The organism is Pantoea dispersa, assembly GCF_014155765.1.
In the GTDB taxonomy this organism is placed as follows: Bacteria; Pseudomonadota; Gammaproteobacteria; order Enterobacterales; family Enterobacteriaceae; genus Pantoea; species Pantoea dispersa.
Map to the genome: position 1 here is coordinate 56,908 of NZ_SCKT01000007.1, position 50,454 is coordinate 107,361.

The following is a 50,454-nucleotide window of genomic DNA, read 5'->3' on the forward strand; positions in this document are numbered from 1 at the left end:
GCCGGTATCGACGTGATTACCACCGTCAACGTGCAGCATCTGGAGAGCCTGAATGACGTGGTGGGCGGCGTCACCGGCATTCAGGTGCGCGAAACCGTACCCGATCCCTTTTTCGACAGCGCCGATGAAGTGGTGCTGGTGGATCTGCCGCCGGACGATCTGCGTCAGCGGCTGAAAGAGGGCAAAGTGTACGTCGGCGACCGCGCCGAGCGCGCCATCGAAAATTTCTTCCGCAAAGGCAACCTGTTCGCGCTGCGTGAACTGGCGCTGCGCCGCACGGCCGACCGGGTAGACGATCAGATGCGCGCCTGGCGCGATCAGCAGGGGCGCGACAAAGTGTGGCACACGCGCGACGCGATTCTGCTGTGCATCGGTGACGACACCGGCAGTGAAAAGCTGGTACGCACCGCCGCCCGTCTTGCTGCCCGTCTCGGCAGCGAGTGGCATGCGGTGTATGTGGAAACGCCGCGCCTCAACCGACTGCCGGAAGCGCAGAGGCGCGCCATTCTGCGCACGCTGCAGCTGGCGCAGGAGCTGGGCGCGGAAACCGCCACGCTGTCCGACCCGGACGAGGCGCGCGCGGTGCTGCGCTATGCGCGCGAGCACAATCTCGGCAAAATCGTCACCGGCCGGCAGCCGCAGCGGCGCTGGCGACGCGACAGCTTTGCCCAGCGTCTCGGCGAGCTGGGGCCGGAGCTCGACCTGCTGGTGGTGGCGCTGGATGAGCCGGTGCGCGATGTGCCAGCGGCCCTGAGCGGCCAGCGTGCCAGCGGCGAGAAATGGCGGCTGCACCTGCGCGGGTGTCTGATGGCGATCGCGCTGTGCGTACTGGTGACGCTGATTGGTCGCTGGTGGCTGGTGGAGTTTGATACCGCCAACGCGGTAATGATCTATCTGCTGGCGGTGGTGCTGGTGGCGCTGCGCTTTGGCCGCTGGCCGTCGGTATTCGCCACGGTAATCAATATTCTGGCCTTCGACCTGGTGTTTGTGGCCCCCACCGGCACGGTGGCGGTATCGGATCTGCAATACCTGGTGACCTTTGCGGTGATGCTGGCGGTCGGGGTGATTGTCGGCAATCTCACCGCCGGCGTGCGCTATCAGGCGCGGGTGGCGCGCTACCGTGAACAGCGCGCGCGCCATCTGTATGAGATGGCGAAATCGCTTGGCAGCGCGCTGACGCCGCAGGATATCGCTGCTACCAGCCAGCGCGTCATTGAGGTGACGCTGCAGGCGCGCAGCCAGCTGCTGCTGCCCGACGAACAGGGTGAGCTGCAGTCGGCGGGTGAAAGCACCATCGGGACGCCGCCCGACCTCGGCATCGCCAAATGGAGCTACAGCAAAGGGCAACCGGCCGGTGCCGGCACTGATACGTTACCGGCGGTGCCGTACCAGATTCTGCCGCTGAAAAGCGGGGCACACTGCCGCGGCCTGCTGGTGGTTGAGCCGGACAACCTGCGCCAGCTGATGATTCCCGAACAGCAGCGGCTGGTGGAGACCTTTACGGTGCTGATTGCCAACGCGCTGGAACGCATGGCGCTGTCGCACAGCGAAGCCGCGTCACGGCTGGCCGCCGAGCGCGAGCAGCTGCGTAATGCGCTGCTGTCGGCGCTGTCCCACGATCTGCGCACGCCGCTGACGGTGCTGTTTGGCCAGGCTGAGATGCTGATGCTGGACCTCGCCAGCGAACAGTCAAAATACGTTGGCCAGGCCAATCAGATTCGCGAACAGACGCTGAGCACCATCCGGCTGGTGAGCAACATGCTGGACATGGCGCGCATTCAGTCCGGCGGGCTGAACCTGCGCGAAGAGTGGGTGGCACTGGATGAGGTGATTGGCGGCGCGCTAAGCAGCATGGGACCGTCGCTGAAAGGGCACGACTTCACGCTGGATTTACCGCCGGAGCTGGTGCTGATCAAAGGCGACAGCGCGATGCTGGAGCGGGTGTTTACTAACCTGATCGAAAACAGCCTGAAGTATGCCGGCAATGCCGCGCAGCACGGCATTCGTGCCTGGCGCGATAAAACCCGGCTGGAGATCGCCGTATGGGATAACGGACCGGGCATTGCGCCGGAGAATCTGACGCGCATTTTTGACAAGTTTGCCCGCGGCGACAAGGAGTCGGCCGTGCCGGGCGTCGGGCTGGGGCTGGCCATCAGCAAAACCATTATTGAGTCGCATCGCGGACGCATCTGGGCGGAAAACCGGCCGCAGGGCGGGGCGGTGTTTCGCCTGTCGCTGCCGCTGCCGGCCGCGCCTGAAATTTCTGAAGAAGCACTGAAATAACTTCACATAAGTTCGGTTATACTCGATGGCTTGTCTGTTGATAAATGGGAACTTATGGAACGTTTTACCGAAAACCTGATGTATGCATCGCGCTGGCTGCTGGCACCGGTTTACATTGGACTTTCGCTGGGGCTGCTGGCGCTGACGGTTAAATTTTTTCAGGAAATTTTTCACCTGCTGCCCAACATTCTCAGCATCGCGGAAAACGATCTGATTCTGCTGCTGCTGTCGCTGGTGGACATGACGCTGGTTGGTGGCCTGCTGGTCATGGTGATGCTGTCCGGCTATGAGAACTTTGTCTCCAAGCTGGATATCGATGAAAGCAAAGAGAAGCTGAGCTGGCTCGGCAAGATGGATTCCGGCTCGCTGAAAAACAAAGTGGCAGCTTCGATTGTGGCGATCTCATCGATTCACCTGCTGCGTATTTTTATGGACGCGCGTAACGTCGCCAACGAAAAGTTGATGTGGTACGTAATCATCCACCTGACCTTCGTGCTGTCGGCCTTTGTGATGGGCTGGCTGGATAATATGTCGAAGGTTGAAAAGAAATCGTGACCTTCACGCATGAGCTGACCCATTGCACCAGGTGCGCATTAATGCGCACCCTGTAAAAAACCGCAGTGCCCCGTAGGGTCGCCATTCATGGCGACCTGGCCCCTTACCGCACCGGCTGCGTGCCGGTCAGCTGCGGCATCACGTCCCTGATCATCGCGAAAAAATGCTGCAGGCGGGCCGGATAATAACTGGCCCACGGGTAGGTCAGCCACACCGGCAGCGGCGGCGCCTGCCAGTCGGGCACCAGCTGCACCAGCGCGCCGCTGGCTAAATCCTCCTGCACCACCCATGACGACACAATCGCGGCGCCCATGCCCGCCAGCGCGGCTTTGCGCACCGCGTACAGGCTATCGCTGGCGAGGCGCGGGGCAATCGCCAGGTTGATCGGCTGGCCGTCGCTGAGACGCTGTAGCGCAATTTCGTTACGATAAAAACTGGTCAGCGCCAGCCACGGCAGCTGTGTCAGCTGGGTAACCTCTTTCACCGGCGCATGAGCCGCCAGCAGCGCCGGTGCCGCAACGACAAAGCGCGGCACTTCCGCCAGCAGCACCGCCACCACCGACGGATCGGTGGGCGCGCCGACCTGAATGGCGCAGTCAACGTTTTCACTGACAAAGTCCGGCGTGCGGTCGTTGAGCATCCACTCCACAGCCAGGCGCGGATAGCGCTGCAGATAATCCATCAGCGGTGCAATCAACTGATCCTGACCAAACGCATGCGGCGCACGCACGCGCAGCGTGCCGATCGGGTCGTCATTCGCGCCAGTTAACTCATCTTCCAGCGCGTGCCAGGTCGCCACCAGCTGCCGTGCCTGGGCATAGCAGCGCTCTCCGTCGTCGGTGAGTTTCAGCGCATGGGTGGTACGTAAAATCAGTTTCAGGCCGAGCCGCTGTTCCAGCGCCTGCAGACGGCGACTCACGGTGGGCTGGGTGGTGCCGAGCTGCGCCGCGGCCGCCGACAGCGAGCCGCTTTCAACAATGCGGATAAACGTCTGCATCAGTTCGATGCGGTCAACGCTGGTGAGTGTGCTCATACGTAGCCTGCATAACAGTTCTGTGTCATAGCAGTCTACCGCGTATGGCCGCAACGCGCTTTAATAAGCGCATCATCACAGGGGAAAACCACTATGTCTGCCATGTCTCAATCTTCTGCCATGCCTGCTGAAAAGCTGCCGGCGCCGCTGGTGTTTACGCTGGCGGCCGGTGCCGGTCTCAGCGTGGCATCGATTTACTACAGCCAGCCGATGCTGGATATCATCAGTAAACAGTTCAATGTGGGCATTGGCAGCGTTGGTATGGTACCAATGCTGACCCAGGCCGGTTACGCGCTGGGGATTCTGCTGCTGGCCCCGCTCGGTGACCGCCACGATCGCCGCACCATCATTCTGGTTAAAGGCTTGCTGCTGGTCGCCGCGCTGCTGCTGTGTGGCTTTTCCGGCGGCATCAATGCGTTGCTGATCGCCAGCTTTGTTACCGGATTAACCGCTACCGTGGCGCAGGACATAGTGCCGGCGTCGGCGGCGCTGGCACCGGAGCGCAGCCGTGGCAAAACCGTCGGCACAGTGATGACCGGGCTGCTGGTCGGCATTCTGCTGTCGCGCGTGGTGAGCGGCGTGGTGGCGGAGTATCTGGGCTGGCGCACCATGTACATGATGGCGGCGGCGGCGGTGCTGCTGAGCAGTCTGGCGCTGTGGCGCGCGCTGCCGCGCTTTACGCCGGGCACCACGGTGAGCTATCCGCGTCTGCTGCTGTCGCTGGCGCATCTGTGGCAGCATCACCAGACGCTGCGCCGCGCGGCGCTGGCGCAGGGCCTGCTGTCGGTAAGTTTTAGCGCCTTCTGGTCTACCCTGGCGCTGATGCTGAGCGATCGCTTCCATCTCGACAGCGCCGTGGCAGGGGCCTTCGGTCTGGCCGGTGCCGCCGGGGCGCTGGCCGCGCCGCTGGCGGGCAGTTTTGCCGACCGCATCGGCCCGGCGCGTGTCACCCAGTATGGCGCCACGCTGGTGATGGTGTCGTTTGCCCTGATGTTCCTGCTGCCGGTGCTGCCGGTGCCGGCGCAGCTTGGCCTGATTATCCTCAGCACCATCGGCTTTGACCTTGGCGTGCAGGCCACGCTGGTGGCGCATCAGACGCTGGTCTACAGCCTGGCGCCGGAAGCGCGCAGCCGCCTCAATGCGCTGATGTTCACCGTGGTGTTTATCGGTATGGCGACCGGCGCGGCGCTCGGTAGCCTGGCGCTGGCCCATTTCGGCTGGAATGGCGTGGTCAGCCTTGCGACGGCTGCCGCTGTGCTTGCGCTGCTGATTCGCCTCGCCAGTCGCCATCTGCAAAACTAATTCACGATCCTGTGCCAGGCTTAAAGGAGAATGTTATTTAAAAACGGAGCGTTATGAACTTCCTGGCCTGGACCGCCCTCACTGGCGGTCTGCTACTTTTGATGTCACTGGCTTCCGGCTGGATTCACCGGGGGCCGGTGACGTCGTTTGGTCTCTACCTGTTCGCGGGCATTCTGTGCGGCCCGTGGATGCTTAATCTGCTGCAAATCGACATTATCGGCCACGCCGAGCTCGCCGCCCATATCACCGAAATCACCATGGCCGCCTCGCTGTTTATCACCGGGCTCAAGCTGCGTCTGCCGATGAGTGCGCACGCGTGGCGCGTCGGGCTGCGGCTGGCATTCCCGGCGATGCTGCTGACCGTCGGCGGCATGGCCTGCCTGATTCACTGGATTACCGGCTTTGGCTGGCCGCTGTCGCTGGCGTTTGGTGCCATTGTTGCCCCGACCGACCCGGTGCTTGCCAGCCTGATCTCCGTTAACGATGCGCGCGATGACGATGCGCTGCGCGTGGCGCTCTCCAGCGAGGCCGGCATGAACGATGGTTCAGCGCTGCCGCTGCTGATGCTGGCGCTGCTGATGATGCATCCGGGCGCCTTCAGTCTCGAGCTGCTGGGCGGCTGGGCAGCGCGCGATGTGCTGTGGGCGATTGGCGGCGGGCTGGCGATTGGTTACCTGCTCGGCCGGCTGATCGGCCAGCTGGCGACCCATCTGCGCAGCGCGCATCACGACGTGGCCCCAAATGATTTCCTCGCGCTGGCGCTGATCGCCCTGAGCTACGCGGCGGCGCAGTCGGTGGATGCGTCTGGCTTTCTTGCCACCTTTGCAGCAGGCGTCGGCTTGCGCCGCGCCGAGCTGCGCGTGACCAAACGCTTTCCGCTGGAAGATCTGCCGGAAGAGAAGCGCTACCTGCCGGCAGAAGTGCTGGTCAATCCTAACCAGCGTCTGAAGCAGCAGGGCGGCAGCCCGGTAAAATCGGTCGGCCTGGTGGTCGGCGATGCGCTGTCGTTTGGTGATACTATCGAACGCCTGCTGGCGGCAGCGATGATGGTGGTGCTGGGCATCACGCTGGCGCATCACTGGAATCTCACCGGCATCGGCCTGGCGTTGCTGCTGTTTGTGGTGGTGCGGCCGCTGGCGGTATGGCTGACCACCTGGCGCTGCGAAATGCCGTTTATGCGGCGGATGCTGATTGGCTGGCTGGGGATTCGCGGCATCGGCAGTATCAATTATATTGCTTATGCCTGGGTGCATGGCCTGCAGGGCCCGCAGGCGGAACAGATGATGGACATGGCGCTGACGCTGGTGGTGTGCAGCATTGTGCTGCACGGCATCACGGTGACGCCGCTACTGAACTGGCGTGCTGCCCGGCAGGCGGCACGCACGCAGCAAGACGAAACGTGATTTTCTGGAAATAACGGGAGCTTATTATGAAAGCATTGCTTATCGCCCTGGTAGGGCTGTCGCTGTCCGCCAGCGCGCTGGCGGATGATACGGATGCCGACGCGCAGGAGAATATCTACGCCAGCCAGCTGTGCCACATTGTTAGCGGGGAGCAGAAAACCGGTGACATGCAGAGCTACACTGAGAAAATGAAGTCACAGCTGGCGGCCAGCCAGTCACCGTCGGCCATGAACAAGCCCTCCTTCAACGAGGAAACCGCGCAGGAAGTGGTCAACGGCTGGCTGGAGCTGGGCGAAGAAGAGCGGGCGAAGCTGCGTCACGATCAGCAGCAGTGCGAGCAGACGGTGATGACTCAATTCCAGCAGCAGGATTAATTTTCCCTTCTCTTCGTGAATACGCGCCTTTTCTGGCGCGTTTTTTTATGGCTTTTTTGTACGAAATGCGTACATTATCGCCAGATTGAAACAGGACCTGCATCACATAATGAGACGCCGCCTCCGGGCTGGCGCATTTTCCATACCGGCTACTGGGCAAGATGATTACACGGCGTCGTTTTCTGTTGGCTAGCGGAGCAACCGTACTCTCCATGACGGCGGGCAAACTGTTTGCCCGGGATGACATTATTCCGCTCTGGCCGGACGACCCACCGGGCGGCGGCGGTCCGTCTGGCCTGCTGAAAGTCAGCGCTAACGGTTCGTGGACCAATATTGTTTCTCCCGCCATTCAGCGCTTTCGTCCGGAGAATCCCAACGGCGAAGCGGTGATCGTTGCGGCTGGTGGCGGCTACCGTTTTATCGGCATGGGGCGCGAAGCCTGGCCGGTCGCGCGCTGGCTTAATGCCAACGGGTATACTGCCTACGTGCTGAGCTACCGACTGCCGGGTGAAAAGTGGCAGGCCGGCAGAATGGCGCCGCTGCAGGATGCGCAGCGCGCGATTCGCATGGTGCGCGCGATGGAAAACAAGGTGCACCTGCTGGGCTTTTCGGCCGGCGGCCATCTGCTCGGCATGGCGGCAGCGCGGCCTGACTTCGTCACCTATTCACCGCAGGATTCGCTGGATGACATCCGGCCAACCGCAGACAGCGTCGGGCTGATTTACCCGGTTATCACCCTTGAAGCGCCATATCAGCACACCCGTACTCATCAGATGATCGTGGGCAATGACGCCACGCCGACCCAGGAAGCCAACTGGTCAGTGCAAAATTACGTTACCCGTGCCTATCCGCCAACCTTTCTGGCGCAGGCGGAGGACGATCATACCTCCAACCCTCATAACACCGAGCTGATGCGCGACGCCTGCCGCCGTATGCGCGTGCCGGTTGAGCTGATCGAACTGAGCAGCGGTGGCCATGGCTTTGGCCTCGGTAAAGCCGGCACCCCCGCCGCGCTGTGGGACCAGGCGTATGTCCGCTGGCTGGATAAGCTGGGTTAAGGTGTGATGGGCTGCGGTCGCCATGAATGGCGACCCTACAGCAGCGTGACGCGCTGTTTTGTAGGGTGCGCATTCATGCGCACCTGGATGCTCGCATGGTCACCGTTTTTTGGTCGCCATGAATGGCGCCCCTGCAGCAGCGTGACGCGCTGTTTTGTAGGGTGCGCATTCATGCGCACCTGGATGCTCGCCTGGTCACCGTTTTTTGGTCGCCATGAATGGCGCCCCTGCAGCAGCGTGACGCGCTGTTTTGTAGGGTGCGCATTCATGCGCACCTGGATGCTCGCCTGGTCACCGTTTTTTGGTCGCCATGAATGGCGCCCCTGCAGCAGTATGATGCGCTATTTTGTAGGGTGCGCATTCATGCGCACCTGGTTCACGTCAGATTAAAATACCGGTCCGGCTGGCTCGCTGCCGGCAGCGGGAAATCGTTGTTCATCGCTTTCAGATTGCGTTCGATATTCACGCACAGCGCGTCCAGCGGCAGATGATTGGGCGCGGTGCCGAACGGATCTTCCAGCTCCTCCGCCAGCGACTCCAGCGACAAAAAGGTGTACGAAATAAACACCGATACCAGCGGCGTCATCAGGTGCAAATCCGCCACCAGCGCAAACGGCAGCAGGGTGCAGAACAGATACACCGTGCGGTGCAGAATCAGGCTGTAGGCGAAGGGAATCGGTGTGCTGGCCAGCCGGTCGCAGCCACCCAGATACGCCGACAGATGATTGAGGTTGTCATCAATACTCTGCCAGACGATATCCGTCACTAATCCCTCATCACGCCGCTGCGCCAGCCATTCGCCCATGCATAACATGATTTGCGAGGTCGGCATCGGATGGCCGAGCACCGCGGCGTGCCACGCGGGCGGCAGCAGCCGCTGCAGATCGGGCTGGGCATCGGTTTTACGCAGCCGGTGTTTCAGGCTCCAGCTAAATGCCAGCTGCAGCCCGATAAACTCCTGCACCTGTTCCGCACGCAGTCCGCGCAGCGTTTTCACCTGGCGCAGCAGCGAGCGCTGAGTAATGTGCATATTGCCCCACAGCGTGCGCGCCTCGATAAAGCGCGCGTAGCTGGCGTTATTGCGAAAGCCAAGAAAGATAGCTATCGACACGCCAATCAGGCTGAACGGCGCGGTGGTCAGGTGAATGCCGAGCGTGGAATACCAGGGATAACCCAGAATGGCGATCACTGACATCAGCAGGTTAAGCGACAGGCGGAACGCAATGCGAGACAGCACTGAGCCATGCCAGTCAAACAACCGGAGAAACCAGTGTTGATGAGGACGTACGATCATTTTGCGATGGTGTTTTTTATGATTTTGTCGCCACAGATTACGCCCGTCGCAGGCGCAGAATCAACGCCGGTGAGCCGCTGTTTTACCAGCAAAAACGCTGCGCTTTGGCTAATTAATCTATTTAAATCAAGCTTCTAAAAACGCTTTGAACAAGTTGTAAAATTCTTTGCGTTATCTCTTTGTCCGCGCTTTCTCTAAAGTTTATTCCAGCAGCACAACACACAAATTTAAAACCACTTTAGAGGAAAGTATCATGTCTAAACTCGACCTGCTTGACCCACAGAACTCAACCCTGATCTTCATCGACCATCAGCCACAGATGGCGTTTGGTGTCGCCAATATTGACCGCCAGCAGCTCAAAAATAACACCGTCGCCCTGGCGAAAGCGGGGAAAATTTTCGACGTGCCGGTGATTTATACCTCGGTAGAAACGGAAAGCTTCAGCGGCTACATCTGGCCAGAACTGCTGGCGGTGCACCCGGAATCGAAGCCGATTGAGCGTACCTCCATGAACTCCTGGGAAGACGCGAAATTTGTCGAGGCGGTAGAGAAAACCGGCCGCAAAAAACTGATCATCTCGGCGCTGTGGACCGAAGTGTGCCTGACTTTCCCGGCCCTGATGGCGCTGAAAGCCGGTTACGAAGTGTATGTGGTGACCGATACCTCCGGCGGCACCAGTGTTGATGCGCACGAACGTTCCGTGCAGCGCATGGTGCAGGCGGGTGCGGTGCCGGTGACCTGGCAGCAGGTGCTGCTGGAGTACCAGCGCGACTGGTCACGCAAAGAGACCTACGATGCAGTGATGGATCTGGTGCGTGAGCACAGCGGTGCCTACGGCATGGGCGTCGACTACGCCTACACCATGGTGCACAAAGCGCCGCAGCGTCAGGGCTGATTCAGCGGTAGTGCGGCAGGCGGGTTTTCAATGCGTCGATAAACAGCCGCAGCGCCATCGACTGATGCCGGTTCGGCGGGAACCACAGCGCGATTCCCGCCGACTGAATGCGCCAGTCGGCCAGCAGCTCCACTAATTTCCCCTGCTGCAGTGCCTCGCTAACGTACAGCGAAGGCACGAACGCAATCCCTGAACCGTTGATGGCCGCGCGTGCCATCAGCGCGTTATTGTCTAACGTCAGCGTACCCGGCACGTCAATCTCCAGACTTTCCTCCGCACTCTGATACTCCCAGCGATAGCGTTTGCCCCCGGGCAGGCGATGACGAATACACTGCTGCTGCAGTAAATCCTGCGGCTGACGCACCGGCGCGTGCACCGCCAGATAGTCGGGCGAGGCTACGGTAACGAAGGTCAGCGGGCCGCCAAGCGCAATAGCCACCATATCCTGCGGCACATCTTCAATCAGCCGGATGCCGGCATCAAACCCGGCGGCGGTGATATCTACCAGCGCGCCCTGGGCGGCGAAATCAAGCTGAATACCGGGATAGCGCGCGCTGAACTCGGGCACCACCTGATCCAGCAGCAGGCCAATCACCACATCGCTGGCGCTGATGCGCAGCGTACCGTACTGCTGCTGGCGGCTCAGGCTGACGTCGTGCAGCACCTCATCCATCTGATTGAGCAGCGGCCCGAGACGCTGTAATAGCTGCTCACCGGCGTCGGTCAGCGACACGCTGCGTGTGGTGCGCTGAAACAGCTGCACGCCGAGGTTGTGCTCCAGCGTTTTCACCAGGTGGCTGAGCGAAGAGCGCTTCAGGCCAAGCAGCTCGGCGGCGCGCCGAAAGCTGCGCTGCTCGCCCAGCGTTTTGATCGCCTGCAGTTCGTGCCAGGAAGGGCGTTTCATTGGTGGTATTTCCTCACCAGGTCATGTGCAATTGGGGAGATTATGACCACCAGTAAAGCGATCTATCATCAGGTTTTCAACATGAGGAGCGCAAAATGAAAACCTGGTTAATTACCGGTGCCAGCAGCGGACTGGGCCGACTGATGAGTGAACGTTTACTTGAGCGCGGCGATCGCGTGGTGGCAACGGTGCGCCGCGAGCAGGCGCTGGCCGATTTGCAGCAGCAATATGGCGATCGGCTGCTGGTGATGCGGCTGGATCTGGCCGAAACGGCCAGTATCGCACCGGCCATCGCCAGCGCCTTTGCCCGCGTCGGGCGTATTGATGTGGTGGTAAGCAACGCCGCTTACGGTCTGTTTGGCGCGGCGGAAGAGCTCAGCGACGCGCAGATTGCACGCCAGATCGCCACCAATCTCACCGGCTCGATCCAGCTGATTCGCGCCGTCATCCCGCATTTGCGCCAGCAGGGCGGGGGCCGCATTGCGCAGATCTCGTCCGAGGGCGGCCAGGTGGCGTATCCCAATTTCAGCCTGTATCACGCCAGCAAATGGGGCATTGAAGGTTTTGTCGAAGCGGTGCGCCAGGAAGTCGCCAGCTTTGGCATCGAACTGCTGCTGGTAGAGCCGGGCCCGACCGTCACCAACTTCGCCAGCGGGCTGGATATCGCCGCGCCGCTCGACGCCTATCGTGATAACGCATCCGGTCAGTTCCGTCGGGCGATTGAAGCGGGTGACTTTGCTATATTGGGTGATGCTGGAAAATGCGTGACGGCCACGCTGGCGACGCTGGATCAGGAAACGATGCCGCTGCGGCTGGCGCTGGGCAGCACGGCCTATCAGCACATCGAAGCCGCGCTGGAAGCCCGGCTGGCAGAACTGCGAACGCAGAAAGCGCTGGCGTTTGGCGCGGATGCGTAAGTCCGTTGCTGCGGCAAAATCCTGACCGGGAAACCGGCATCAGAACAGCAGGCTGTGCGCCGTGGCGCGCAGCGCAATGCCGAGCAAAATGCCGGGCACGGCGAAGCGGAACAGGCGCGGAAAACGGCTGGAGAGCCCGAGGAAAATGCCGATGCCGGGCAGGTCGAAGGTCTGAATCAGCAGGCCTGCCGAGACGTTGATGTTGTGCGCACTGTACTGCCCCTGTTCGACCAGACCGGCAACCACGCCGTAATAGGCGGTGCCGCCGGCCAGGCATTTGGTCAGCGCGGGCAGCACATACACCTCGGCGATATGCTGTTTGTGTAACAGCGGTGCCAGCAGCTGCGTCAGCAGCTCAATGGCGCCGGCACTCTTCAGGATGCCCACCACCGACAAGGAAAGGATCAGCATCGGCAGCGAACCGAGCGCAAGGCGAATGGCGTCGGCACCCGAGGTGTTGATGATGGCGATCAGCCCCGGCTTCGCGTCGCTGTTCTCCACGCCCTGGTCTTCATCGCGCAGCGCGACGTCGGAAAGTTTACGGGCAAAAAAGTGATAGGTTGAGGCGGCCGCCAGCACGCCGCCGCTGATGGAGAACAGCAGCGCGGCGCTCCAGTTGAGCCCGTCAGGAATCAGCGGATAAAAGGCATTGGCCTGGCCCATCGCAAACAGCATCGCCAGCGTGGCTGCCATGTGGCGGTCTGACGTGCCGCGCTTCTCCATGATCGCCAGCGCGGCGAGCGGTGCGGCAAAACTGACAAAATTTAACTGGATGAGTGCGAACAGCGCCAGGCCGGTAATCCCCAGCGGCTTCAGTAACGGCGTGGCGTGGCGCACGACAAAATCCAGCACGCCTTTCACTTCGAGGTATTTCATGATGAATAGCATCACCACCATGATGGGAATCAGGGTATAAAGCGCGACGTCGACCGCGGCTTTGCCCGACTCCATAATTATGCTGATGATATTCACGTGCTCACGTCGTCCCGTTACCGCAAAACGCTGGCCGCCGGGCCAGCAAAGCAAAAATCATAGCGGGTATGCGCGCTGTTGAGTAGTCAGCAAACAAAAAAGCCCCCAGGCGGGGGCTGCGATGATGGCGCTGAAGCGGTGTTAGCGCATGGTGACGAACTCTTCCGCCGCCGTCGGGTGAATCGCCACGGTGTTGTCGAAGTCTTTTTTGGTGGCACCCATTTTCAGCGCCACCGCGAAGCCCTGCAGCATCTCATCCATGCCATTGCCGATACCGTGAATACCCACAATCTTCTCTTCCGGCCCCACGCATACCAGCTTCATGCGGCACGGCTGGCGGTGCTGGGTTACCGCGGTATACATGGCGGTGAACGACGATTTGTACACTTTTACCTGGTCGTCGCCATACTGCTCACGCGCCTGCGGCTCGGTCAGACCGACGGTGCCAATCGGTGGATGGCTGAACACCACGGTGGGAACGTTGCTGTAGTCGAGATGCTCGTCCGGCTTGTTATTAAACAGGCGTTCGGACAGGCGACGGCCTGCCGCCACGGCCACCGGCGTCAGCTCGACCGCACCGGTGTTATCACCCACCGCATAGATGCCTTTGACGTTGGTGTTCTGGAACTTGTCGACCTGAATGTAGCCTTTGTCATTCAGCGCCACACCGGTCACCGCCAGGTTGAGGTTATCGGTAGCGGGCTCGCGGCCAATTGCCCACACCAGGCAATCCACCGTCTGCTGCTGGCCGTTTTCCAGCTGCAGCGTCAGGCTGCCGTCAGCATTCCTGATCACCGCTTTCGGGATCGATTCGGTGTGCAGCGTCGGACCTTCCGCCCGCATCACTTCTACCAGTGTCTCAACAATCAGCGGGTCGAAGCTGCGCAGCGGCGCATGCTGGCGCACAAACAGGTGAGTTTCTGCGCCCAGCGCATTCACCACGCCGGCCAGCTCTACCGCAATATAGCCTGCGCCTACCACCGCAACGCGTTTTGGCAGCGCCTCCAGCTCAAAGAAGCCGTCGGAATCGATGCCGTACTCTGCGCCCGGCACCTTTGGATGGCTGGGACGCCCGCCGGTGGCGATCAGGATATGGTCGGCAGTAATGGTCTCGCCGTTCACTTCCACCGTGTGGGCATCGACAAAGCGCGCGAACCCTTTGATCACTTCCACCTGGTTTTTACCCAGCACGTTGTCGTATGAGGTGTGGATACGGTCGATGTAGGCGCTGCGATTTTTCACCAGCGTTGACCAGTCAAAGCGATTAACGGTGGTATCAAAGCCGTAATCCGGACCGTACAGGTGAATTGCTTCGGCGATTTGTGCCGCATGCCACATCACTTTCTTCGGTACACAGCCGACGTTGACGCAGGTGCCGCCCAGCTCTTTCGCTTCGATCAGCGCGCACTTCTGGCCATACATCGCCGCACGGTTAATGGAGGCGATACCGCCGCTGCCGCCGCCAATGGCGAGGTAATCAAAATGTCTGGTCATCCGTTGTGTCCATCTGTTGGAGGAAAACTGGCATAGAGTGTAACGCCGCTTCAGTTACCGGCGCAAAGTTTGCACCTATGTATGTAATAGGGTTGAATGCCGGCAAGGGGTTGGCTTAAAGGAACTTATCATGCACCTGACATTTCTTGGTACCGGCGCGGGCGCGCCCAGCCTGCAGCGCAACGTCACGGCCATTGCGCTGACGCTGTCGAAGCGCGGCGAGACCTGGCTGTTCGACTGTGGCGAAGCGACGCAGCATCAGTTTATGCGATCGGCGCTTAAGCCCGGCAAGCTGGAAAAAATCTTTATTACCCATTTGCATGGCGATCACATCTTTGGCCTGCCGGGTCTGCTCACCAGCCGTTCGATGGCGGGCCTGACCGAGCCGATGACGCTGTACGGTCCGAAAGGATTGCGCCAGTTTGTCGACACCGCGCTCAGCCTGAGTGGCTCTTATACCGGCTATCCACTGGAGATTGTCGAGATCGAAGCCGGTCCGGTGCTGGATAACGGTGAGTTTCGCGTCACTGCTTATGCGCTGAACCACGTGGTCGAGTGCTATGGCTACCGCATCGAACAGCATGATAAGCCAGGCTTCCTTGACGCACCGCGCCTGAAGGCGGAAGGCGTGCCGCGCGGCCCGTGGTATCAGGATCTGAAACAGGGCAAACGCATCACGCTGGAAGATGGCCGCGAGATCAACGGCGCCGACTATCTTGGCCCGGCCACCAAAGGCAAAGTGCTGGCGATCTTCGGCGATACCGGCCCCACCGAGGTGGCGTTGCAGCTGGCGGCGAACGCCGATGTGATGGTGCATGAAACCACGCTGGAAGCGGCGATGGCGGAAAAAGCCAACGGGCGCGGCCACTCCACTACGGTGCAGGCGGCCAGCGTGGCACAGCGCGCTGGCGCAAAACGCATGATCGCGACGCACTTTAGCTCGCGCTATTTGTCACAGGATCGGGAAAGGCTGCTGGCTGAGTGCCAGTCGGTGTTTCCGGCCACCGAACTGGCGCATGATTTTGCGATATTTGAGGTTTAGCGCTTATTCCGGCACGATTTGCGTCACGCTGTAGTGACCGGTGCCGGCGGGCACCAGTTTCTGGTGCAGCCACGGCAGCAGCTCTTCCATCTGCGCCTTCAGCTTCCACGGCGGGTTGATGACAATCATCCCGGACGCGGTCATGCCGCGCTGATCGCTGTCCGGACGCACTGCCAGCTCGATCTGCAGAATATTGCGAATGCCGGTGGCTTCCAGATCCTTCAGCATGTGCTTGATTTGCTGGCGCAACACCACCGGATACCACAGTGCATAGACGCCGGTGGCGAAACGTTTGTGACCTTCCTGAATGCCTTTCACCACATCCTGATAATCGCTTTTCATTTCGTACGGCGGGTCGATAAGGATCAGGCCGCGACGGGTCGGTGGCGGCAGTTTGGCCTTCAGCTGCTGATAACCATCCGCGCGTTCAACGCGGGCGCGCGCATCTTTACTGAACTCACTGCGCAGCAGCGGGTAATCGGTCGGATGCAGTTCGGTGAGCTGCAGCTTATCTTCGTCGCGCAGCAGATGGCGGGCGATCAGCGGCGAGCCAGGGTAATAGCGCAGCGTACCGGTTGGGTTGAGGTTGCGAATCGCCGCCAGATAGGGCTTCAGCAGCGCCGGTGCGTCCGGCTGTTGCCAGATGCGCGCAATGCCTTCCAGATATTCGCCGGTACGTTCGGCGTGCTCACCGCTCAGCTGGTAACGTCCGGCACCGGCGTGGGTGTCCAGATAGAGGAAAGGTTTCTCCTTCTCCATCAGGGCGGTGAGGATCAGGCTTTCAACGGTGTGTTTCAGCACGTCGGCGTGGTTGCCGGCATGAAAACTGTGGCGATAACTCAGCATAAAAAAGAGGGGTCCGCGGTTGGATCAATGAAGTCGAATAGATCGTGTGTGGCGCGATTATAGCCGCGCCGCATAAAAATTGCTGACGTTTTACCATCCGCTTAAGTTTTCAGCGCCCGGGTCGCTTTAGCGGAATGCGACCGGTCTGGTAGAGAACTAATTTCACGTAGGGATAATTCGACTCTCGAAATTTTACCGCAGATTAAGTAAGTTAGTAGCCGAAAACGAAGCGGTCGCGAGCGAAATGCCAGGAATGCGTCTCTGGCAAGGAAACTTTTCGGCCATGGCCGTATAATTTTTTGCTTCAAGCATCCTTAATAACTCCTGGTGACAATAATGAAAAAAATGACTGGTATCGCGGTGGCAAGCCTGCTGGCACTGGCCGGCTGCGCGAAACAACAGCCTGTTCATAGCCTGGTAACGCCGCCCGCCGCCGAAGCTCAGCCGATGGCTGAATCCGCTGCACGGCCTGACGGCCAGCCGTTTGTAACCGAAGCGCCAGCCCAGCCGGCCGCTGCCTCGTTCGCTGACGATCGCGCCAGCAACATTCAGCAGTGCCGTAAAGAGCTGGATGCGATGCGCCTCTACAGCCAGGCGTCTTACGACAGCTACCAGGCGGAGTTCCAGAAAATTGGCGCGCAGACCAACAAATATCTGCAGATTAAAGATTCGATCGGCGCGGATATTAACGATTTAGTCATGCCGCGCTATCAGTTCCAGATCCGTGAACTGTGCTTCCGCATTAAAACCCGTCTGTCACAGCTGATTATTCGCCAGGCCGGTTAACAATAACGGCGCAAGCCGACCCCTTTTTTAACAGCGCGACAACCTCGCGCGGTGGATGGCTTCATCTCAATTAACATATTGAGATGAGGCCTTTTGTTTTCTTAGCGGCAAGGAGCCGCGACTGGAGGTTTTGATGACACAGCGTCATCTGCTGGCGGTGCTGATTAGCGCGGCCTTACTGCTACCCGGACAGGCCGCGTCAGCGGCTGATGATGACATGCTGCGCGCGTTCAGCGAAGCAGCGCGCACCCTGCCGCCGGCACCGGCAGCAAAACCACAGCCACCTGCAAAACCGGCCGCTAAACCGGCGGCGAAAACCGTCAGCAAGGCAGAGAAAAAAGCCGCAACAGCGCCCGATCACAGTGCGGAACTGACGCGTCTGCGCGCCCGCGTGGCGGAACTCGAAAAGCTTTCTGCGGCACCTGCGGTGAAAGCGGACGATGCGTTAAAGGCGCAGCTGGCTGCCAGCGACAAAAAGCTGGCAGCCCTCAGCGCGGAGAAGCAGCAGCAGGAGAAAAACATTGCCACGCTGCAGCAGGCGCTGAAAGAGGCACAGCAGCAGCAAAGCACCGGCAGCGCCCAACTGATGAAGCAGCTCAACGACGCGCGCGCGGCGGCCACCCAGAGCGCCGACGCGCTGAAGGCGCTGAAAGCGGAAAACGACAAGGCGCTGGCGGCGCTGCAGGCAGAGAGCAAAAAGCAGCTCAGCGCCCAGCAGGCGGCAAGCGACAAAAAGCTGGCGGCGCTCAGCGCGGAGAAGCAGCAGCAGGAGAAAAACATCGCCACGCTGCAGCAGGCGCTGAAAGAGGCACAGCAGCAGCAAAGCTCCGGCAGCGCCCAGCTGACGAAACAGCTCAGTGACGCCCGCGCGGCGGTTACTCAGAGCGCCGACGCGCTTAAAGCGCTGAAAGCGGAAAACGATAAGGCGCTGGCGGCGCTGCAGGCAGAGAGCAAAAAACAGCTCAGCGCCCAGCAGGCCGCAAGTGACAAAAAGCTGGCGGCCTTACAGGCAGAAAACGAGAAGGCGCTGGCGGCGCTGCAGGCTGAGAGTAAAAAGCAGCTCAGCGCACAACAGGCTGAGAGCGCCCAAAAACTGGCCGCGCAGCAGACTGCAAGCGACAAGCAGCTGAAAGCGTTACAGTCTCAGCAGACGGAAAGCGAGAAGAAGCTCACCGCACTGCAGACGCAGCAGGCCGAGCGTGAAAAACAACTCGCTGCGCTGGATAGCGAAAAACAGCAGCAGGCGCACAATCTGGCGCAGCTGACGCGGGAACTGGAGGCAGCGAAGCAGCAACCGGCCGCCGCGCCGAAACTTTCTGCCCCGAAAAGCGATGCCGAACGCGATGGTTATACGCTGGGTCAGTTCATCGCCAGCAATGCGGTGGTGCAGTTGCAGATGGTAAAAGACATCGGCCTCAGCATCAGTATGGATCAGCTGATTGCCGGCTTAACCACCCAGCTGCAAAGCGGTGATTCGCTGCTCGATGGCGAAGAGATGGCGCGCCGTTACGCCACCATGCAGGCTTCCATTGGCAAAGGACTGAACGCACTGATTGAAAAAGGTTACGCGCAGCTGGACAAGAAAGTGGCGAAGCGTAAAGCGCTGAAGAAAGATCTCGGCATGCAGTGGTTTGCGGTGAAAAGCGTGAAAGGCAAACTGCTGCCGGACCAGCAGGCGGCGGTCAGCGTCCGCGTCACCACTTTGAGCGGCAAAGTAATCAACGATTTTTCGCACGATCAGGTGCCGTTCAACGACAGCCTGCCGCCACTGTTGCAGGAGGGCATGTCGCTGACCGGTAAAGGCGGCGCAGTGGAAGGCTGGGCGCTGGCGAAAGATATTTACGAGCGCGAGCCGCTGCCACCGTGGGTCGCGCCGTATGATGTGATCCATTATCAGCTGACCATCAAATAACCTCTGGCCCGCCGTCTGGCGGGCTTTTTTTTCAATATTGCGCGATAAATCGCGCCGCTACTGATTCGTGCACTTATTGTAGCGGCGCGATTCATCGCGCGTTTTTCTCTCTGCCCTTGCGGGTGGCATTGATTTTCCCCGCGTCTGGCCGCATGTTAGTAAAATTGCGCCGCGCCCCTGCGCGCGGCCCCACTCCATGATGAAAGGACTGCGCTTATGACCAATCCGTTACTCACGCCTTTTACGCTACCGCCTTTTTCCGCCATCAAACCTGAGCACGTGGTTCCCGCTGTAACTGAAGCGCTGAACGACTGTCGCGCGGCGGTGGAGCGCGTAGTGGCGCAGGGCGCGCCTTACACCTGGGAAAATTTAGTCCAGCCGCTGGCGGAAGTGGACGATCGCCTGGGCCGCATCTTCTCGCCGGTCAGCCATCTCAACTCGGTAAAAAACAGCCCGGAACTGCGCGAAGCCTACGAGCAGACGCTGCCGCTGCTGTCCGAATACAGCACCTGGGTGGGTCAGCACGAAGGCCTGTATCAGGCGTATCGCAACCTGCGTGAGGGCGAGAGCTACGCACAGCTGGATACCGCGCAGAAGAAAGCGGTGGATAACAGCCTGCGCGACTTTGAGCTGTCCGGTATCGGCCTCGATAAACAGAAACAGAAACGCTATGGCGAGATCGCCGCGCGCCTCTCCGAACTGGGATCGGCTTACAGCAACAACGTGCTGGACGCCACCATGGGCTGGAGCAAACTGATCACCGACGAAGCTGAACTGGCGGGCATGCCGGAGAGCGCACTGGCCGCAGCCAAAGCGCAGGCGGAAGCCAAACAGCAGGAAGGCTGGCTGCTGACGCTGGATATCCCGAGCTATCTGCCGGTGATGACCTACTGCGACAACGCCGCGCTGCGTGAAGAGATGTATCGCGCCTATTCCACCCGTGCCTCCGATCAGGGCCCGAACGCCGGTAAATGGGACAATGGCCCAATCATGGCGGAAGAGCTGGCGCTGCGCCACGAGCTGGCCGAGCTGCTGGGCTTTGACTCGTTCGCCGACAAATCGCTGGCAACCAAAATGGCGGAAAGCCCGTCTCAGGTGATCGACTTCCTGAACGACCTCGCCAAACGCGCGCGCCCGCAGGGTGAAAAAGAGCTGGCGAAGCTGCGTGCCTTCGCCAAAAAAGAGTTTGGCGTGGATGAGATGAATCCGTGGGATCTCACCTATTACGGCGAGAAGCAGAAACAGCATCTGTATACCATCAGCGACGAACAGCTGCGTCCGTACTTCCCGGAATCACGCGCGGTGAACGGCCTGTTTGAAGTGGTGAAGCGCATTTATGGCATCACCGCCAAAGAGCGTACCGACGTGGATGTTTATCATCCGGACGTGCGTTTCTTCGACCTGTACGACGAGAGCGGCGAGCTGCGTGGCAGCTTCTACCTCGACCTCTACGCGCGCGAGCACAAGCGCGGCGGCGCGTGGATGGATGACTGCGTCGGGCAGATGCGCAAAGCCGATGGCAGTCTGCAGAAGCCGGTGGCGTACCTGACCTGTAACTTCAATCGCCCGGTACAGGGCAAACCGGCGCTGTTCACTCACGATGAAGTGACCACACTGTTCCACGAGTTCGGCCACGGCCTGCACCACATGCTGACGCGCATCGAAGCGCCGGGCGTATCCGGCATCAACGGCGTGCCTTGGGATGCGGTCGAGCTGCCGAGCCAGTTTATGGAAAACTGGTGCTGGGAGCCGGAAGCGCTGGCGTTCATCTCCGGCCATTACGAAACCGGTGAGCCGCTGCCGAAAGCGCTGCTGGATAAAATGCTGGCGGCGAAGAACTATCAGGCGGCGCTGTTCATTTTGCGTCAGCTGGAGTTCGGCCTGTTCGATTTCCGTCTGCACACCGAGTTCGATCCGGCGCAGGGCGCGCAAATCCTCGAAACCCTGCGTGAAGTGAAAAAGCAGGTTGCCGTGGTGCCGAGTCCGGAGTGGGGCCGCTTCCCGCACGCCTTCAGCCACGTGTTTGCCGGTGGCTACGCGGCGGGTTACTACAGCTATCTGTGGGCCGACGTGCTGGCTGCCGATGCCTATTCGCGCTTCGAAGAAGAGGGCATCTTCAACCGTCAGACCGGTCAGTCGTTCCTCGACAACATCCTGACGCGCGGCGGTTCCGAAGAGCCGATGGAGCTGTTCAAACGCTTCCGCGGCCGTGAACCGCAGCTGGATGCGATGCTGGAACACTACGGAATTCAGGGATAAGCCTGCTTGTGAAGATCGGTTTAGTGGATGAAACAGGCGCCGGAGACGGCGCCTTATTACATTTGGCGCAGCGCTGGGGGCTGGAGCAGGACGACAGCGCCACGCTGGCGCTGGTGCTGACAGCGCAGCATCTGGAGCTGCGTAAAGTGGACGAGCCGAAGCTCGGCGGCATCTTTGTCGATTTCGTTTCCGGCGCGATGGCGCACCGGCGCAAATTTGGCGGCGGACGTGGCGAAGCGGTGGCGAAAGCGGTGGGCATCAAAGGGGATTATCTGCCCGACGTGGTGGATGCGACGGCGGGGCTGGGGCGCGATGCCTTTGTGCTGGCCGCGCTGGGCTGCCGCGTGCGTATGCTGGAGCGTCATCCGGTGGTCGCGGCGCTGCTGGAAGATGGTTTGCGGCGTGGCTATGAAGATGCGGAGATCGGCGGCTGGCTGCGCGAGCGCCTGACGCTGCTGCATGTGGTCAGCCAGCAGGCGCTGAGTGATATCACGCCGGCACCGGACGTGGTGTATCTCGATCCGATGTATCCGCACCGGCAGAAAAGCGCGCTGGTGAAGAAGGAGATGCGGGTGTTTCAGTCGCTGGTGGGGCCGGACGAGGATGCCGATGCGCTGCTCGAACCGGCGCGCCGTCTGGCGAAGAAGCGCATCGTGGTGAAGCGCCCGGATTACGCACCGCCGCTGGCTGGCGTCGCCACCCAATCCGCAGTGGTGACCAAAAGCCACCGTTTCGATATTTATCCGCCGTTGGTTCAGGCGGTGCGGCAATAAAACAGGTCGGCATTAATGCCGACCCTACCGTGTTAATGTTCATTGCAGGGTCGCCATTGATGGCGACCCAATCCGGTCCCGGCGACCCACGCCTCGCGGTTATTCCTCTTCCTCGTCGCGCAGCGGCACAATCAGCATATCGATATGCACGGTATTGATCAGCTGGCGCGCCGACGACATCAGCTTGCTCCAGAAATCCTGATGGTGTCCGCACACCACCAAATCAACATCGTATTTTTTAATCGCGTCCACCAGCACCTGGCCGAGATCGCCGCTGCCGCTCAGGGTTTCGCTAATCGGATAACCGGCATTGGTGGAAAGCTCGCGCAGCGCGGTGTGTGTCTCTTCCGAAATACGCTTCTGCATGTCGCCGAGGTTGACGTCAATCAGCCCGGTGTAGAGATCTGAATAGTTCACATCAACGTGAATCAGCGAGATTTTTGCATCATAAGGACGGGCCAGTGATACCGCTTTATCAACCAGTAACTGGCTTTCCGGGGAAAGGTCTACTGCAATCAGGATGTGTTTATAAGCCATGATAAAACTCCTTTCTCAAGATTCTGGGGCAACCCGAATTTCTGCCGTTCGGCTGGCGTAATCCTTTGCGCGTAACGGCGATGAAGCGCCACCAACCACAATGTCAGCCACGCAGGCGAATAATTGTTATATCCCGAGTATAGCCAGAGTGGGTAGCAAATGCTGCAAACCGAAGCCCGGCTGTGAGTCAGATCATGGGTTATCGCTTTTTTCGCTCGCGCTGAACGAAAATCATCGCTGGAAAAAATTTAAACAGATCTCCTACACTGAAAATGAGGGCCACTCCCGTCCGGGTAGCGCGCTCAGGTCCGCATAACAACAATGCAATTCGATTCATCTGTGGCTGGCTTATTTCCCGTGGGGCGTCTGCAGCTTTTCCCCGCTGCAGGTAACGTCATTGCGGCTCCAGCCGGGAGGGGAACATGATCAGCACTATCGCGCTTTTTTGGGCTCTGTGTGTGGTTTGTCTGGTGAATATGGCGCGTTACTTCTCATCGTTGCGCTCACTGCTGGCGGTGCTGCGCGGGTGCGATCCGTTGCTGTATCAGTATGTTGATGGTGCCGGTTTCTTTACGTCCCACGGTCAGCCGAGCAAGCAGGTGCGGCTGGTGCGCTATATCTGGGAAAAACGCTATCGCGATCATCACGACGATGAATTTATTCGTCGCTGCGAGCGGGTGCGCGGTCAGTTTGTTCTGACCAGCGGGCTGTGTTTTCTGGTGGTGGTGAGCCTGATCGCCTTAGCGATTTGGCACTGAGAGGGGAGCGGGTTCTGTCGCGGCGCGCTGTGTTGTATTCGCAACGCACCACGACAGAACCCTGCAACGCTGAAGCGTTAAATCAGCTTCAGCGCAATCCAGTACAGCGAGCCAGACAGCAAAATACACACCGGCAGGGTAAATACCCAGGCCATCGCGATATTTTTGATGGTGCGGCTTTGCAGCCCGCCGCCATCCACCAGCATGGTACCGGCAACCGACGATGACAGAATGTGCGTGGTCGAAACCGGCATCCCGGTGTAGCTGGCGATACCAATCGACACCGCCGCCGTTACCTGGGCCGACATGCCCTGCGCATACGTCATGCCTTTTTTACCAATCTTCTCGCCGATGGTGGTCGCCACGCGGCGCCAGCCAATCATGGTACCGATGCCGAGCGCCAGCGCGACCGCCACGATAATCCATACCGGCGCATACTCGATGGTGCCGAGCAGATCGCCTTTCAACTTATTGAGGAAGCGCTTATCGTCGGCGCTGGTCTCCGGCAGCTTAGCGGCTTTGTCCGCGGTGTCGGAGATGCACAGCAGCAGACGGCGCATCTGACCGCGCTGGTCAGGCGTGAGATCGCTGTAGCTCTGCAGATTACCCAGCAGACCCTGCGCACGGTTAATCGCATCAAGCGCACGGGAGCTATCACAATGGAACTCCTGCGGGCCGCCGAGCGACTCTTCCGGCGTCGGCACCGCCGGTGGCGCCATCTGCACGATGTGCGTCAGCGACTGGCCGTGCTGCTGGTAATACTGCTCCAGATGGTTCACCGCATCGCGCGTACGGGTGATGTCATAACCGGAGGCATTCATATTCACCACAAATCCCGCCGGCGCGACGCCAATCAGCACCAGCATGATCAGGCCGATGCCTTTCTGACCGTCGTTGGCACCGTGCGAATAGCTCACGCCAATGGCGGAGACAATCAGCGCGATACGCGTCCAGAACGGCGGCTTTTTCTTGCCGTCGATCTTCTCGCGGTCAGCAGGCGTCATGTGAATGCGAGCCCGTTTTTTGGTGCTGCTCCAGTAGCGACGCAGCAGGAAAATCAGGCCACCCGCAATGATCAGACCAACAATCGGCGACAGAATCAGGGAGAGGAAAATATTGATGACTTTCGGCAGGTTCAGCGCATCCACCACCGACGTGCCGGTCATCAGCGCATTGGTGAGACCAATACCGATGATGGCGCCGATCAGCGTGTGCGAACTGGACGCCGGTAAGCCGAGATACCAGGTACCGAGGTTCCAGATAATCGCCGCCAGCAGCATGGAGAACACCATGGCGAGCCCATGCGCCGAACCGACATTCAACAGCAAATCGGTTGGCAGCATATGCACGATGGCATAAGCCACGCTCAAACCGCCGAGCAGCACACCTAAGAAGTTGAACACACCGGCCATCACAACCGCCAGTTGCGCCCGCATCGCACGGGTGTAAATGACTGTAGCGACCGCGTTGGCAGTGTCGTGAAAGCCGTTGATTGCTTCGTAAAACAACACAAACAGCAGAGCAAGAACCAATAACAGGCCGGTGCTTAGGTCAAGACCAGCAAACAGATGTAGCATAAACGTTACGCCATTTTGGAGGACATGAACGCGGCGCATTATCTGCGACAACGTGCGCTATGGGAAAGAAAAATATAGCTCTTTTTTGTCTTAAATTTGTCATCCGGCAGGTAATTAAGGACAAAAAGACCGGAAAATGAGCAAGTTACAATATGACACATTTACGGCTTTTTTTTGACGCTGGCGCGAAAAGCCGCAGATCTCTACAATCAGCGCCTTTCAATCAGGTGGGTTAAGGCCGTGGAAAAATTTGACGTTATCATTATTGGTGCAGGCGCGGCCGGCATGTTCTGCGCGGCGCAGGCCGGGCAATTAGGCCGTCGCGTGCTGCTGCTGGATAACGGCAAGAAGGCAGGGCGTAAAATCCTGATGTCCGGCGGCGGCCGCTGCAACTTCACCAATCTCTACACTGAGCCGGCGGCGTACCTGTCGCACAATCCACATTTCTGTAAATCGGCGCTGGCGCGTTACACCCAGTGGGATTTCATCGATCTGGTTAATCGTCACGGCATCGCGTATCACGAGAAAACCCTTGGCCAGCTGTTCTGCGATGACTCGGCGCAGCAGATTGTCGACCTGCTGCTGAAAGAGTGTGAAGCCGGCCAGGTGACGCTGCGGTTGCGCAGCGAAGTGCTGAGCGTGGCGCGCGACGACGACGGTTATACGCTGCAGCTGAATGGCTCGGCGGTTCGCGCGGACAAACTGGTGATCGCCAGCGGTGGTCTGTCGATGCCGGGACTGGGGGCAACACCGTTCGGTTATAAGGTGGCGGAGCAGTTTGGCCTGCGCGTCCATCCAACGCGCGCCGCGCTGGTACCGTTTACGCTGCATAAGCCGCTGCTGGAGCAGCTGAACACGCTTTCCGGCGTGGCGCTGCCGACCACCATCACCGCTCAGGACGGCACGCTGTTTAAAGAGGCGATGCTGTTTACCCACCGCGGCCTGTCCGGTCCGGCGGTGCTGCAGATCTCCAGCTACTGGCAGCCGGGCGAGTTTGTCACCGTCAACCTGTCGCCGGAGACGCCGCTGGACGATTTTATCGACGTGCAGCGCGCGGCGCATCCCAACCTCAGCCTGAAAAACAGCCTGGCGAAGATCCTGCCGAAGCGGCTGGTGGAAGTGCTGCAGGAGCTGCAGCAGATTCCGGACGTGACGCTGAAGCAGCTTAACAGCAAGCAGCAGAGTGAGCTGGTGACCACGCTGCACCAGTGGCGCGTGCAGCCAAACGGCACCGAAGGCTATCGTACCGCCGAAGTGACGCTGGGCGGCGTGGATACTTCGCAGCTGTCGTCAAAGACCATGGAAGCGCGCGACGTGCCAGGGCTCTATTTCATCGGCGAAGTGGTGGACGTGACGGGCTGGCTGGGTGGCTACAATTTCCAGTGGGCGTGGAGCTCGGCGTGGGCGTGCGCGCAGGCGGTTTAATTTTTTAATAGTCGAGTGGTTTTTCCCTCACCCTAACCCTCTCCCGCAAGCGGGAGAGGGAACTGGCCGGTGCCGGTTGAGGAAAGGGAACTGGGCGGTGCTGGTAGGGGAAGAAGGAACTGGCTGGTGCGCCAGGGTGCAATCGGTCATCTTCAGTCTTTGTCTGCGAGCTTTTCACACTTGCCCCCTGCTTCATGCCCCTTATTTTCCCCAGTTACGCACGGCATTCCCCGCCCGCAGCGGACCACTCCCTTGCCCGCTTGCGGGAGAGGGAACTGGGCGGTGCATGCCTTTCACATTTCCACCCGCTGCGCCTTCCTGGTTAACCCATGTGACGCACTGCCTTCCCCGCCCGCAGCGGACCGCTCCCTCTCCCGCTTGCGGGAGAGGGCCGGGGTGAGGGCAAACCCAAACCCAAACCCAAACGACTAAGAATCTCCCCCATTTGTCAGACTGCACTGACCGGCGCGTAGGCCTGGTCTCATTAACCTTAAACCTGCCAGTCCTTAAAATAGCCTGAGGCCAGCCGGTCAGCACAGGGGAAGCGCAGGGATGAAAGACGCATACATGGATTGGTTCATTCACCACTTTATTCAGCCGCCGCGCCAGGCGCGCGTGCGTTTGCTGGCTTACACCGGCGGGCCGGTGGCAGCGCATCAGCTGGCGAACAGCCTGCCGCGCTGGCTCACTAACGATGTGCAGCACCTGCGACGCGGCATGATGCGCGAGTATCGCGCGCAGATTAACGGCATGGCGCATTTTCCGGCGCTGGTGACGGATTTCAATGACGCGCGCACGCTGGCGCTGGCGGAGCTGCAGCCGCAAAAGGGAGGATGTATGCTGGTGATCAGTCCCGGCGCCGGGCTGTTCTTTCTGTTTCAGCCGCAGGGCGGTGGACGCGTAGGGCGTGTCGCTTAACGCGCTGCGGCACCCTGTCAGCCAGATAGTGGCGCCGCAGCAAAAGGCATGCTGAGCGCGTGCCAGAGAAATCAGAATTGCCAGCGCTGCCGCCCGGTAACTGGCGAAGTTAGCGCAGCAGCTCCAGGGTAAGTCGTGCTTCGTTGTCGGTTTGCAGCGCCACGCGTGAGGCGCTCTCCGGCAGCAGTGGCACAATTTCCAGCTGCGCGGTAAAGGCTTTACCTTCCACCACGTTGCCGTTCTGCACCGCGCTGAACGGCTCGCCGGGACGCAGCAGCAGGCTTTCGCTGCTCTGGCCATTTTGCTCCTGAAGCAGCGCGACCGGCTGGCCGTCGAGCCGCGCGTCATACAGCCGCAGCCGCACGCTGCCGTGCTCACCCCAGCGCAGTGCGCCATCCAGCGCGCGATCGCCACGCAGTGCCAGCTTCATCGGCTGGCTATACGGACACACCACACCGAGCAGCAGCTCGCGTTTGCCGGGCGTGAGCTGACCGCCGCCAGCGTCCGCCAGCTGATAGCGCGTCTGGCGACCATAGTTCACTTCCTGCGTGCCGAGCGACAGCGAGCAGGGCGTATCCTGCGCCACCTGGGGCAGCGTGGGCAGGCTGGCCAGTGCGTTCTGGCACAGCAGCAGCGCCAGCCCGAGCGGGTAAAACAGATGCTTCATCTTCTTCTCTCCTGTTAGCTGCACTGCGCGCTGGCGTTTTCAAACAGTCCGGCGTCCTGCGGCTTCGCGGGCAACTTCAGGTCGAAGCTGCAAATGGTTTTGCCGCCCAGCTGCACTTCCATGCGGCCACCGTCACCGGCATCAGAAATAAAGATGCTGCCGTCGCTGCCCACTGCCGTCACGAAGTTGTCTTTGGCGTCGAACACGCTGGCGCCATACGGCAGGACTTTGCCGACGTTATCCTTCACGTCGACCAGTACGCGGCGGCTGCGTACGATATCGAATGCCAGATAACTCACTGACCCGCGTGCGGCGCTGGTTTCCTGTACGCCGTTGGCGATATCAACGTTCTTCTTCAGACTGCGTGCATCAATCTGCACCTGAGAACGGCGATAGCTACTGAGTGATGGAATGACCGCGTAGCCGCGCCCGTCCGTCCAGGTTGGGCCGCCTGGTGTATCCAGCCGCACGCCGCGCTCGTCGCCGACTTTGGCAATGCCGAAGGTATCGCCGATGCGATAAGGCGACAGCGTGACGCCACCGCCGTGCACCACTGCGCCACCGCTGGCACGCAGCGACCAGCTGGTGCTGTCTTCCGCGTAACGGCTCAGACTGCCGCTCAGCTGGCTGACCGGCGTCACCATATCCATACCGGCGCTCAGGCTGTCGCGCTGCTGGCGGAAGTCGCGTTCGGCCGACAGGCTCCAGCTGCGATCCTGCGACAGCCGGTCGTTGTAACGCGCACCGGCGCGGGCACCATTTTTATCGCTGTGGTTGAGGTAGCTGCTGACGGTGCGTGAATCACCGAACGGCACGTTAAGCGCCATATAAACTCGCTGCTCTGGCGTGTTGTTGCGTCCGCCACCGCTGCGTTCGACGTTGAGACTGAGGTAAGCGCGGTCAAACGATTTGCTCCAGCCGCCGCGCAGATACGAGATGCTGTCGCCGTTGAACGTGCGGCTGCGCGCCCAGCCGAGCGAGAAAGTACCGACATCGCCACCGGCCCAGCTGATGCCAGCGCCGATCTGGTCGCGGCTGCTGTAATCACGCTTACGACGTTCCTCCTGCTGCGCATCGCCCATATCGCTGTAACCCTTGCTTTGGGTGGAGGCGTTGAGACTCAGGCTGATGCGTTCGCTGACTTTCTGGCTCACTGCGCTATATACCGACACGCCGCGATCGCCGTGGCGCGCATCCTGGCTGGCGGTGATTTGCAGCTGGGTTTGCGTATGGTTGAACGGCTGGCTGTTGAGGCTGATGGCGGCGGCGCGCCACTGCGCGGTGGTCATCAGGCCGGCGGTAAAGATATTACGCGCGTTCAGTTCCCAGCCGCGCGACAGCGTTGCCACCCACGGCGAACCGGCGTTGCCCGCCAGCTGCGTCATTTTACCCACGCCAATCGACAGGCCCGGTGCGCTGCCGCTGCTCATTGGCAGCGACGCAGCTGGCACCACGAACTCCTGCTTATTGCCCTGGGTATCCGTGAGCGTTACCTGTAAATCGTTGCGGGTATTGAGCAGGGAGAAACCCTGCAGTTTGAACGGACCGGCCGGCACGCTGGTGCTGTACACCAGCACGCCCGCCTGACGTACTTCAACCACCGACGCGCTGTTCGCGATGCCTTCCACCAGCCCGGCGCCGCCGCGCTTCTCCAGACCGAGCTCAGGAAAAAGTTGCACCCCCAGCACCTGGCCGGTGCCGAACAGCGAGTTTTGCAGGTTGATCTGGCCAACCTGCAGCACCTGTTTAGTCTGGGTAAAGCTGCGCTGGGCATAGGCACCCTGGTGGTTGAGTGAGACTTCGCCGTTGAAGCGCGATACCGTCTGACGGCTGCGCACAATCCAGTCGCTGATGTTAAAACCGCCTTCCAGCCCGACCTGCATAAAGTTGAGTCCGGCGTTTTTGCCAATCGAATCGAGGTATTGCGCGTCGTAGCTCAGCATGCCGGCGGCGCCGCCGTGCTGCCAGCTATCATGCTGATCCGGCGCGGCCAGCGCCTGTTGTGGCACCAGCAGCGATAGCCGCTCTTCGCCGGGATCGGCGGTGATTTCCGCTTGCTGCCAGGCGCTTTTCAGATCAAAACAGCCGTCGTCGCTGACGCCGCGCGGCACCAGCAGGCCGGCGGCTTTCAGGAAGGTGCGATCGATACAAGGCTCGCCCTGCTCATCGAAGGTGACGCGCACCCGACCGCGTTCAGCGCCGTTGACGCGCAGCGCCACCGTGGTCGCGCCAGGCAGGAAGCGCGGCGCATTTTTAAACAGCGCCGCAAGTTTCGGGTCGATACCGCGCGCGGCCAGCGCGGCGCTATCAAATTCCAGCTCCTCAGCACCATAAGCGGAGAAGCAGCAGAGCGCCGGGAACAGTACCGCGCACAGCAGGCGCGGGCGCGGCAGCAGACGTCGTGTCGTAGTGATTCCAGGCACGGCTCACTCCATTAGCGCGCGAGCGGCGCGTCGTAGGTATCGACGCTGTAACCCCAGGTGGTGGCCGGAGAGATGCGTACCTGTTGTGCATTACCGGCTTTTTTGCCGTCCTGCGCCGTCAGGGTAAATTTCTGGCCCGGCAGCACGTAGCTGTTCGGCAGCATGTAGACGTTGCGGTTGGGCAGCGTCTGCACCGCCTGGTTCAGGCGCACCACGTACGGTGAGTCATTGCTGACGGTCAGCTGGTCGCCCTGCATTTTCCAGTTCAGGCGTTTCCACGGTGCCATCTCTTTGGCCAGACCGGCCGGACGGATGATCACCGGTAGGTTCTGCCGCACCGTCATACGTACTTCGCTGGAATCTTTTTTCTGTGGCGGCACGCCTTCCACTACCACGCGCTTCAGGCGTTCAGTTTTCAGCGGCTCTTTCGTGGTAAGAATAAAACGCACGCGCTGCGATTTGCCTGGCTCGACGCGCGCCGCCGGCGGCGTAACGGTCAGGAGCGGTTCTTTATCGTCCGGCGTATCCTGCAGCGTGGTCAGCAGTAATACCGGCGTTGAATCGGTGTTTTGAATATTCAGTGCGCCTTCGCCATCGGCCTGCTCGACAATCACCACCGAGGTTTCCGGTACCATACCGGTGGCATAAGCCTGAGAGGCAGATAATAACAGGGCGGCCGCGCATGCCGTGCGGCGGTTAAATACATTCAGCATAATGTGTTCCCGGCTGGTTTGTTTGTTAATTCAATATAAGAATCATAAAGTGGGTGAATAAGGCCGGGATTTATTCCGGCCTGGGTTATTACAGCAGTTATTACAGGTAAACCATTTCGATATTGGTCAGGCCATCGAGTTTGATTGGCTTGGAAATGTCGAGTTCTGAAGCTTTGTTAACATAACCCATAATTTTTAATGGGAAAGTGGCTGTCGTAAATGCCGCAGGAGCTACAGCGTCATCCTCTTTGATTGTTACATACTGTATGTTACCGCTCTCATTATAAAGGGATCTTGCATAATCTGCGCTCCATGCGGTTTTATTAGCTGATTTAATAACGGCAGCTCTGTTTTCATCTTTAATAACGTCTCCAACAGTAACAGCATAAGCACCAATTTTAGTTTCGCCATCCAAACCAAAACCGGCTACTCCTGCCGTTAGCGGGATATTGCCACGAACAGCAGGCCAGGCGGCTCCGGTTACACCTTCATTGATGTCTGACAATGTACTGCCCTTACGCCCACTGGTCGCGAACAGAGCAACTTTGGCAGGTGCGTTGCAGGATATATTGAGTGTAATTTCTTTTTCATCCAGCCAGGTATAACTGTCTTTATTTAATGATTCAGTTTTGATTACGCCGTAATCGACTACACCATTACTGGCGATAGCTGGCGTACAAGCTGCTGGTGCAATGTTTCCGGTAACGCCCAGCTGGAAACTTTCGGCTGCTGCCTGGTTCGCTGCTGACATAATAGCCACAGCACAAATTGTTTTGAAGGTTTTGTTCATGATATTTTCCTGATGAATAGCATTATATCAATTGAATTGATACTTTTGCTTTTGACTTTAAATTGTTCTAGGTATGTGTGCCATTCTATTATAGATAAAACATTTCAAAGTTCGCCTGACCATCAAGTTTGATGGGTTTGGTTAAGTCAAGTTCTGAGCTTTTATTAATATATCCATTAACTGTAATAGTAGTGCTTGCGTTTTTGAATGCAGTCGGTGCGGGCTCATCAGGACGATGCCATGTGATATATTTGTAATGCCCATTATCATCAAAGAGGCTATCATAGTAATTATTAACCCAGGTGTTTTTATCAGTGGATCTTAAAATGCTTGCAGCTTGACCATCAATTTTGTGATTAGATATATGCAAACCATATGCTCCAATCTTTTTATCACCATCCAGACCTAAACCTGCAACACCACCATTTAGTCCATATCCATTTCCGATTAAGGGCTTAGCTGTTCCTGCTGGGCCTTCTTCGCTTATTGCCAGGGTAGTTCCCGGACGCGCATTCGTTGCCAGTACAGCAATTTTAGCCGGTGCAGTGCAATCGATACTTAACGTAATCTTTTTGGATTGTAATAAATTTAACTCATCTTTCTTAAGCGCGTTGGTATTAATCTCACCAAAGTCGACCACGCCATTATCAGACAGTGTTGGTTTACAGGCGATTGGTGTTACCGCACCCGTCACACGCATATCGACACTTTCGGCCATTACATTACAGGATGCAGCCAGCACGGCCAGCGCACAGGTGGTTTTCATCATTTTTTTCATCATTAAAGTCCCTTATTGGGTTAATTTCCTTGCGGCTTATGGCGCAGAGAAATAAAGACTTAGCTATTAACGGTGAGCCAGGTTAAATGCCGGCTGCGTTAATGCGTTCAGTTAACAATTTATTACAGGTAGACCAGTTCAATGGTGGTCAGGCCGTCCAGCTGTACCGGTTTGGACAGATCCAGATCTGACGTTTTGTTCAGATAGGTTTTCACCGTCAGCTTGGCGTTCATATTTTCAAAGGCGGCGGGCGCGACTTCACCGGCATCGCTCCAGCTCAGATAGCTGGTGCTGCCATCCGCTTTGTACAGCGAGCTGGCATTGCTGTCGTTCCAGGTCTGCTTGTCATCAGACTGGATGGCTTTCGCTGCGGTGCTGTCGAGGGTAACGTCACTGATCGCTACGCCATACGCACCAACTTTGGTCTCACCGACCATGCCCAGACCAACCACGCCAAATCCAGCCGGCAGACCCACTGCGCTTACCGGTGCGGCAGCACCGCTGGCGCCTTCGGTACCGTCAGACACGGTAGAGTCTTTACGACCGCTTACCGCCTGAATGGCCACTTTGGCTGGCGCATCACACACGATGCTCAGCGTGGTCTCTTTGTCTGCCAGCAGGGTGTAGCCGGTTGGGTCCAGCGAGTCGGACTGGATGCTGCCGTAGTCAATGCCACCGCTGCCGCTCAGGGTTGGCTTACAGGATGGCGGAGTAATAGTACCAATCACCTTCAGTTCTACGCTTTCAGCCATTACGTTGGCTGAGGCTGCCAGCACAGCGAGGGCGCAGGCGGTTTTCATCATTTTGTTCATCATGGTTTATTTCCTTCGTTGTGTTTAATAACCTTCTTCCCTGATAAATAAAACGGAGAAGGCGATGGGCATTATCCAGATACTGCGTTGAATTAATGTCCTTTTAAAAATAATGTGGCTGTCTTCTCTTACAGGCTATTAGTGATAACAGCGCAGGTAATCAGATTATTGCTTTATTATCTTTTAGCGGTGTGGCTGCTAAGCGATGAGGTTATAATAGAGCGAAAGTTCCTGTGTCACTATGCGAATGTTCATCGGTGTTCTGTAGTCCCTGTCTTAAGGCTTCAGTTGTTATTTTTTATCTATCGGCTAATAGTTGTATTGCTGTGTGTCAATTAAGACCGGTCTGTAATTTTATTTGCGAGCTAATTAATTATTGCCTGACTATTTGGCAGGTATTTATCCGCAGTGTTATTGCTGACCCATTCGGCTGCCCGGCTTCTAAACCGCAAGAGGGCGTAGCGGCGCGATTTATCGCGCGAGTCCGCCAGCCGCTCCGTGTCAGATTGCGCAATGAATTGCGCCGCTACGATTTGTGCGCGGTCTTGTTGCTGCGCTGTCCTGGTGCGCATAAATGCGCACCCTACGACGTGATAATTCTTTTGCGATGTGCGGCTTATCGCGCGAGTCCGCCAGCCGCCCCGTGGCAGATTGCGCAATGAATTGCGCCGCTACGATTTGTGCAAAGTGTTGTTGCTGCGCTGTCCTGGTACTTAAATCGGGCGTTTGCCGGCGCAGGCTAGCATGGCGTTCAGCGACGGAAACCCGCTGCGCGCCAGGCTACTTAACTTGATGCGGCTGATCTCGCGGGGGTGCACCCCCATTTCGCGTGCAATGCGCGCTGGCTTTATGCCGCGCAGTAGCGCGAGCAGGACGCGCTTTTCACGTGCCAGTGCGCTGCGACCATCCTGGGATGCGGTGTAGTCGTAGCGCAGCGGTGGACGCTGTAGCTGTTGCCTGATGCCGCGCCGCAATATCTCAGCCCGGTCGCTTTTACACATCACCGCAGAGAAACCGGCAGCTATCAGCGTCTGGTGCATAGGCTGTGTTTCTCTATCAAGCAGAATGATTGTATTGCCGGTAAACCACTCCGGAATCAGCAGCAGATCGGCCAGGCCGGCGGCGTCATGCGGCAGTCCGGTGATGAGTAAATCGGCGTAGTTGAACATTAACTCTTCCGCCACGGCTTCGGGCGCAATCTGCAATGTCTGTAAGCTATAATCCTGCAGCGGCTGGCACACTTCACGTAAACCAGTGAGAGCAAAATGGCAGCTGAGTGCAATAATAATTTTTTTCGGTTTTCCAGGATTGGCTGCTTTCTTTGAAATTACCTTTCCCATATTTACCCCTTACTTAACTAATAAAAAATATAGTTTGCAGAGTAATGAATTCTTAATGATGACATTTTACGATTAAATTACGCGCAGGGATATGGGAATGTTCATCGGCGGCGTGTAGGACGCGGCCTACATTTTGTTATTTGAATGTGGTTGATTCAGGGTTGAATTTATTAGTCTAATAGTAAGCTAATTAACTTTTCTTTTTAAGGTCACGTCAGGAAATAAAATATGGCGAAATTTATCGTCGTCGACGATCATCCAATGGCGCGTATGGCTGTGAGCTTTCTGCTTGAAAAAGAGGGCCATAGCATGGTCGCCGAAACCGATGATGGGTATGAAGCGCTTCAGCTTATCGACCAGCATTACCCGGAGATCGTGGTGATGGATATTGATATTCACTCGCTGAACGGTATCGAAGTGGTTAAGGCGCTGCGTGCTAAGAGTTTTCCGGGTATTATTATTATCGTCTCAGGTAAAAATCAGAACTTTTATGCGGTGCAGAGTGTGCGCTGCGGGGCGAATGGTTTCATCAGTAAAAAGGACAATTTGCCGGAAATCATCACCGCGATTCGCGCGGCGCAGAGCGGCTATGGCTACTTCCCTCTGTCGGGTATCAACGTGCCGGCGGAAGAAAACCACATCCATTCTGATAAGCAGCTGCTGGAATCGCTTTCGCCGCAGGAATTCCAGGTATTCAACTACCTGTTAAAAGGGCTGGATAACATGCGCATTGCTAACCGTATGAATCTCAGCAATAAAACCGTTTCAACCTATAAAGGCCGTCTGCTGGAGAAACTGCACTGTAAAAGTCTGCGCGATCTCTTTGCTTTTGCCAATCGTAACCACATGGAGTAGCGATGCTGCGCCTGATCACCCTGCTTCTGCTGCTGTTGAGCCCGCTGCTGGCTGCCCAGCCGCAGCCGGAAATTTTTCAACTGTTCAGCCGGGAAAAGCTGACACCGCTGCACATTGAGCTGAGCGGCAACGAGTGGCGCTGGCTGCGCATCAGGCATGAGTTGCGTGTGGCGGTGTGGACGCCAGAGTTACCGCCTTACCTGATTTTCCAGCAGGGGGCGAGCAGCGAGAATAGCGTGGAAGGAATTTACGCTGACTATCTGCAACTACTGGCGCGTAACCTTGGCTTGCAGGCGGTAATGGTGCGTTATCCCAGCCAGGCGGCGGCGCAGGCAGCGGTGAAAAGCGGCTCGGCGGATGCGCTGTTTACCTCGCCGGGGCGTGAACTGCACGATGCGGCGGCCTTCAGGGCGACAGACAGTTTTCTCATCAATCGTCCGGTGGTGATTGGCGCAGAGAAGCAGGCCTCACAGCCGGTGCCCTACGATGCGCCGCTGCGCCTTGCGATGCGCGAAGGCTTTCTTACCGATGCTCAAATCAAACAGCATTTTCCGCAGGCCAGCGTGGTGCGTTATCCCTCCAGCCAGGCGGCGCTGGCGGCGGTGGCCAGTGGCGAAGCGGACTACGCGCTCGGCAGTCTGCTGGCGGCGACGTTTTTGATTGAGCGCAGCTATGTCAATCAGCTGGCGCTGGCCGCGATTTTACCGGAGGACGCACTATACGGCAGCCGTCTGGTGGTGAAAGCCGATAATCAGCCGCTGTTGACGGCACTGAATGCTGCCATCGCCGCGATTCCCGGCGAACAGCATCGGCTGATTTCGCGGCAGTGGACGCAGCGTCCGGACGTCTGGCGACTGCAGGAGCCGCTCAGCCTGACGCCGCGCGAGCAGCAGTGGCTGCAGCAGCATGCGCAGGTGAAGGTGGCGTTTAATCCATTCTCCGCACCGCTGGCCCTGCTGGATGAGCAGGGTGCATTTCAGGGTATCAGCGCCGATCTGCTGCATCTTATTCAGCTGCGCACCGGGCTGTTTTTCACCCCGGTGCCGGCGTATTCGTGGCGTGATGGGGTAAAGCAACTGGAACAGCATCAGGTGGCGATGCTGGCGGCAGTGGCACAGGATGGTGGCCATCAGGAGGCGGTGCGCTTTACCCGGCCTTACCTGAAAGTGCCGCTGGTGCTACTGGTGCCGGACCAGCCCGATGCGCCGCAGGCCCTTTATAACGGCATGAAGCTCAGTATCGTCAAAGGCAATCCGGCGCGTCAGGCGCTGCTGGATCGCTTCCCCACGCTGCAATTGTCTGAAGTGGATAACGCCAGCCTGGCGCTGCAGCTATTGCAGGAGGGCAAGGTTGCCGGGCTGATCGATAACCAGCTGAGCGTGAACACGTTACTGGCGCGCTACGCGCAGCAGCCGCTGAAGATCGTGTCGCGCCTGGCGCTGCCGCCGGTGGAGCTGAGCTTTGCCGTCAGCCGCGATCAGCCGGAGCTGCTGAGCATTATTGATAAGGCGCTGGCCGATATTCAGCCGAGCGAAATCTCGCTGATTGCCAGCCGCTGGCAGGGGACGCCGCAGACCACGCACAACACCTGGCCGCTGTACCGTGCGCAGTTTTACGCTATTACTCTGCTGACCGCGCTGCTGCTGATCGCCTGCCTGGTATGGATATACTATCGCGGCAAAGAGGTGAAGCATCGCCGTCGCGCTGAGGCCGACCTGCAGGCTGAACTGCGCTTTCGCGATGCGCTGCTGAATGGCCTGCCAACGCCGGTTTACGTGCTGGATCGCAACTGGAACGTGGTTAGTTCTAACGGTGCGTTTCAGCGCTTTTTTGCCGGCGTCGACGCGCAGCGCCTGAGCTTTTCGCTTTACGATCAGCGCCATCCGCTGTCGCCGCTCATCAGCAAACTCTATCCGCTGATGAGCCCGGAAGCGGTTAACGATCCGGAACTGGTGGCGCTGGCGCACAACAGTCTGTGGGGCGATACCGCCCAGGATCTGGAAATCGAGATCGAGAACGGCAGCGAAGCGCGCATGGTGCACCACTGGGCGCAGGAGCAGCGCGATGCGCAGGGCAATATCACCGGACTGATCTGCGGCTGGCAGGATGTCACCGCCTACGAGCTGCTGATGCTGGCGCTACAGGCGGAGAAAAAGGTGGCGGATGAAGCCAACCGAGCCAAGAGTTCGTTCCTCGCTACCATGAGCCATGAGATCCGCACGCCGATCAGCGCCATCATCGGCCTGCTGGAGCTGGAAGGGCGCAAACAGCGCGACAACGAAGCCATTCAAATCGCCTACGAGTCGGCCAACACGCTGCTGGGGCTGATTGGCGATATCCTCGATATGGCCAAGATTGAGAGCGGACAGCTGGAGCTGATGCCGGAGTGGGTCAGCACCGAGCAGCTGGTGCTGCCGGTGGTGCGACTGTTTGACGGCATGGCACGCGATAAAAATCTGACGCTGCACTACCACAGTGACACGCCGTCGGGGCTGGAGGTGTTTATCGATGCCGCGCGCTTCCGCCAGGTGATCGCCAATTACATCAATAACGCCATCAAATTCACTCACGAAGGCGGCGTCGAAGTGCGGGTGATCGGCCATGAGTGGGAAGACGGTTCGCTGGAGCTGGAAATTGAGATCGAAGACAGCGGCGTGGGCATCAGCGCTGCCGACCAGGCCAAACTGTTTCAGCCGTTTGCCCAGACCGAAGAGGGGCGCAAGCAGACCGGCACCGGTCTTGGTCTGGTGATTAGCGCCCAGCTGCTGGAGAAGATGCAGGGCACCATGAACCTCAACAGCCAGCCGGGACGCGGCACGCTGATTCAGCTTAACGTGATGATGCCGGCACGCCGGTCGCGCAAGCTGCTGGAGAAAACCCGCGTGGTGCGCAGCCGTGCGCTGCCGCAGCTGAATATTCTGGTGGTCGACGATCATCCGGCCAACCGCCTGCTGCTGCGGAGCCAGCTCAGCGAGCTGGGCCAGCAGATCAGCGAAGCCAGTAGCGGCGAAGAGGCGCTGGCGCTGCTGGCGCATCAGTCGTTTGATCTGATTATTACTGACTGCAATATGCCAGGCATGAGCGGCATCGAACTGACGCAGACCCTGCGCCGCAATGGCAACGCGGTGAAAATTTTTGGTCTGACGGCCAATGCGCAATCGGACGTGCGCGTGCGCTGTCTGGAAGCGGGCATGAACGCCTGCCTGTTTAAGCCGCTGAAGATTGACAAGCTGGCCGAGCTGCTGAGCAGCAACGAGCCGGCCGCCGAAGTACCGGCGCTGGATTCGCTGCTGTCGCTCGAATCGCTGCGCGCCATGGTGTATCACGACGATGCGATGGTGGCGAAGATGCTGGAGAAGGTCGGCGAAGAGAGCCGCAACGATATGCAGCAGTGCTGGCGCCATTTTGATGCGCAGGACTGGCCGGCGCTGGCTTCATCGCTGCACCGGCTGGGCGGATCGGCGCAGATCATTTATGCCGGGGAGATCGATGATCTGTGCGGGCAGATCGAGCGCGCCTGCCAAAGCGCTGAAGATCAGGAGGTCATCCGCGAAGGGCTTCTGCTGCTGGAAGAGAAGCTGGATACGCTGAACCAGTCGGTAGTGCATTATTTGCAGGCGTCGTGATGGAGCGGTGCGGTAATTGAAATTGCGCGATAAATCGCGCCGCTACGGTTTGTGCGGCGAGATAATGCAGATATCGCATCCGCAATAAATCATGATGGCGCGACGTATCGTGCAGATATCCCTTATATGTGATGCCGCAGATAACCGCACGGGTGGTAGCGGCGCAATTTATTGCGCATTCCGCCGCGGTGCGGTAATTGAAATGCGCGATGAATCACGCCGCTACGGTTCGTGCGGCGAGATAATGCAGATATCGCATCCGCAATAAATCATGATGGCGCGATTTCTCGCGCAGATATCCCTTCCATGTGATGCCGCAGATAACTGCACGGGTGGTAGCGGCGCAATTTATTGCGCTTTCCGCCGCGGTGCGGTAATTGAAATGCGCGATGAATCACGCCGCTACGGTTTGTGCGACTGGATAATGCAGATATCGCATCCGCAATAAATCATGATGGCGCGACGTATCGTGCAGATATCCCTTCCATGTGATGCCGCAGATAACCGCACGGATGGTAGCGGCGCAATTTATTGCGCATTCTGCCGCGGTGCGGTAATTGAAATTGCGCGATAAATCGTGCCGCTACAACAATCTGCATCCTTTTACTGGTTTAAAACGCCACTTTCACGCCGCTCAGCACATTCCAGTCGCTCACGCCGGGGCGATCCAGCCGCTGCTGCACCTGCAACTGCGTGCCGATCTCCACGTTTTCATGCAACTGCCAGCTGACGTAACCGCCCAGCTGGGCGCTGTGGCGGGCGCGCTCAATCGGTAATCCGCGCATATCGCTGGCATCCAGCGTATTCTGCCTGCCGCTGTGCCAGACATAACGCGCCTCCAGCCCCATCTTCACTGACGATAGCGGCTGATAATCATACTTAATACCGCCAGCCAGGCTGAACTGCGGCGCCAGCTGATAGTTCACCTGTGCACCCTGTTGCTCGGTGAAATCCGCAATATGCAGCCACTGCACACCGGCTGCGGCCAGCGGCATCAGGCTATGCGCATCCTGCTGCCAGCGCCAGCCGGCTTCTGCGCCGATATTGCCGCTAACGGCGCTGATCCGCGCCACTTCACCTTGGGTTTCATGGCGTAAGGTGCCGCGATAATGCGTCAGCCCCAGCGGTACCTCCAGCTGCCAGCCCTCAGGCGGCTGAATGCCGATCAGCGCATTAATACCCTGGGTTTGCATACGCAACTGGCTGCGTCCCGCCGGCGTATCCGACAGCATAGTCACTACGCCTTTGTGCACGCCTGCACTCAAGGCCAGCGGGCTCTGTTCCGCTTCTGGCGTCCAGCGCGCGCCCAGCATCCAGCCCTGATAGCGGCTGATGGCATCGCTATCACCCTGCGCACTGCGATAGCGCTCGCCGCCGCTATAGCCATACACAAACAGGTTGTGATGATCATCCAGGCTCATCTGCCGGGCAGCAAAGTGGAAGCGGGTTTGCATGGTGTCGTTGAGGGCATACAGCATGTTGGGCAGGGCGAGATAGGTCGGGATTTGTGGCGCGGGTATAAGCTGTGGCGGTTCCGGCTCAGGCGGTGGAGGCGGCGGTATTATGACAGCTTCGCCATGATCGGGATCGGGTATCGGAGCCACGATGCCAGGATTATTAATATTCGGCAATCCTTCATCTTTCTCCCCGGTCAGGACCATGGTCTGTAACCGGTAATACCACAAATGATGGCTATTATTGCCGGCCAGCACGCTGCTCCGCACCAGGCCCGAGGTCGCCGGATTGATCTCATCAAACCACGAGCCGCGGGCGATCATTTTCCCAAGCTGTTTAATCCCTTCGCCGGTCTGGCGGCTGACCTGCGCAAGCAGCGGCAGCTCAGGGATTTCCTCTATTGCCAGGCCAGACGAAGGTTCTGGCAATAGAGGAATATTCGCAGTGTTAACATTATTATTTTCTGATGCAGGAAGGGTAGGGGCGCGCTCATCAGCGAATGCAGGAAGGCAATAACAGAACGTACTGATCACCAGCGTTAGCGGGGTAAGTTTCATATTCTCTTCCATGGATGAAAATAGCGAGAATCGTCAACCTAATGCGACCGAATAATGCGGCAATTAAGTTTTGTCTGGTTTTTTTTCAGAAAAGCATGAAAAAGCCCGGTAAGACATGTCCCGGGCTGATGCATGATGAGAGCCGCGATTAAAAACTGATTTTCACACCGGCCTGCAGATTCCAGTCGCTGATGCCTTCCTGCGTCAGGCGCTGCTGGCCCTGAAGCTGGGTGTTAAGCTCCAGATTATCCAGTACCTGCCAGCCGGCGTAACCGCTGTACTGCAGGCTATTGCCGCCGCGTCCGGTGGCGAAGTGCGCCGCCTGCTGGCCGTCACCAATCGCCACCCGATCGCGCTGGCTGATGCGCTGCACGTAGCGCGTTTCCGCGCCCAGCTTCAGCTTCTCGTTGAGGCGGAAGTCGTATTTTACGCCGCCGGAGAGCTGCCATTGCAGCGGATTTCGGTAGCTGACCTGTGCGCCGTCGCTGTCGGTGAAATCATTGATATCGAGCCACTGCGCATTCACACCGGCCACCGGCGTTAGCGCATGCGCACCAGACTGCCAGCGCCAGCCGCTGTCGAGCCCGAGGTTCGCGCCGCGCGCTTTTAGCTGCGTCACGTTACCGCGCAGGTCGGTGCTGACGCTGCCGCGGTACTGCATCACGCCAGCTGGCACGGCCAGCTGCAGGCCCTGATCGGGCTGCCAGCTCAGTAGCGCACTGGCGCCCAGCGTATCAATGCGGGCGTGACTATTGCCGTCTCGCGCTTCCGGTGTGATGCTCAGATTGCCTTTATTGACGCCGACGCTCAGCGCCAGCGCGGACTGCAGCGGGAAGCGGCTGCCAATCATCCAGCCCTGATAGCGGCTGTGAAAATCGTAGCCGTAATCCATAAAGCCGCCCGCGCTGTGATAGCGGTCGTCGCCGGTGTAGCCGGACACAAACAGATCCGGACGGCCCTCTGCGCTCGCCTGCTGTGCGCTGCTGCTGAACAGCGCTTGCAGGTTATGCGTCACGCTGTGGAAGGCGGCAGGCAGCGAGATGTAGGCCGGCACCTGCGGAATCACCGCCGCGCGCACCTTACCTGGCTCCGGTTTTGGCTCTGGCTGCGGCACCTGCGGATTTTCCGGTTCCGGCTGCGGTTCAGGCTCGGGCTGCGGTTCAGGCTCCGGCTCCGGCAGGTAAGGTTCGCGGTTATCCCCTTCCGCCAGCAGAATGTTTTGCAGACGGTAATCCCAGAACTGATCCCCTTCGCCCGCCACCAGACGCTCATCGCCACTGGCGCGGCCCGGTGCGAAGGCGTACAGACCGTAAGCCCAGGCGCCGCGCGCCACATAGCTGCCGGCCAGCTGGACGCTGTCGGCGTGCGCCTGGCCGCCAACCTGCACCAGCGACACACCTTCATTGTTATCCGCTGCACCGTTGTGGTTGCGATCGCTATCGATCCAGCTGGCCTGCGGTTTTACCGTCAGCCACAGCGGCGCATCGTCCGGCTGTTGCAGATCGCCATCGATCAGCAGGCGATCGCTGGCGTTATTGCGGAACGCGGAGTTCAGCACCAGCGCCGTGTCGCGCCCGTGACGCAGATCGCCAAGGCGCATGGTCGACCAGCTGTCCGGCGCATTGTTCCAGCCCGGTGCCAGCGTGACGTTATCGGCGAGGCTGGCGTGATTGATGACGCCGCCGCCGGAGAGCAGCGTGCCGGCGGCCATGTTCAGCGGCGTGTGCAGCTTGCCGCTCACTTCCAGCTCGCCCTGCTGCACCTCAACGCCCTGCTGATTGCTGACGTCACCGCTCAGCGTCAGCCGGCCGTCACCGCTTTTAATCACGCTGCCCTGCCCACTGATATTGGCGCTGATGGTGGAAGCCAGCTCGCCCAGCGTGCTGACGTACTGCGCGATGTCGGCAATCAGACTGGAAGCGGTACCGCTCAGGTTGATGTCGCCGGCCAGCGTGGAACGGCCCAGCACGTTAAGCGTGGCCTCGTCGGCCAGCGTGATATCGCCGGTAACGTGGGCGTGCTCAGCGACGGTTAGCGCGGCGTCCTGCGCCACCTGCAGCTGGTTGATGTGATAGGTTTTGTCCTGCCAGTCATTGGCAAAGAACACCTTCCCGGCATGCTCAACCTGTTCGCCGCTCAGCGTCAGCACACCGTCGGCCACCGCCAGCTGATTAAGCTGCGCGCCGCCGGCCAGCTGCCAGCGCTGATGGGTGGTCACGTTGAGGTTATCGCGTGACTCCGCTTCGCCCAGCTCGCCGAGGAACAGACGGTTATCGCCGGTGAGAGCAAGATGCGCCAGCGTCTGACTGCGGTTAACGATACGCGCGCCGCTGTCGTTGTGCAGGATATCGTCGAAGGTCAGATCGAGGCCGTTAACGTCCAGCGTACCGCCGCGATAGCCGAAGCGGATGTTGTCAGTGCTTAACTGATCGGCGCTGTTGAGCACCACGGTCGGGCGGCCGCTGAACAGGGTGACGGTAGAGAAGGCCTGTTTACGCCCCTGCGCGTCTGCCTGCTGGTCAAGGATGACTGTGCCGTCGCCAACGTTAAGCGCGCCGGGATTGATGCCGCTGGCGTTAACGTGCAGCGTGCCGGCGCCGATTTTGTGCAGCGCATCGTCCTGCAGGCCGTTAACCTGCCACAGCACGGTTTTGTCCTTGTCGACCTCTACGCCGCCGCCGACCCAGCTGAAGTTGCCGTCGCCTGCGCCGCGCAGGGTGTAGTCATTGGAAAAATGCAGGCGGCCGGCACCGAGATTGACCGACTGCGCCAGCTCGATGATGCCGCCGTCGCCGTTGAAGCGCAGATCTTTGGTGGCGTCGAGCTGTTCATTGCTGGCGCTGGCGGGTGCGGTTTCTGCCAGGCTGTCATCGAGCCCGTGCCATTGCCAGCTTTTGCCATCCTGCGTAATGCTGTCACCGCGCCATTCGAGGGTACTGCTGCCGCTGTCTTCAACATCAGCATCCCTGACGGAATCCAGTACCTCCTGCACATGCTTTCCATTAATTAATTCACTGGCAAAGGAATAATTGTAGGTAGTACCCCCATAGCCGCCAGAATGGACAGCGAACTGTACCCAGCGTTTTTCAACACTGTCCCAGGCAAACACCGGGCTACCGCTATCACCTCCACGGGTACCAATACTTAGCAGGGAAAATGAGGGGTGATCAGGTGAAAAAATTCTCCACTTAATGTAGTCCTTATAAAAATTCGTAATGGCGCCGGGTTTAAAGGTTCCACCGGTGTTATAGACGTAGGCGCCATCGATAGGTATCAATTTACCGCTTTCTGGATCGTCGATTTGCTGATAACCCGCACCCAGGCGGGCAAATAAGGTATAGCGACTGCGATTCGCTAATAATTCTTCACCGCCGATGTAAGGCGAAGGCGCGCTTTCGACGACCACCTTATTAACCCGCGGTAAATGAAAGTCTCGCGTAGGATCATTATTGTAGTTAATGCCACGGTAAGTTGGCGAAAATTTGGCTTTTTTGCCTAAATTCAGCGACAGAACATATCGAACATGTTTGGCACCTGTGACAAAAGATGGCGCGATAAATGAGCTGAAACCCTCGTCGCTGACCATGCTAAAGTCCGGCATCGGCACGTCCAGTACATAGCCTTCAAAGGTGCCGTCTTTGCGATAGAGGGGAATATCGGTGGCACCGATAGCATATTTGCCCCGGTTTTCGGCAAAATCGCGGTATTCCTGCACGTCAATGTCATGGCGCATAATCCCGGCATAGGGTGAACCGCTAAGGCACAAGGTACTAATCAGCAGCGCCAGCTGGCTTTTTTTCATGATGTTCATTCCCTGAATGACGAGGAAAATTGAGCGGGCTACTTTATAAGCACATCGGTGTATCCCCCGTTAAGCCTCGTCTCAATCTGCCGGAGAAAAGCCTGAAAATGGCGTGCGGCATGGCGCGGCGAATCTGTTAAGATCGCGGCGTTTTCTTTTTCAGCTGGTCAATAAATCCATGTTAAAAATCAAATTCCTGCTGCCGCTGCTGCTGGTTATCAGTGCGCTGGTCTGGTGGCTGATGCCGCATTACAGCGATGAGGACAAGGCTTACTACATCGCGACCTTTTGTACGCTGACCCATGACGGGCGCGATAACAGCGCACAGGCGATGCAGCAGATTATTGAAGGCGGTAATTCGGATTACGCGCTGCAGAAGATTCATTTCCAGTCCGGGCTGGCAGAGCATCTGCAAACGGTGTGGCAGGATTTGTCGCCGCAACAGCAGCAGCAGGCACGGCAGGACGCGTTTGTTTGTCGCCAGTTGATGTCAGATAAGCTGCTGCCGGGCCAGCCGGTGCGCTGAGAAATAACAGGGTTTCACCGGCCGGACAGGCACGGTGCGGCGGAACATAAGCGCGATAAATCGCGCCGCTACAATATGTGCGGTCAACAGGCACCGAAATGACATTTCGCACGTACCGTAGCGGCCGACAGGCACCGAGATGATATTTCGCACGTACCGTAGCGGCGCAATTTATTGCGCAATGCATGAATGGGCACGGTGCAACTCAACATCAGCGCGATAAATCGCGCCGCTACAATCTGTGCGGTCAACAGGCACCGAAATGATATTTCGCACGTACCGTAGCGGCCGACAGGCACCGAGATGATATTTCGCACGTACCGTAACGGCGCAATTTATTGCGCGATGACTGAATGGACACGGTGCAACTCAGCATCAGCGCGATAAATCGCGCCGCTACAATCTGTGCGGTCAACAGGCACCGAAATGACATTTCGCACGTACCGTAACGGCGCAATTTATTGCGCGATGCCTGAATGGACACGGTGCAATTCAACATCAGCGCGATAAATCGCGCCGCTACAATCTGTGCGGCCGACAGGCACCGAAATGATATTTCGCACGTACGGTAGCGGCGCAATTTATTGCGCAATGCCTGAATGGGCACGGTGCCACTTAACATCAGCGCAATAAATCGCGCCGCTTCTACTCACGCGGTTATAAATATTTTCCCGAAATATCAGACGTGATTAACGTACCGCGCAGCTAATACGCGCTGGAAACTTCCCATTATTTTCGCTTACCGGATTACAAACCTGTTTTTCCTGCTCGCTGCGATTAAACCCGACCTTGCGACACAGCGCGCAGGGATCGTCACTGCTGCGCAGCAGGGCTTCGGCAGCATCGCTCAGCTGGCGTTTGCGGCAGAATAGCGGCGTGCAGCCCATCACCTGTTTAAACGAGCGGGTAAAGGATTGCTGACTTTCGAAATGGTATTTAACCGCCAGACTGATAATCGGCGTGCGGCTGAATTTCAGCTCGTTCACGCAACAAATCAGTTTCTTTTTGCGAATATAACGCGCCAGCGTTTCGTTATGGTAACGGGCAAACAGTTTCTGTAAATACCATTTGGAATAGCCAGATTTCAGTGCAATATCATCAATGCTCAAACGTTGATCCAGGTTGGCCATAATCCATTCGGTCACCGAATCAATCACCCCTTGGTTGTATTTTTGCTGCATCATTATGGTCCTCCAATAACTCGACACAGTGTAATTAAATTAAACTTTTTAAGCACTGTCGTAACGTAAAGTTTTATCAGGAAATGGCTTTTTTATTAATTGTCATCAAGACTGGTCTTGTTTATCGTGAAATTAATCGCCGACATGTTGTGATGATGTTGAATAGTTGCCGTAATTACGGCCGTTATTATTAACGCAAATGGATTATCGCTTTGCGCGGCTTAACAGTTAAAGGTGTGACGGGCGGCGGCACGGCGCATCAATATCCACCGGCGGTTTTCGTGCCAGACTGAGGGTTTTCCCTGTACAAAAGAGGTCACATGACGTTTCGTTTTCGATTAAAACCGTTACTGAGCGTAGCGCTGGCGTCAGCGATGCTGTGCGGCACGCTCAGCGCGCAGGCCGCAGAGGCCGTGTATGGCGAGCAGCTGGAGGGATTTCACTATCCGCATCCGCTGCAGCATTTTACCTTCTCCTCCCAGCAGCAGTCGCTCAGCATGGGCTATATGGACGTGAAGCCGGCGCAGCAGGCCAATGGTCAGACGGTGGTGCTGATGCACGGTAAAAACTTCTGCGCTGCCACCTGGGAAGACACCATCAACGCGCTGAGCCAGCAGGGCTATCGCGTGATTGCGCCGGATCAGATTGGTTTCTGCACCTCCACCAAACCCACCCGCTATCAGTACAGCTTCCAGCAGCTGGCGCAAAACACCCATCAGCTGTTAGCGCAGCTCGGCGTTGAGAACGCGGTGATCGTTGGCCACTCGACCGGCGGTATGCTGGCGACGCGTTACGCACTGATGTATCCGCAGCAGACGCAGAAGCTGGTGCTGGTCAATCCGATTGGCCTTGAGGACTGGAAGGCGAAGGGCGCGCCGTGGCGCTCGGTGGATCAGTGGTATCAGCGCGAGCTGAAGCTCGACGCGGCGGGCATTAAGAAATATGAGCAGCACACCTATTACAGCGGCCAGTGGAAGCCGGAATATGACAAATGGGTGCAGATGCTGGCCGGGCTGAATAAAGGACCGGGGCATGAGAAAGTGGCGTGGAACTCGGCGCTGATCTACGACATGATTTTCACCCAGCCGGTCTATTACGAGTTTAAAGACCTGAAGGTGCCGACCACGCTGATGATCGGCACGGCCGATACCACCGCGATTGGCAGCGATATCGCTTCACCGGCGGTGAAAGCGCAGCTCGGCCATTACAATGTGCTGGGCAAACAGGTGGCACAGCTGATTCCCGGCGCGCGACTGATCGAGTTCCCCGGCATGGGGCACGCGCCGCAGATGGAAGCGCCAGCGAAGTTTAATCAGACGTTGATTGACGACCTGGCGCGTTAAGGTGAATGCCCGCGCAGCGGCTATCTGCGCGGCTGCCTTTTCTGATACTTGGCGGCGTACATACGTGCGTCGCTGCTTTCCAGCAGCTGCTCCAGCGATTGCGGCTGCTGCGGATCAAATTCCACGATGCCCGACGAAAACTGCAGCGTGTAACGCCGCTCCAGATCCTGCATCTGTTTATGCAGATAGTGGGCGAAGCGCGCCAGCGTCGCTTCCGCCTCGTCCTGACGAATGCCGTTCAGCAGCACCACAAACTCATCGCCGCCGAGCCGGGCAAAGATATCGGCATGGCGAAAACTCACCTTCATGGCATCGGCAAAGTCCATCAGCGCGCGATCGCCCTCGCGGTGGCCATGCCGGTCATTGATGGCCTTAAAACCGTCGAGATCGAGAAACGTCAGGCTGGCGGGCAGCTGTCTCAGCTGGCACTCATTCAGCGCCATCTGTCCCAGCGTCATAAAGCCGCGCCGGTTGGTGATTTGCGTCAGCTCATCGGACGTCGCGGTCTGAAACGCCACCAGCTCGGCTTCGGCCATGGCCGCCAGATCGCGCAGCGCGTGCAGATCCTCCGCGTTGAACTGGCGCGCATGATTATCGATGATACACAGCGTACCGACTTTGGCGCCGGAGGGCGTGCGCAGCGGATAGCCCGCGTAGAAACGCACCGGATTGTCTGCATCGGTAACCAGTGGATTATCGCTGAAGCGCGTGTCGGCCAGTGCGTCCTCGACCACCATCACCTCATCCTGCAGGATGGTATGACCGCAAAAAGAGATGTTACGCGCGGTGGTTGGCCGATCAAAACCGTCGCTGGATTTAAACCATTGATAGTCATTCTCCAGCAGACTGACCATCGCGACCGGAACGTCAAACAGACGTCGGGCGAGGCGGGTTAAACGGTCAAAACGCTCTTCTGTGGGTGTGTGCAGAATGTTGAGCGCACGTAACTGGGCCAGACGCTGTGATTCGTCCGCAGGCAGTGCAGGTGCTTTCATCGCGTAACTCTTGTTAATGATGGATGTGTTACAGCAAACCGGATGTCGTGCCCGCGCAGGGGCAGAGAGCACTAAACAACCGCGGTAATCCGCGATTGTTTAGCGTAACGAGAGGATCAGAGCACTTTTTGCTCGGCAAGATCAAGGGCGAAATAGCTGAAAATGAGATCGGCACCGGCACGCTTAATGGCACCTAAGCTCTCCAGCACCACATTACGTTCATCAATGGCGCCCGCCTGAGCGGCAAATTTGATCATCGCGTACTCACCGCTCACCTGGTAAGCCGCCAGCGGCAGCGTGGTGCGCTCGCGGATATCACGCAGGATATCGAGGTAAGCGCCTGCCGGTTTGACCATCAGCGAATCTGCACCTTCCGCTTCATCAATCAGCGACTCGCGAATCGCTTCACGGCGGTTCATCGGGTTCATCTGATAGGTTTTGCGGTCGCCTTTCAGCGCGGTGCCCGCCGCTTCACGGAACGGGCCGTAGAACGACGAGGCGAATTTGGTGGAGTAGGACATGATAGCGGTATCGGTAAAACCGGCCGCGTCCAGCGCCTGGCGAATCGCTTTCACCTGGCCATCCATTGCTGCTGACGGCGCGATGAAGTCGGCACCGGCCTGCGCAGCAACCACCGCCTGTTTGCCGAGGTTAATCAGCGTCTGGTCATTGTCGACGCCGTGATCGCACAGTACACCGCAGTGGCCGTGGCTGGTGTATTCACAGAAGCAGGTATCGGACATGACAATCATTTCCGGCACCGTGTCTTTACAGATGCGCGACATGCGCGCCACGAGGCCGTTTTCGTTCCATGCATCGCTGCCGGTGGCATCGGTGTGGTGCGAGATACCGAAGGTCATGACCGAACGGATCCCGGCTTTGGCGATGCGTTCGATTTCGTACGCCAGACGTTTTTCCGGAATGCGCATCACGCCCGGCATGGCGTTGATTGGCACGTAATCATCCACGCCTTCTTCAACGAAGATCGGCAGGGCCAGATCGTTCAGGCTGAGGTGGGATTCCTGGAACAGTTCGCGCATCGACGCGCTTTTGCGCAGTCTTCTTGGGCGCTGAATGAGATTGAAATCAGACATGCTCGGTTAACTTATGCTGGTGAAAAAAGTGGCGACAGTTTACCCCTTTTCGCCGGGTAGCATGAAGGATTGTGTGCGGTGTGGGCCGGGCGTTGTTGCCGGTCGGCATGAATGCCGACCCTACAGCGCACCCGGCAACCGCCGAATCACAACCCGCCGTTACCCGTAGGGTGCGCATTC

Annotated in this window: 41 protein-coding genes (1 of these 41 only partly in view); 20 read left to right on the top strand and 21 right to left on the bottom strand. The window is 58.4% G+C overall.

Going from position 1 to position 50,454, the window contains the following annotated elements:
- Nucleotides 1-2,283: the 3' portion of a two-component system sensor histidine kinase KdpD gene (gene kdpD / locus H7K56_RS17810; RefSeq protein WP_182689035.1), read on the top strand. 393 nt of this gene lie to the left of the window's left edge; only the last 2,283 of its 2,676 coding nucleotides appear in the window; the start codon falls outside the window, past its left edge; its stop codon occupies nucleotides 2,281-2,283.
- 54 nt (nucleotides 2,284-2,337) lie between these two features.
- Complete coding sequence (locus H7K56_RS17815) at nucleotides 2,338-2,838, top strand: TIGR00645 family protein (RefSeq protein ID WP_021507874.1); 501 nt, start codon at nucleotides 2,338-2,340, stop codon at nucleotides 2,836-2,838.
- Between the two features lie 103 nt (nucleotides 2,839-2,941).
- On the opposite strand, the gene H7K56_RS17820 is transcribed toward H7K56_RS17815, so the two are convergent.
- On the bottom strand, nucleotides 2,942-3,871 hold the full coding sequence (locus tag H7K56_RS17820) for a LysR family transcriptional regulator (protein ID WP_021507873.1): 930 nt from the start codon (nucleotides 3,869-3,871) through the stop codon (nucleotides 2,942-2,944).
- A gap of 93 nt (nucleotides 3,872-3,964) precedes the next feature.
- On the opposite strand from H7K56_RS17820, the gene H7K56_RS17825 reads away from it, so the two are divergent.
- From H7K56_RS17825 to H7K56_RS17840, 4 genes are all read left to right on the top strand, one after another.
- The gene (locus H7K56_RS17825) at nucleotides 3,965-5,173 is read left to right on the top strand and encodes an MFS transporter (RefSeq protein ID WP_031279767.1); all 1,209 of its coding nucleotides are present in this window, start codon (nucleotides 3,965-3,967) and stop codon (nucleotides 5,171-5,173) included.
- A 53-nt stretch (nucleotides 5,174-5,226) separates the two neighbouring features.
- Entirely contained in the window at nucleotides 5,227-6,576 is a 1,350-nt protein-coding gene (locus H7K56_RS17830) for a cation:proton antiporter (RefSeq protein WP_150360783.1), read from the top strand.
- 26 nt (nucleotides 6,577-6,602) lie between these two features.
- Entirely contained in the window at nucleotides 6,603-6,950 is a 348-nt protein-coding gene (locus tag H7K56_RS17835; RefSeq protein WP_021507870.1) for a hypothetical protein, read from the top strand.
- Nucleotides 6,951-7,111: 161 nt separating this feature from the next.
- Entirely contained in the window at nucleotides 7,112-8,008 is an 897-nt protein-coding gene (locus H7K56_RS17840; protein ID WP_058770928.1) for an alpha/beta hydrolase, read from the top strand.
- Nucleotides 8,009-8,043: 35 nt separating this feature from the next.
- Here the strand turns inward: H7K56_RS17840 and H7K56_RS17845 are convergent, their stop codons facing one another.
- Complete coding sequence (locus H7K56_RS17845; RefSeq protein ID WP_182689036.1) at nucleotides 8,044-8,277, bottom strand: hypothetical protein; 234 nt, start codon at nucleotides 8,275-8,277, stop codon at nucleotides 8,044-8,046.
- Nucleotides 8,278-8,384: 107 nt separating this feature from the next.
- Complete coding sequence (locus H7K56_RS17850) at nucleotides 8,385-9,302, bottom strand: bestrophin family protein (protein ID WP_150360782.1); 918 nt, start codon at nucleotides 9,300-9,302, stop codon at nucleotides 8,385-8,387.
- Between the two features lie 253 nt (nucleotides 9,303-9,555).
- Between H7K56_RS17850 and H7K56_RS17855 the strand changes: the two genes are divergently transcribed.
- Nucleotides 9,556-10,197 carry a hydrolase gene (locus H7K56_RS17855; protein WP_021508093.1) on the top strand — a complete coding sequence of 214 codons (642 nt, stop codon included), beginning with the start codon at nucleotides 9,556-9,558 and terminating at the stop codon, nucleotides 10,195-10,197.
- A 1-nt stretch (nucleotide 10,198) separates the two neighbouring features.
- Here H7K56_RS17855 and H7K56_RS17860 read toward each other — a convergent pair whose 3' ends face one another.
- Nucleotides 10,199-11,101, bottom strand: coding sequence for a LysR substrate-binding domain-containing protein (locus H7K56_RS17860; protein ID WP_150360781.1), 903 nt, complete (start codon nucleotides 11,099-11,101; stop codon nucleotides 10,199-10,201).
- A 95-nt stretch (nucleotides 11,102-11,196) separates the two neighbouring features.
- On the opposite strand from H7K56_RS17860, the gene H7K56_RS17865 reads away from it, so the two are divergent.
- Nucleotides 11,197-12,018, top strand: a complete 822-nt coding sequence (locus H7K56_RS17865) for an SDR family oxidoreductase (RefSeq protein WP_150360780.1) — start codon at nucleotides 11,197-11,199, stop codon at nucleotides 12,016-12,018.
- 39 nt (nucleotides 12,019-12,057) lie between these two features.
- Here the strand turns inward: H7K56_RS17865 and H7K56_RS17870 are convergent, their stop codons facing one another.
- Entirely contained in the window at nucleotides 12,058-12,990 is a 933-nt protein-coding gene (locus H7K56_RS17870; RefSeq protein ID WP_150360779.1) for a nucleoside recognition domain-containing protein, read from the bottom strand.
- Nucleotides 12,991-13,131: 141 nt separating this feature from the next.
- Nucleotides 13,132-14,484 carry a glutathione-disulfide reductase gene (gene gorA, locus H7K56_RS17875; protein WP_150360778.1) on the bottom strand — a complete coding sequence of 451 codons (1,353 nt, stop codon included), beginning with the start codon at nucleotides 14,482-14,484 and terminating at the stop codon, nucleotides 13,132-13,134.
- 130 nt (nucleotides 14,485-14,614) lie between these two features.
- On the opposite strand from gorA, the gene rnz reads away from it, so the two are divergent.
- Nucleotides 14,615-15,526 (top strand): ribonuclease Z, encoded by a 912-nt coding sequence (gene rnz, locus H7K56_RS17880; protein ID WP_059012345.1) that lies wholly within the window; start codon nucleotides 14,615-14,617, stop codon nucleotides 15,524-15,526.
- 3 nt (nucleotides 15,527-15,529) lie between these two features.
- On the opposite strand, the gene H7K56_RS17885 is transcribed toward rnz, so the two are convergent.
- Entirely contained in the window at nucleotides 15,530-16,372 is an 843-nt protein-coding gene (locus H7K56_RS17885) for a 23S rRNA (adenine(2030)-N(6))-methyltransferase RlmJ (RefSeq protein WP_021508100.1), read from the bottom strand.
- A 336-nt stretch (nucleotides 16,373-16,708) separates the two neighbouring features.
- On the opposite strand from H7K56_RS17885, the gene H7K56_RS23200 reads away from it, so the two are divergent.
- The 4 genes from H7K56_RS23200 to rsmJ all read left to right on the top strand — a co-directional run bounded on the left by H7K56_RS23200 (nucleotide 16,709) and on the right by rsmJ (nucleotide 22,102).
- Nucleotides 16,709-17,158, top strand: a complete 450-nt coding sequence (locus tag H7K56_RS23200) for a YuaE family lipoprotein (protein WP_206543653.1) — start codon at nucleotides 16,709-16,711, stop codon at nucleotides 17,156-17,158.
- Between the two features lie 133 nt (nucleotides 17,159-17,291).
- Nucleotides 17,292-19,070 (top strand): hypothetical protein, encoded by a 1,779-nt coding sequence (locus H7K56_RS17895; RefSeq protein ID WP_150360777.1) that lies wholly within the window; start codon nucleotides 17,292-17,294, stop codon nucleotides 19,068-19,070.
- Nucleotides 19,071-19,286: 216 nt separating this feature from the next.
- Nucleotides 19,287-21,329: an oligopeptidase A gene (gene prlC / locus H7K56_RS17900; RefSeq protein ID WP_150360776.1), complete on the top strand. Its 2,043-nt coding sequence runs from the start codon at nucleotides 19,287-19,289 to the stop codon at nucleotides 21,327-21,329.
- A gap of 8 nt (nucleotides 21,330-21,337) precedes the next feature.
- On the top strand, nucleotides 21,338-22,102 hold the full coding sequence (gene rsmJ / locus H7K56_RS17905) for a 16S rRNA (guanine(1516)-N(2))-methyltransferase RsmJ (RefSeq protein ID WP_058770936.1): 765 nt from the start codon (nucleotides 21,338-21,340) through the stop codon (nucleotides 22,100-22,102).
- A 99-nt stretch (nucleotides 22,103-22,201) separates the two neighbouring features.
- On the opposite strand, the gene uspA is transcribed toward rsmJ, so the two are convergent.
- Nucleotides 22,202-22,639, bottom strand: a complete 438-nt coding sequence (gene uspA / locus H7K56_RS17910; protein ID WP_021508107.1) for a universal stress protein UspA — start codon at nucleotides 22,637-22,639, stop codon at nucleotides 22,202-22,204.
- Between the two features lie 422 nt (nucleotides 22,640-23,061).
- Here uspA and uspB point away from each other — a divergent pair, with 422 nt between their 5' ends.
- A complete protein-coding gene (gene uspB, locus H7K56_RS17915) occupies nucleotides 23,062-23,397 on the top strand; it encodes a universal stress protein UspB (protein WP_010618665.1) in 336 nt (111 codons plus the stop codon).
- A 77-nt stretch (nucleotides 23,398-23,474) separates the two neighbouring features.
- Here the strand turns inward: uspB and pitA are convergent, their stop codons facing one another.
- Nucleotides 23,475-24,974, bottom strand: a complete 1,500-nt coding sequence (gene pitA / locus H7K56_RS17920; protein WP_021508108.1) for an inorganic phosphate transporter PitA — start codon at nucleotides 24,972-24,974, stop codon at nucleotides 23,475-23,477.
- 240 nt (nucleotides 24,975-25,214) lie between these two features.
- Here pitA and H7K56_RS17925 point away from each other — a divergent pair, with 240 nt between their 5' ends.
- On the top strand, nucleotides 25,215-26,399 hold the full coding sequence (locus H7K56_RS17925) for a BaiN/RdsA family NAD(P)/FAD-dependent oxidoreductase (RefSeq protein WP_150360775.1): 1,185 nt from the start codon (nucleotides 25,215-25,217) through the stop codon (nucleotides 26,397-26,399).
- Between the two features lie 567 nt (nucleotides 26,400-26,966).
- Entirely contained in the window at nucleotides 26,967-27,317 is a 351-nt protein-coding gene (locus H7K56_RS17930) for a hypothetical protein (protein ID WP_150360774.1), read from the top strand.
- Nucleotides 27,318-27,426: 109 nt separating this feature from the next.
- Here H7K56_RS17930 and H7K56_RS17935 read toward each other — a convergent pair whose 3' ends face one another.
- From H7K56_RS17935 to H7K56_RS17965, 7 genes are all read right to left on the bottom strand, one after another.
- Nucleotides 27,427-27,984, bottom strand: coding sequence for a DUF1120 domain-containing protein (locus tag H7K56_RS17935; RefSeq protein WP_150360773.1), 558 nt, complete (start codon nucleotides 27,982-27,984; stop codon nucleotides 27,427-27,429).
- 14 nt (nucleotides 27,985-27,998) lie between these two features.
- Nucleotides 27,999-30,407, bottom strand: a complete 2,409-nt coding sequence (locus tag H7K56_RS17940) for a fimbria/pilus outer membrane usher protein (protein WP_150360772.1) — start codon at nucleotides 30,405-30,407, stop codon at nucleotides 27,999-28,001.
- An 11-nt stretch (nucleotides 30,408-30,418) separates the two neighbouring features.
- Nucleotides 30,419-31,120, bottom strand: coding sequence for a fimbria/pilus chaperone family protein (locus tag H7K56_RS17945; RefSeq protein WP_150360771.1), 702 nt, complete (start codon nucleotides 31,118-31,120; stop codon nucleotides 30,419-30,421).
- 100 nt (nucleotides 31,121-31,220) lie between these two features.
- Nucleotides 31,221-31,910, bottom strand: coding sequence for a DUF1120 domain-containing protein (locus H7K56_RS17950; protein ID WP_150360770.1), 690 nt, complete (start codon nucleotides 31,908-31,910; stop codon nucleotides 31,221-31,223).
- Nucleotides 31,911-31,998: 88 nt separating this feature from the next.
- On the bottom strand, nucleotides 31,999-32,691 hold the full coding sequence (locus tag H7K56_RS17955; protein ID WP_150360769.1) for a DUF1120 domain-containing protein: 693 nt from the start codon (nucleotides 32,689-32,691) through the stop codon (nucleotides 31,999-32,001).
- Between the two features lie 119 nt (nucleotides 32,692-32,810).
- Nucleotides 32,811-33,503: a DUF1120 domain-containing protein gene (locus H7K56_RS17960; protein ID WP_150360768.1), complete on the bottom strand. Its 693-nt coding sequence runs from the start codon at nucleotides 33,501-33,503 to the stop codon at nucleotides 32,811-32,813.
- 710 nt (nucleotides 33,504-34,213) lie between these two features.
- Nucleotides 34,214-34,840 (bottom strand): hypothetical protein, encoded by a 627-nt coding sequence (locus tag H7K56_RS17965; protein ID WP_150360767.1) that lies wholly within the window; start codon nucleotides 34,838-34,840, stop codon nucleotides 34,214-34,216.
- Nucleotides 34,841-35,068: 228 nt separating this feature from the next.
- Between H7K56_RS17965 and H7K56_RS17970 the strand changes: the two genes are divergently transcribed.
- Both H7K56_RS17970 and H7K56_RS17975 read left to right on the top strand, forming a co-directional pair.
- Entirely contained in the window at nucleotides 35,069-35,695 is a 627-nt protein-coding gene (locus H7K56_RS17970) for a response regulator (protein WP_150360766.1), read from the top strand.
- A gap of 2 nt (nucleotides 35,696-35,697) precedes the next feature.
- Nucleotides 35,698-39,321 carry a response regulator gene (locus H7K56_RS17975; protein ID WP_150360765.1) on the top strand — a complete coding sequence of 1,208 codons (3,624 nt, stop codon included), beginning with the start codon at nucleotides 35,698-35,700 and terminating at the stop codon, nucleotides 39,319-39,321.
- A gap of 611 nt (nucleotides 39,322-39,932) precedes the next feature.
- Here H7K56_RS17975 and H7K56_RS17980 read toward each other — a convergent pair.
- Together H7K56_RS17980 and H7K56_RS17985 are read right to left on the bottom strand one after the other, a co-directional pair.
- On the bottom strand, nucleotides 39,933-41,204 hold the full coding sequence (locus H7K56_RS17980; RefSeq protein ID WP_170264752.1) for an autotransporter domain-containing protein: 1,272 nt from the start codon (nucleotides 41,202-41,204) through the stop codon (nucleotides 39,933-39,935).
- A gap of 277 nt (nucleotides 41,205-41,481) precedes the next feature.
- Entirely contained in the window at nucleotides 41,482-45,135 is a 3,654-nt protein-coding gene (locus H7K56_RS17985; RefSeq protein WP_170264751.1) for a S6 family peptidase, read from the bottom strand.
- Nucleotides 45,136-45,313: 178 nt separating this feature from the next.
- Between H7K56_RS17985 and H7K56_RS17990 the strand changes: the two genes are divergently transcribed.
- Nucleotides 45,314-45,661 (top strand): hypothetical protein, encoded by a 348-nt coding sequence (locus H7K56_RS17990; RefSeq protein ID WP_088516543.1) that lies wholly within the window; start codon nucleotides 45,314-45,316, stop codon nucleotides 45,659-45,661.
- 689 nt (nucleotides 45,662-46,350) lie between these two features.
- On the opposite strand, the gene H7K56_RS17995 is transcribed toward H7K56_RS17990, so the two are convergent.
- A complete protein-coding gene (locus tag H7K56_RS17995; RefSeq protein WP_150360762.1) occupies nucleotides 46,351-46,845 on the bottom strand; it encodes a helix-turn-helix domain-containing protein in 495 nt (164 codons plus the stop codon).
- A 371-nt stretch (nucleotides 46,846-47,216) separates the two neighbouring features.
- Between H7K56_RS17995 and H7K56_RS18000 the strand changes: the two genes are divergently transcribed.
- Nucleotides 47,217-48,185 (top strand): alpha/beta fold hydrolase, encoded by a 969-nt coding sequence (locus H7K56_RS18000; protein ID WP_375140419.1) that lies wholly within the window; start codon nucleotides 47,217-47,219, stop codon nucleotides 48,183-48,185.
- A 20-nt stretch (nucleotides 48,186-48,205) separates the two neighbouring features.
- On the opposite strand, the gene H7K56_RS18005 is transcribed toward H7K56_RS18000, so the two are convergent.
- Both H7K56_RS18005 and hemB read right to left on the bottom strand, forming a co-directional pair.
- Nucleotides 48,206-49,180, bottom strand: coding sequence for a GGDEF domain-containing protein (locus tag H7K56_RS18005; RefSeq protein ID WP_088516893.1), 975 nt, complete (start codon nucleotides 49,178-49,180; stop codon nucleotides 48,206-48,208).
- A 116-nt stretch (nucleotides 49,181-49,296) separates the two neighbouring features.
- Nucleotides 49,297-50,274 carry a porphobilinogen synthase gene (hemB, locus tag H7K56_RS18010; RefSeq protein ID WP_031279816.1) on the bottom strand — a complete coding sequence of 326 codons (978 nt, stop codon included), beginning with the start codon at nucleotides 50,272-50,274 and terminating at the stop codon, nucleotides 49,297-49,299.
- Nucleotides 50,275-50,454 lie beyond the last annotated feature (180 nt).

Excerpts from the sequence above, each read along its gene's own strand:
- H7K56_RS17970 (WP_150360766.1), top strand. The coding sequence starts at position 35,069 with ATGGCGAAATTTATCGTCGTCGACGATCATCCAATGGCGCGTATGGCT.
- H7K56_RS17850 (WP_150360782.1), bottom strand. The coding sequence starts at position 9,302 with ATGATCGTACGTCCTCATCAACACTGGTTTCTCCGGTTGTTTGACTGG.
- hemB (WP_031279816.1), bottom strand. The coding sequence starts at position 50,274 with ATGTCTGATTTCAATCTCATTCAGCGCCCAAGAAGACTGCGCAAAAGC.
- rnz (WP_059012345.1), top strand. The coding sequence starts at position 14,615 with ATGCACCTGACATTTCTTGGTACCGGCGCGGGCGCGCCCAGCCTGCAG.
- H7K56_RS23200 (WP_206543653.1), top strand. The coding sequence starts at position 16,709 with ATGAAAAAAATGACTGGTATCGCGGTGGCAAGCCTGCTGGCACTGGCC.
- H7K56_RS17885 (WP_021508100.1), bottom strand. The coding sequence starts at position 16,372 with ATGCTGAGTTATCGCCACAGTTTTCATGCCGGCAACCACGCCGACGTG.
- uspB (WP_010618665.1), top strand. The coding sequence starts at position 23,062 with ATGATCAGCACTATCGCGCTTTTTTGGGCTCTGTGTGTGGTTTGTCTG.
- H7K56_RS17930 (WP_150360774.1), top strand. The coding sequence starts at position 26,967 with ATGGATTGGTTCATTCACCACTTTATTCAGCCGCCGCGCCAGGCGCGC.
- H7K56_RS17830 (WP_150360783.1), top strand. The coding sequence starts at position 5,227 with ATGAACTTCCTGGCCTGGACCGCCCTCACTGGCGGTCTGCTACTTTTG.
- H7K56_RS18005 (WP_088516893.1), bottom strand. The coding sequence starts at position 49,180 with ATGAAAGCACCTGCACTGCCTGCGGACGAATCACAGCGTCTGGCCCAG.
- prlC (WP_150360776.1), top strand. The coding sequence starts at position 19,287 with ATGACCAATCCGTTACTCACGCCTTTTACGCTACCGCCTTTTTCCGCC.
- H7K56_RS17895 (WP_150360777.1), top strand. The coding sequence starts at position 17,292 with ATGACACAGCGTCATCTGCTGGCGGTGCTGATTAGCGCGGCCTTACTG.
- H7K56_RS17815 (WP_021507874.1), top strand. The coding sequence starts at position 2,338 with ATGGAACGTTTTACCGAAAACCTGATGTATGCATCGCGCTGGCTGCTG.
- H7K56_RS17935 (WP_150360773.1), bottom strand. The coding sequence starts at position 27,984 with ATGAAGCATCTGTTTTACCCGCTCGGGCTGGCGCTGCTGCTGTGCCAG.
- H7K56_RS17995 (WP_150360762.1), bottom strand. The coding sequence starts at position 46,845 with ATGATGCAGCAAAAATACAACCAAGGGGTGATTGATTCGGTGACCGAA.
- H7K56_RS17840 (WP_058770928.1), top strand. The coding sequence starts at position 7,112 with ATGATTACACGGCGTCGTTTTCTGTTGGCTAGCGGAGCAACCGTACTC.
- H7K56_RS17865 (WP_150360780.1), top strand. The coding sequence starts at position 11,197 with ATGAAAACCTGGTTAATTACCGGTGCCAGCAGCGGACTGGGCCGACTG.
- pitA (WP_021508108.1), bottom strand. The coding sequence starts at position 24,974 with ATGCTACATCTGTTTGCTGGTCTTGACCTAAGCACCGGCCTGTTATTG.
- uspA (WP_021508107.1), bottom strand. The coding sequence starts at position 22,639 with ATGGCTTATAAACACATCCTGATTGCAGTAGACCTTTCCCCGGAAAGC.
- H7K56_RS17975 (WP_150360765.1), top strand. The coding sequence starts at position 35,698 with ATGCTGCGCCTGATCACCCTGCTTCTGCTGCTGTTGAGCCCGCTGCTG.
- H7K56_RS18000 (WP_375140419.1), top strand. The coding sequence starts at position 47,217 with ATGCTGTGCGGCACGCTCAGCGCGCAGGCCGCAGAGGCCGTGTATGGC.
- H7K56_RS17855 (WP_021508093.1), top strand. The coding sequence starts at position 9,556 with ATGTCTAAACTCGACCTGCTTGACCCACAGAACTCAACCCTGATCTTC.
- H7K56_RS17950 (WP_150360770.1), bottom strand. The coding sequence starts at position 31,910 with ATGAACAAAACCTTCAAAACAATTTGTGCTGTGGCTATTATGTCAGCA.
- H7K56_RS17990 (WP_088516543.1), top strand. The coding sequence starts at position 45,314 with ATGTTAAAAATCAAATTCCTGCTGCCGCTGCTGCTGGTTATCAGTGCG.
- H7K56_RS17960 (WP_150360768.1), bottom strand. The coding sequence starts at position 33,503 with ATGATGAACAAAATGATGAAAACCGCCTGCGCCCTCGCTGTGCTGGCA.
- H7K56_RS17985 (WP_170264751.1), bottom strand. The coding sequence starts at position 45,135 with ATGAAAAAAAGCCAGCTGGCGCTGCTGATTAGTACCTTGTGCCTTAGC.
- H7K56_RS17955 (WP_150360769.1), bottom strand. The coding sequence starts at position 32,691 with ATGATGAAAAAAATGATGAAAACCACCTGTGCGCTGGCCGTGCTGGCT.
- H7K56_RS17835 (WP_021507870.1), top strand. The coding sequence starts at position 6,603 with ATGAAAGCATTGCTTATCGCCCTGGTAGGGCTGTCGCTGTCCGCCAGC.
- gorA (WP_150360778.1), bottom strand. The coding sequence starts at position 14,484 with ATGACCAGACATTTTGATTACCTCGCCATTGGCGGCGGCAGCGGCGGT.
- H7K56_RS17825 (WP_031279767.1), top strand. The coding sequence starts at position 3,965 with ATGTCTGCCATGTCTCAATCTTCTGCCATGCCTGCTGAAAAGCTGCCG.
- H7K56_RS17965 (WP_150360767.1), bottom strand. The coding sequence starts at position 34,840 with ATGGGAAAGGTAATTTCAAAGAAAGCAGCCAATCCTGGAAAACCGAAA.
- H7K56_RS17860 (WP_150360781.1), bottom strand. The coding sequence starts at position 11,101 with ATGAAACGCCCTTCCTGGCACGAACTGCAGGCGATCAAAACGCTGGGC.
- H7K56_RS17845 (WP_182689036.1), bottom strand. The coding sequence starts at position 8,277 with ATGAATGCGCACCCTACAAAACAGCGCGTCACGCTGCTGCAGGGGCGC.
- H7K56_RS17945 (WP_150360771.1), bottom strand. The coding sequence starts at position 31,120 with ATGCTGAATGTATTTAACCGCCGCACGGCATGCGCGGCCGCCCTGTTA.
- H7K56_RS17820 (WP_021507873.1), bottom strand. The coding sequence starts at position 3,871 with ATGAGCACACTCACCAGCGTTGACCGCATCGAACTGATGCAGACGTTT.